The sequence below is a fragment of the Enterococcus sp. E5-162 genome (genome assembly GCF_035725965.1).
Lineage (GTDB): Bacteria > Bacillota > Bacilli > Lactobacillales > Enterococcaceae > Enterococcus_B > Enterococcus_B lactis.
In genome coordinates this window covers 1-57671 of record NZ_JAPRFV010000005.1, presented here as the reverse complement: position 1 = coordinate 57671, position 57671 = coordinate 1, and the positions used below count along the sequence as shown (strand labels likewise).

The 57671-nt window shown below is 36.5% G+C and carries 49 protein-coding genes and 5 pseudogenes; 15 read left to right on the top strand and 39 right to left on the bottom strand.

The features are described from left to right. Positions 1-83 precede the first annotated feature (83 nt). Positions 84-944, bottom strand: coding sequence for a hypothetical protein (locus tag OZZ83_RS06585; protein ID WP_002320718.1), 861 nt, complete (start codon positions 942-944; stop codon positions 84-86). A gap of 290 nt (positions 945-1234) precedes the next feature. On the opposite strand from OZZ83_RS06585, the gene OZZ83_RS06580 reads away from it, so the two are divergent. Continuing rightward, a complete protein-coding gene (locus OZZ83_RS06580; protein ID WP_002292500.1) occupies positions 1235-2368 on the top strand; it encodes an alcohol dehydrogenase catalytic domain-containing protein in 1134 nt (377 codons plus the stop codon). 30 nt (positions 2369-2398) lie between these two features. Continuing rightward, entirely contained in the window at positions 2399-2713 is a 315-nt protein-coding gene (locus tag OZZ83_RS06575) for a YrhK family protein (protein ID WP_002316627.1), read from the top strand. Between the two features lie 125 nt (positions 2714-2838). Here the strand turns inward: OZZ83_RS06575 and OZZ83_RS06570 are convergent, their stop codons facing one another. The 11 genes from OZZ83_RS06570 to OZZ83_RS06520 all read right to left on the bottom strand — a co-directional run bounded on the left by OZZ83_RS06570 (position 2839) and on the right by OZZ83_RS06520 (position 15045). Further along, a complete protein-coding gene (locus OZZ83_RS06570) occupies positions 2839-3297 on the bottom strand; it encodes a GNAT family N-acetyltransferase (protein WP_002310634.1) in 459 nt (152 codons plus the stop codon). A gap of 222 nt (positions 3298-3519) precedes the next feature. Continuing rightward, positions 3520-4773: a PTS sugar transporter subunit IIC gene (locus OZZ83_RS06565; protein WP_002310633.1), complete on the bottom strand. Its 1254-nt coding sequence runs from the start codon at positions 4771-4773 to the stop codon at positions 3520-3522. A 28-nt stretch (positions 4774-4801) separates the two neighbouring features. After that, positions 4802-5119 carry a PTS lactose/cellobiose transporter subunit IIA gene (locus tag OZZ83_RS06560; protein WP_002310632.1) on the bottom strand — a complete coding sequence of 106 codons (318 nt, stop codon included), beginning with the start codon at positions 5117-5119 and terminating at the stop codon, positions 4802-4804. A 24-nt stretch (positions 5120-5143) separates the two neighbouring features. Continuing rightward, on the bottom strand, positions 5144-5464 hold the full coding sequence (locus tag OZZ83_RS06555; protein ID WP_002292494.1) for a PTS sugar transporter subunit IIB: 321 nt from the start codon (positions 5462-5464) through the stop codon (positions 5144-5146). Positions 5465-5776: 312 nt separating this feature from the next. Then, positions 5777-7192 (bottom strand): glycoside hydrolase family 1 protein, encoded by a 1416-nt coding sequence (locus tag OZZ83_RS06550; protein WP_002310630.1) that lies wholly within the window; start codon positions 7190-7192, stop codon positions 5777-5779. 17 nt (positions 7193-7209) lie between these two features. Then, the gene (locus tag OZZ83_RS06545) at positions 7210-8526 is read right to left on the bottom strand and encodes a PTS sugar transporter subunit IIC (protein ID WP_278023665.1); all 1317 of its coding nucleotides are present in this window, start codon (positions 8524-8526) and stop codon (positions 7210-7212) included. Between the two features lie 149 nt (positions 8527-8675). Beyond that, a complete protein-coding gene (locus tag OZZ83_RS06540; RefSeq protein ID WP_278023663.1) occupies positions 8676-9374 on the bottom strand; it encodes a FadR/GntR family transcriptional regulator in 699 nt (232 codons plus the stop codon). A 288-nt stretch (positions 9375-9662) separates the two neighbouring features. Continuing rightward, positions 9663-10619, bottom strand: coding sequence for an aldo/keto reductase (locus tag OZZ83_RS06535; protein ID WP_002348342.1), 957 nt, complete (start codon positions 10617-10619; stop codon positions 9663-9665). Positions 10620-10758: 139 nt separating this feature from the next. Continuing rightward, complete coding sequence (gene msrA / locus OZZ83_RS06530) at positions 10759-11562, bottom strand: peptide-methionine (S)-S-oxide reductase MsrA (RefSeq protein WP_002310626.1); 804 nt, start codon at positions 11560-11562, stop codon at positions 10759-10761. Positions 11563-11736: 174 nt separating this feature from the next. Beyond that, complete coding sequence (locus tag OZZ83_RS06525; protein WP_278023661.1) at positions 11737-13122, bottom strand: 6-pyruvoyl-tetrahydropterin synthase-related protein; 1386 nt, start codon at positions 13120-13122, stop codon at positions 11737-11739. Between the two features lie 234 nt (positions 13123-13356). Beyond that, the gene (locus tag OZZ83_RS06520; RefSeq protein ID WP_002294724.1) at positions 13357-15045 is read right to left on the bottom strand and encodes a membrane protein; all 1689 of its coding nucleotides are present in this window, start codon (positions 15043-15045) and stop codon (positions 13357-13359) included. A 145-nt stretch (positions 15046-15190) separates the two neighbouring features. Between OZZ83_RS06520 and OZZ83_RS06515 the strand changes: the two genes are divergently transcribed. Beyond that, a complete protein-coding gene (locus tag OZZ83_RS06515; RefSeq protein WP_002297448.1) occupies positions 15191-16828 on the top strand; it encodes a membrane protein in 1638 nt (545 codons plus the stop codon). 144 nt (positions 16829-16972) lie between these two features. Here OZZ83_RS06515 and truA read toward each other — a convergent pair whose 3' ends face one another. Next, complete coding sequence (gene truA / locus OZZ83_RS06510) at positions 16973-17713, bottom strand: tRNA pseudouridine(38-40) synthase TruA (protein ID WP_278023659.1); 741 nt, start codon at positions 17711-17713, stop codon at positions 16973-16975. 194 nt (positions 17714-17907) lie between these two features. Here truA and OZZ83_RS06505 point away from each other — a divergent pair, with 194 nt between their 5' ends. After that, positions 17908-20628, top strand: a complete 2721-nt coding sequence (locus OZZ83_RS06505) for a YfhO family protein (RefSeq protein WP_119364766.1) — start codon at positions 17908-17910, stop codon at positions 20626-20628. 134 nt (positions 20629-20762) lie between these two features. Here the strand turns inward: OZZ83_RS06505 and OZZ83_RS06500 are convergent, their stop codons facing one another. The 11 genes from OZZ83_RS06500 to OZZ83_RS06450 all read right to left on the bottom strand — a co-directional run bounded on the left by OZZ83_RS06500 (position 20763) and on the right by OZZ83_RS06450 (position 31356). Further along, the gene (locus tag OZZ83_RS06500; protein WP_002348344.1) at positions 20763-21503 is read right to left on the bottom strand and encodes a sugar isomerase domain-containing protein; all 741 of its coding nucleotides are present in this window, start codon (positions 21501-21503) and stop codon (positions 20763-20765) included. Next, entirely contained in the window at positions 21504-22754 is a 1251-nt protein-coding gene (locus OZZ83_RS06495) for a PTS ascorbate transporter subunit IIC (RefSeq protein WP_002335157.1), read from the bottom strand. A gap of 4 nt (positions 22755-22758) precedes the next feature. Then, positions 22759-23040, bottom strand: a complete 282-nt coding sequence (locus OZZ83_RS06490) for a PTS sugar transporter subunit IIB (RefSeq protein WP_002292323.1) — start codon at positions 23038-23040, stop codon at positions 22759-22761. 12 nt (positions 23041-23052) lie between these two features. Beyond that, entirely contained in the window at positions 23053-23484 is a 432-nt protein-coding gene (locus OZZ83_RS06485) for a PTS sugar transporter subunit IIA (protein ID WP_325066026.1), read from the bottom strand. Further along, a complete protein-coding gene (locus OZZ83_RS06480; protein WP_002330726.1) occupies positions 23481-25121 on the bottom strand; it encodes a BglG family transcription antiterminator in 1641 nt (546 codons plus the stop codon). Before OZZ83_RS06480 ends, OZZ83_RS06485 begins: the two co-directional genes overlap by 4 nt. 219 nt (positions 25122-25340) lie before the next feature. After that, a complete protein-coding gene (locus OZZ83_RS06475; RefSeq protein ID WP_002330725.1) occupies positions 25341-25976 on the bottom strand; it encodes a DUF998 domain-containing protein in 636 nt (211 codons plus the stop codon). Between the two features lie 151 nt (positions 25977-26127). After that, entirely contained in the window at positions 26128-27348 is a 1221-nt protein-coding gene (gene sstT / locus OZZ83_RS06470) for a serine/threonine transporter SstT (RefSeq protein WP_002312678.1), read from the bottom strand. A gap of 335 nt (positions 27349-27683) precedes the next feature. Continuing rightward, positions 27684-28379 carry a DUF4767 domain-containing protein gene (locus OZZ83_RS06465; RefSeq protein ID WP_002344641.1) on the bottom strand — a complete coding sequence of 232 codons (696 nt, stop codon included), beginning with the start codon at positions 28377-28379 and terminating at the stop codon, positions 27684-27686. A 244-nt stretch (positions 28380-28623) separates the two neighbouring features. Beyond that, positions 28624-29166 (bottom strand): ferritin-like domain-containing protein, encoded by a 543-nt coding sequence (locus OZZ83_RS06460; protein WP_002310614.1) that lies wholly within the window; start codon positions 29164-29166, stop codon positions 28624-28626. 4 nt (positions 29167-29170) lie between these two features. Further along, the gene (locus tag OZZ83_RS06455; RefSeq protein ID WP_002310613.1) at positions 29171-29398 is read right to left on the bottom strand and encodes a heavy-metal-associated domain-containing protein; all 228 of its coding nucleotides are present in this window, start codon (positions 29396-29398) and stop codon (positions 29171-29173) included. 71 nt (positions 29399-29469) lie between these two features. Continuing rightward, positions 29470-31356: a heavy metal translocating P-type ATPase gene (locus OZZ83_RS06450; protein ID WP_002310612.1), complete on the bottom strand. Its 1887-nt coding sequence runs from the start codon at positions 31354-31356 to the stop codon at positions 29470-29472. A gap of 203 nt (positions 31357-31559) precedes the next feature. Between OZZ83_RS06450 and OZZ83_RS06445 the strand changes: the two genes are divergently transcribed. Continuing rightward, positions 31560-31976: a PRD domain-containing protein gene (locus OZZ83_RS06445; protein ID WP_002310610.1), complete on the top strand. Its 417-nt coding sequence runs from the start codon at positions 31560-31562 to the stop codon at positions 31974-31976. 195 nt (positions 31977-32171) lie between these two features. Here OZZ83_RS06445 and OZZ83_RS06440 read toward each other — a convergent pair. Further along, positions 32172-33646, bottom strand: a pseudogene (locus OZZ83_RS06440) (glycoside hydrolase family 13 protein). Further along, complete coding sequence (locus tag OZZ83_RS06435) at positions 33636-35591, bottom strand: sucrose-specific PTS transporter subunit IIBC (RefSeq protein ID WP_002335153.1); 1956 nt, start codon at positions 35589-35591, stop codon at positions 33636-33638. Before OZZ83_RS06435 ends, OZZ83_RS06440 begins: the two are co-directional and overlap by 11 nt. 227 nt (positions 35592-35818) lie before the next feature. On the opposite strand from OZZ83_RS06435, the gene OZZ83_RS06430 reads away from it, so the two are divergent. The 3 genes from OZZ83_RS06430 to OZZ83_RS06420 are packed head-to-tail and all read left to right on the top strand — an operon-like array spanning position 35819 to position 39196. Beyond that, a complete protein-coding gene (locus OZZ83_RS06430) occupies positions 35819-37297 on the top strand; it encodes a sucrose-6-phosphate hydrolase (RefSeq protein WP_002310606.1) in 1479 nt (492 codons plus the stop codon). Positions 37298-37309: 12 nt separating this feature from the next. Beyond that, positions 37310-38293 (top strand): LacI family DNA-binding transcriptional regulator, encoded by a 984-nt coding sequence (locus tag OZZ83_RS06425; RefSeq protein WP_278023653.1) that lies wholly within the window; start codon positions 37310-37312, stop codon positions 38291-38293. 21 nt (positions 38294-38314) lie between these two features. After that, positions 38315-39196 carry an ROK family protein gene (locus tag OZZ83_RS06420; RefSeq protein ID WP_002310603.1) on the top strand — a complete coding sequence of 294 codons (882 nt, stop codon included), beginning with the start codon at positions 38315-38317 and terminating at the stop codon, positions 39194-39196. A gap of 751 nt (positions 39197-39947) precedes the next feature. On the opposite strand, the gene OZZ83_RS06415 is transcribed toward OZZ83_RS06420, so the two are convergent. From OZZ83_RS06415 to OZZ83_RS06385, 7 genes and pseudogenes are all read right to left on the bottom strand, one after another. Then, a complete protein-coding gene (locus OZZ83_RS06415; RefSeq protein ID WP_002310867.1) occupies positions 39948-40511 on the bottom strand; it encodes a restriction endonuclease subunit S in 564 nt (187 codons plus the stop codon). 14 nt (positions 40512-40525) lie between these two features. Then, complete coding sequence (locus OZZ83_RS06410; protein ID WP_002292292.1) at positions 40526-41569, bottom strand: hypothetical protein; 1044 nt, start codon at positions 41567-41569, stop codon at positions 40526-40528. A 132-nt stretch (positions 41570-41701) separates the two neighbouring features. After that, complete coding sequence (locus OZZ83_RS06405) at positions 41702-42106, bottom strand: organic hydroperoxide resistance protein (protein ID WP_002292291.1); 405 nt, start codon at positions 42104-42106, stop codon at positions 41702-41704. A gap of 167 nt (positions 42107-42273) precedes the next feature. Then, a complete protein-coding gene (locus tag OZZ83_RS06400) occupies positions 42274-42909 on the bottom strand; it encodes a DUF998 domain-containing protein (protein ID WP_002309696.1) in 636 nt (211 codons plus the stop codon). 265 nt (positions 42910-43174) lie between these two features. Then, positions 43175-44227, bottom strand: a complete 1053-nt coding sequence (locus OZZ83_RS06395; RefSeq protein ID WP_002291912.1) for a PTS sugar transporter subunit IIC — start codon at positions 44225-44227, stop codon at positions 43175-43177. Between the two features lie 12 nt (positions 44228-44239). Continuing rightward, positions 44240-45178, bottom strand: coding sequence for a 2-dehydropantoate 2-reductase (locus OZZ83_RS06390; protein ID WP_002291914.1), 939 nt, complete (start codon positions 45176-45178; stop codon positions 44240-44242). A 450-nt stretch (positions 45179-45628) separates the two neighbouring features. Continuing rightward, positions 45629-46051: pseudogene (locus OZZ83_RS06385) on the bottom strand (hypothetical protein); the annotation flags it as partial. Between the two features lie 92 nt (positions 46052-46143). On the opposite strand from OZZ83_RS06385, the pseudogene OZZ83_RS06380 reads away from it, so the two are divergent. Then, positions 46144-46413, top strand: a pseudogene (locus tag OZZ83_RS06380) (transposase); the annotation flags it as partial. Between the two features lie 29 nt (positions 46414-46442). Then, positions 46443-46874, top strand: coding sequence for a hypothetical protein (locus tag OZZ83_RS06375; protein ID WP_278023650.1), 432 nt, complete (start codon positions 46443-46445; stop codon positions 46872-46874). A 164-nt stretch (positions 46875-47038) separates the two neighbouring features. Here OZZ83_RS06375 and OZZ83_RS06370 read toward each other — a convergent pair whose 3' ends face one another. Next, complete coding sequence (locus OZZ83_RS06370) at positions 47039-48439, bottom strand: glutamate decarboxylase (protein ID WP_002309699.1); 1401 nt, start codon at positions 48437-48439, stop codon at positions 47039-47041. Between the two features lie 12 nt (positions 48440-48451). Beyond that, entirely contained in the window at positions 48452-49963 is a 1512-nt protein-coding gene (gene gadC / locus OZZ83_RS06365; RefSeq protein WP_002309701.1) for a glutamate:gamma-aminobutyrate antiporter, read from the bottom strand. A gap of 456 nt (positions 49964-50419) precedes the next feature. Between gadC and OZZ83_RS06360 the strand changes: the two genes are divergently transcribed. Beyond that, positions 50420-51610, top strand: coding sequence for an IS256 family transposase (locus tag OZZ83_RS06360; protein WP_002335150.1), 1191 nt, complete (start codon positions 50420-50422; stop codon positions 51608-51610). 365 nt (positions 51611-51975) lie between these two features. Here OZZ83_RS06360 and OZZ83_RS06355 read toward each other — a convergent pair whose 3' ends face one another. Beyond that, positions 51976-53058: an IS30 family transposase gene (locus tag OZZ83_RS06355; protein WP_002309702.1), complete on the bottom strand. Its 1083-nt coding sequence runs from the start codon at positions 53056-53058 to the stop codon at positions 51976-51978. Between the two features lie 302 nt (positions 53059-53360). Here OZZ83_RS06355 and OZZ83_RS14725 point away from each other — a divergent pair, with 302 nt between their 5' ends. Together OZZ83_RS14725 and OZZ83_RS06350 are read left to right on the top strand one after the other, a co-directional pair. Next, entirely contained in the window at positions 53361-53516 is a 156-nt protein-coding gene (locus OZZ83_RS14725; protein ID WP_372537911.1) for a DUF4767 domain-containing protein, read from the top strand. Next, on the top strand, positions 53465-53713 hold the full coding sequence (locus OZZ83_RS06350) for a DUF4767 domain-containing protein (protein WP_079997858.1): 249 nt from the start codon (positions 53465-53467) through the stop codon (positions 53711-53713). Before OZZ83_RS14725 ends, OZZ83_RS06350 begins: the two co-directional genes overlap by 52 nt. A 261-nt stretch (positions 53714-53974) precedes the next feature. Here OZZ83_RS06350 and OZZ83_RS06345 read toward each other — a convergent pair. From OZZ83_RS06345 to OZZ83_RS06335, 3 genes and pseudogenes are all read right to left on the bottom strand, one after another. Then, positions 53975-54208, bottom strand: a pseudogene (locus tag OZZ83_RS06345) (transposase); the annotation flags it as partial. 257 nt (positions 54209-54465) lie between these two features. Further along, the gene (locus OZZ83_RS06340; RefSeq protein ID WP_002309705.1) at positions 54466-55767 is read right to left on the bottom strand and encodes a PTS sugar transporter subunit IIC; all 1302 of its coding nucleotides are present in this window, start codon (positions 55765-55767) and stop codon (positions 54466-54468) included. Between the two features lie 11 nt (positions 55768-55778). Beyond that, positions 55779-56396 (bottom strand): hypothetical protein, encoded by a 618-nt coding sequence (locus OZZ83_RS06335; RefSeq protein WP_002309706.1) that lies wholly within the window; start codon positions 56394-56396, stop codon positions 55779-55781. Between the two features lie 40 nt (positions 56397-56436). On the opposite strand from OZZ83_RS06335, the gene OZZ83_RS06330 reads away from it, so the two are divergent. Together OZZ83_RS06330 and OZZ83_RS06325 are read left to right on the top strand one after the other, a co-directional pair. Further along, entirely contained in the window at positions 56437-57129 is a 693-nt protein-coding gene (locus OZZ83_RS06330) for a MurR/RpiR family transcriptional regulator (protein ID WP_002301588.1), read from the top strand. Positions 57130-57536: 407 nt separating this feature from the next. Beyond that, positions 57537-57671, top strand: a pseudogene (locus OZZ83_RS06325) (IS6 family transposase); the annotation flags it as partial.

The following is a 57671-nucleotide window of genomic DNA, read 5'->3' as shown; positions in this document are numbered from 1 at the left end:
TGACTTGTGACCGAGGAGTTGGTAGGGGAACACCGTTTATTCATAACAAGAGGTTGTGACAGATTTCATGTCACAACCTCTTGTTATTTATATTCGTTTCTTTTTGAAAAAACCATTTTTTCAGTATTCACTCTCTTGCCAATCCACCATAATCCAGCTGCTATCACTACTTCAACGATTGCCACTACACTAAAAAATTGGATGAATGACAAAATATATGTGTCTAACAAATGTTGCAGTGCTTGGGTTCGAATATCTAACTGACTGGTCATATCGTACAAATAGAGACTGACTGACAGACTTAATAATTGGAAGCCTGCTCCTCCAATCACCACTGCAAATGACCAAAGAACTTTTTTCCAAGACATTCTGTATAAATAAAACACTCCGCTCAGCAATACAAGTAAGATACTACTAATCACTGGAAGAAAAGAAACCATTCGCTCTCGTATCGTCAATATCTGATCGATGAACGACATCAAATAAATTGATTGTATTCCTCGTCGAAAAATCCCAGAAGTCATATAGATGAGTAAATTGTTTTCTTCACTAGCAAATGGATCATCCTCTGCTTCTTCTTGTTTGTATGTATTGATTATCTCTTGGAGCTTTTCTTCTACTTCCTTTTCTCCGATCAGTTCTACTGGTTCTTTTTCATATCTGTTGCGGATGAAAAGCTCGATATTTTTTTGTACTAGTTCTTCAGAAACAATCTTTTCCAATGCTTCAGCCGGAGCTCCAATCTCATAATGATAGCTTTGGATCTCTTGATTGATCTCAGCAGCTACTTTTTTCGCATAGTCCGATTGCATGTTTTGCTCTAACATAAAATGTTGATTTGCCAAGGTGCTTATTAAACAAAGCATAACAGTCAGGCAAAACAGGCAGACAGAACTAATCATAACAATGATCCGTTTATTCCATTTATTTTGAATTTGTTTCATTACGCCTCCTCGTATTTGTTTTTTCACTGAAACGAATGATGATTGGTTATTGTTTAAATAGTTAAAATGATTCAATAGTTCAACTATACTTTACTGTACGTAAGGATACAATGAAGGCACACACCTTCTTTTTCTAATAAAAAAAAAATTTGGAACTCTTGCTTTTTTGAGGATTTTTATTTTGAGAAAAAAGCGTTTCATTATCAAAAAGATAAGAACTCCTTTAGAATGAAACTATCTGTAGTACCAATAATGCAGACAATTTTGTGAATCTGAAAGGAGCATCTCCAATGAAAGCAGTCACTTGGCAAGGAAAACAAAAAATGGAAATCAGAAACGTAGATGATCCAAGAATATTAGAACCAACAGACGCAATCATCCGTATCACAGCAACCGCCATTTGCGGATCCGATCTGCATCTTTACCATCATGGTGAAGCAGTTTTGGAAAAAGGGTATGTTGTAGGTCACGAACCTATGGGAATCGTTGAAGAAGTAGGATCACAAGTTCAAACATTGAAAAAAGGGCAACGAGTGGTTATCCCTTTTAATATCAGTTGTGGTCATTGTCATTTCTGCCTGAATCACATGGAAAGCCAATGTGATGAATCAAATCCAGATCAGTTATATGGTGGGCTTTTCGGATTTGGCAAGTTGAATGGCAATCATTGGGGTGGGCAAGCAGAATACCTAAGAGTACCTTATGCAGACTCTACTTCGTTTGTCGTTCCAGATAATAATCTTCCTGATGAAAAAGTTTTGTTTCTATCAGATATTTTGCCTACAGCTTATTGGAGCGTTGAAAATGCAGGCGTAAAAAAAGGCGATACAGTTGTGATTCTAGGATCTGGTCCAGTCGGTCTATTTGCTCAAAAATTCGCTGTAATGGCTGGAGCAGAGCGCGTGATTGCAGTGGATCCAGTACAACATCGTTTAGATAAAGCGGCTAATTACAACGGCGTGGAAACTTATTTCTTAGAAGACACAGCACAAGCTGGAACGGAATTATATGAGTTGGCTAAAGGTGGTGCCGATGTCATCATCGATTGTGTAGGAATGGACGGGTTAGAGCCTGTAAAAGAAAAAGCAAAAAATTTGGTGAGCCTACAAAGTGGCACGATTTCGCCTTTACAGATGGCTTCGCAAGCTGTCAAAAAATTCGGAACCGTCCAAGTAACTGGTGTGTATATGACGCCAGCTTCTTCTTACCCGCTTCAAGAGTTTTTCATGCGAGATATTGCGGTCAAACATGGACAGGCACCCATTATCCATCTGATGCCGAAAATCTACGAAATGATTGCAGAAGGACTATTTGATCCTACACAGATCATTACTCATTCGCTACCACTAGAAGAAGCAGCACAAGCATATGAGATCTTTGACAAAAAAGAAGATAAAAATATAAAAGTTGTTTTGAAACCTTGAAATCAGTAAAAAATACAGGTGATTTTCTTTATGCCCAAAATCAAACGAAATACCCATGAGATTGAAATAGGAAAAGAAGAAGATATCGAAATACGAGGGCGTCGCTTCCGCTTCTATTTCCAAAACCGTTACACATTGATCTCACTAGCTGTCGATTTATTAACCGGGATTTTCTATATTTTTGGAAGCCTTGCTTCCTTAACTAAAATCCCCGATCGATATGGCACCTATTTTTATTTGGCTGGTGCTATTTTCTTGACGATTCGTCCTATTCTCAGAATCGTTAGGAACATTTTTATTTACGACGAGAAAAGAACAAGGAAAAAGCATGGGAAGGCCGTTTAGCCTTCTCCATGCTTTTTTGTTATTCTTGTGTTGTGCATATTTCGCATACTGCGATTCGAAAAAATTTCTAAGTATAGAACAATTTTTCGGTTTCCTTCTCTATATGCTGTTTCATGTACCTACTCTTACAGCGGCATTTGGTACACTCGCACAGGAATTCCTTCATTATCCTGAGCCATCCCGATAAATTGCCAATTGTATTTTTCATAAAAATCCGTATGGTCCGTCACAAGATAAAGCATCTTTACGCCCATTTCTGCAAAGTCTTGCTTGATCGTTTCTAAAATCATTTTGGCAATCCGTTGGTTTCGGTAGTCTTTTTCAACAAACAGCGCACAGACATTTGGAGTCAAATCTACTCGATCATGAAAATCATTGTCAACAACACCTGCACCTGCAATAATCTCTCCCCACTCATCCAACACCACATACCATTGCGGAACCGATGCATTTTTTCTCGTGCTTGCTTGGATACTTTCTTCATAAACAGCAACTGGCAGATGCCATTTTGAAGCAAACCATTCGGCTGTTTCTTTTATCAACGTCGGTCGATCCCGCAATTTTATGACTGTTCTTCTCTCCATTTGTACTCTCTCCCATTCATATTTGGTCTATTATAGCACCTTGTATTTCAAATAGCTTTTCAATCGCTCGATTTTTTTGAATGAATGGGATTTTTTATTTATACACAAATTCCAAGACAAATATACCTCGATTTTCTCATTCATTATTCGATCCTAAGTTTTAAATTACTTGTTTTCATAAAAAAAGCAGAACCAGATAACCGGTTCTGCTTTCTTTATTCATTAAGCATCCAAAGCTTCTTTTCTTCTTTCTTGGATCGTAGCTACCTTGACGAACGGCAGATAGATCAAAATAGAAAGGATCAGATTGACAGCGGCCAGTACACCACCTGCAATACTCTTCGTTGCCAATACACCGCCAATAATTGGTGGCGTTACCCATGGTGGCATAACGGTAGCTGCTGGCACTAAACCTGTAGAAGTCGCAAAGTACGCAACACTAACTAAAACCATTGGTGTCAAAATAAATGGAATGAACATAATTGGATTCAATACGATTGGTAAACCAAACATCGTTGGTTCATTGATATTGAAAACACCTGGCGCAATCGACAAGTTTGTTACAACCATATATGGTTTGTTTTTACGTCCTACTAAATAAATAGCTAACAGTAAACCTAATGTTGCACCTGTTCCTCCTAAATTGACAAAGCTGTCGAAGAAAGGTTTGTTCACGATAAATGGCGCGCTATGTCCAGCTGCGATCGCATTGACATTTGCTTCGATTGCTGGCGCATTGATCGTTTGCATCAAAGGATCGACCATATTCGCCCCGTGTAAACCAAAGAACCATAAGAATGGGGTGATAAATGCAAGCAATAATGCAGATGGATAAGAGTTCGCAAGTCCCATAAATGGTTCTTGGACCACTGTATAGAATGAACCCACGATATCATCAACCCCAAATGCAGCAAAAATTGCAGCAACTAAAGCAAAGGCAGAGATAGTGATCATTGCTGGCAGTAATGAAGCAAATGCTTTCGCAACTGCTGGTGGCACACCATCAGGCATTTTGATAATCAATTTTTCATTTCCGCTTAAACGTACAAAGATTTCTGTTGAAATAATCCCAACAATAATAGCAATAAACAAACCGTTTGAGCTCATACCTAATGCTCCGCCTAAAGCAAAGAAAGAGCCTAAAGAAATCACACCTGCGGAAACACCGTCTTTTCGGTAGCCGTTAGCTAAATGATACGCAAGTAAGAAAGCAATCAAGACAGAAAGAATGGCAAATGTGCCGTTCCAAGCTGCAGCTCCGAATCCTTTCCATGATTCACCGCCAAAAATTGAATTCATCAATTCTTGGAAACCGGGAATCGGTAAGTTATTGATCATTACTGCTAATGCTCCTAAAATCATTAACGGCATACTCACCATAAATGAATCTCGAATCGCAACTAAATGCCGTTGTGCACCAATTTTTGATGCGACAGGTATAAAATGTTTCTCCATAAATGCAACAAATTTATCCATAAATCTTCCCTCTTTTCTTTACTGTGGATTACGCGTCCAACCGACGATACAGATCAATGATCTCTTTTGCTAAATCTGTAAAAGCAATAGATGTCATCAGGTGATCTTGACTGTGAACTGTCAAAAGTGTTACTTCAACGTGGTTTCCTTGTGCTTCTTGCGTCAGCATCTCTGTTTGAGAGTGATGTGCTTGGACTAAAGATTCCTCTGCATCTTTGATTTTTTCCTCTGCTAAAGTAAAATCTCCTTTTTTCGCCGCAGCAATCGCTTCCATTGCATCGCTTTTTGCATTTCCGCCAAACATAATCAGACCCATGATGGCTTCTAGATTTTTTTGATCTTCCATTTCTTGTTTCCTCCGATATTTTTATTATTTGTTTATTAGTTTTTCTGCTTGGTCAAGTACTTTTTCACCATTCATCATGCCATAGTCAGCCATATTGATTACATCTAAAGGAATGCCTTTAGGTGCTAGCTTTTCAGCAAATTGATTTTGCATAAAACGTACTTGCGGACCTAAAAGTAAAACGTCTACATTTTTAGATTCTAGTTGATTATCTGCATCTGAGGCAGAGACAGCAAAGATATCTGCTTCCATTCCTTTTGCTTCTGCTGCCTTTTGCATTTTTGTGACTAGGAGGCTTGTACTCATTCCAGCTGAACATACAAGCATGATTGTTCTCTTTTCCATTTTAAACACGTTCCTTTCTATTCTTACACTTGTATATAAAGCAAGTAGTGTGCCAACTTTAAAAGCGCTTTAAAAAGTTGATATTATCACGTTTATGGTCTATACCAAGTTGCATACACACTAAAAAAGAAAGCGCACACTAAACACACAAATTCTTTTTTATTGTGTTTATTTCTTTTAACGTGCACAAAAAAAGTTATGACAAATCTTTTGTCACAACTTTTTTGAATAAGAGGTTAAAATGCTTCTTTCACAACCTCTTTTATTTCAAATAACCAGCAAATAGAATCAATATCTTCGAAAAAATTCTAGTTATTTATAGGCTTCATCAGGTAAGCTTAATTCTCTCTTATCAATCAGAGACTGATACCATGAAGCAGACTTTTTCAGTGTTCTGCTTCGTTCATCGTTCAATTCGATTCGAACTAATCCATATCGATTCTTAAATGCATTCATTGGTGAAACACAGTCAGTGAATGCCCATAGCATATAACCTTCGCAATTGGCACCTTCTTCTGCTGCTTTGATCAAATAACGCAAATGCTGTCCGATAAATTCGATACGATAGTCATCTTGCACGATCCCTTTCTCATCCATATACTGTTCTTCATGTTCTCTTCCCATACCGTTTTCTGTTATCAGCCAAGGAATATTACGATAATTTTCTTTTAGATACATAGCTATATCATACATGATTTTTGGATAGATCTCCCACCCTCTGGAATTGTTCATTTTCTTTCCAGGTAAATCAAAGACTTCATAATATCGTTCTGGATGAAACGGTGTCTCTTCATTCCATTGATAACGAGGAGCACGAACGCGTTTAGGGTAATATTGATTGATTCCAAGGAAATCTACTGTATGATGTTGGATCGTTTCTAAATCCTCTGTTGCAGGATCAAAATAAATCGATTGTTTTCGACACAACTCCAGGAACTCTTCTGTGTAGTATCCTTTTACCATCGGATCAAAAAATACTCGATTATAAAACAGATCATACATATAAGCAGCTTTTTGATCTTCTGGAGAACTGGAACGAGCATAGACCATCTCAGGATTTAAAATACAGCCAATCCTTCCGCCATAATTGCCACTATGGTAAATTTCTACAGCTTTAGCCGTTGCTAAAACTTTGTGATAATTCCACATCATCCATTTTTTTGTGTTTTGTTCATGCGGCCAGCGAACAGCATCCAAATAGCAACGCGTTTGGGGAACGATTGGTTCGTTGAATGTAAACCAGTTTTTTACCCTGTCACCGTAACGATCAAAAGCAATCTTTGCGTACTTAGCATAAAAATCAACCACTTTTCTTGAAGACCAACCATCATATTTTTCCAAAAGAAAAGCAGGGACTTCGTAGTGTTCTAAACAAATCATCGGTTCTACGTCTGCTTCGATCAAAGAGTCGATCATTTCACTTATATGCTGAGCATATTCTTCATCTACTATACAATTCTCGTAATCAGTGAAAAAACGAGCCCAATTGATAGAAGTCCGATAATGTGTCAGATGGATGGATTTCATCAAATCTATATCCTGTTGGTACTGCTCCATAAAATTAGTTGCTACGGCTGGACCATACCCATCATGCCAAACAAAATGTTCATTTTTATACCAGCTATCTATAAACGAATCCTGTCCTTCTTTTTTTCCTTTCCAACCTTCCGTTTGCCAAGCAGAAGATGCTGCACCAAGAATAAAATTTTCTGGAATAGTAATTTTCATGATTTCCTCCTGTTTTTTTAGATCCCATCATTTTCCACACGATTTGCTACTTTTACGAATGGCAGATAAATCAAAATAGAAACAACAATACAAACAAGTTGCGTAATAACTGCACCGATATTTCCTGCTGTGGCCAGATAAGCATTGACAATCGGCGGCATCGGCCAAGGAACCATTACAACTGCTTTTGCCGCAAATCCTAAAGCGGTTGCAAAATAACCGATCGTTCCTGTAACAAGCGGCGTTAAGATAAACGGGATAGCTAAAATAGGATTCAGCATGATCGGCATACCAAAAATAACTGGTTCATTGATATTGAAGATCCCAGGAGCAAGAGATAACTTGGTGATTTGTTTCATATCTTCTCGTTTTCCCACTAGCAATACTGCTATCAGTAGACCTATCGTGACCCCAGACCCGCCCATACTCATATACATATCCCAAAATGGCATAGTGATAATGTTTGGTACTTCTTTTCCAGCTTCAAAAGCTTCCGTATTTACAGCAATTGCCGCTAAAAGCAACGGTTCTCGAATTGGCTTCACCATTTGATTCCCATGGATACCAATCACCCAAAAGACTTGTGCAATAAACATCAGTAACAAGATACCAGGTAGCCCTTGAACGACACCTTCTAATGGGCGTTGTACGATATTGTAAATGATATCATAAAGGTACATCCCTGTAAGTTCTTTGATGATAAATCCCACAGCCGCGATACCTGATACTGTCAGAATCGTGGGAAATAACGCAGAAAAACTGGCAGAAACATTCGTTGGCACGGTATCAGGCATTCTCAGCTGTAGTTTCTTCTGTTTCCTCAACCAGCAATAAAGTTCAATGGAAAGGATGGAGACCAACATTCCCAAAAATAACCCTTTCGTATCTGTATATTGTTTAGCCAATACGTTTTCTACTATAACAGTCTGATTTTCATTCACTAATTCATAAACAGTTGGATTAACAGATAAATAAGACATCACTGCGATGATACCAGGGAATACACCATCCACTTTATTCAGCTTTGCTAATTCGATCCCTATCAGAAAAACAGCATAGATGGTCAAGAAACTTAGTGTGACATAGCTGATGGCAGATGCGATAGGTTTTAATTCTTCTAAAAAACGCAAAAAACTTATCTGTGCTAACCCATTTTCCGAATCAAAGACCATTGCTGAAAACAACGTGCCAAAAGCACCCGTAATAATTACCGGAATCAATGCAGCAAATGCGTTTTTTATCACCATGATATACCTTAAATTATTGATTCTCGTTGCCACATTCCCTAAAACATTGGCTAATTTATCCATAAAACTCATTCCAGATCCCCTCATTCCTACTTCTTCTCCTTGCCGCCATCTCTTTTTGTCTGTTAGTCAGCGCTTACATTTCGGTGAATAAAAACTATTTGCTTGTCCGTTTTACCAAATATAAAACAAAAATTCATCTGATGTATTTATCATAAAATACATCAGATGAACTGTCAATTAGTTTCTTTCTTCCCAATTATTTTCTGTAATTCTCTCCGATTTATTGCCATATGGACAGTCATCGCATCAAATGCCGCAAGTACATTCCGCCTCTCGATAGCCTGAACGATTTCTGTATGGATATCGATCGTCTCGATTTTCAAATGCTGGATATCATAATTTTTATTAAATAAAGCAATCGATTCATTAATGATCGGAATGATATGCAGTAACGCTACGTTTCCGCTAGCTTCTGCAATCGTCGTATGAAAATCGATGTCTAATTGAACATAATCTTGTGTACCTTCTCGAAAAGACGTTTCAATCTTTTGCGTTAAGCTTTTCATTCGGCTGATTTGATTTTTCGTTGCATATTCCGCCGCTAACCCTGCCATCTTTGGCTCCAATAAATATCTCAGCTCAAACAAGTCTCGTATCATCCGATCCTGATCTTCAATCAAAGAAAAACCGAGCGGATCATTAGCAATCCCTCGCTTATCACTGACGAATGTCCCCGCCCCTTGCCGAACTTCAAGAATATTCCTAGAAGCAAGCGCTCGGACAGCTTCTCGCACCGTGCTGCGTCCCACCTCTAAATAATCGGACAACTCATATTCATTCGGCAACTTATCTCCTACTTGCAACTGCTTTTCCTTTAAATATCTAAGGATCTTGTCCGTGGTTACTTCTACTAGGGTTTTATTTTCTTCCAAACCACATACCTCCTTTTCATCTGATGTATTTTTTCGTAATTATTATAACACGTTTGAATCATCTGATGATTTTTTGTATAAAAAATCGATTCATCCGTTCATGGATATACAAACGAAGCTATTTACCATAAAAAAAGACTAGGATAAAATTCACTCCTAGCCTTCGATCCTTTTTATTTTGAACGACAAAACGTATGATGTTCAATAATAGATGATCTTCATTCGATTCTTGATGACATTTTTTGTTCATTTTTTGATAGATGGATAAAAAATTTGATTACATCTTTTCTATTCTAGAATTTGGTCGATTTTCAATTCTTCTTCTGGTGAGAAATCTAAATTATCCATCATTCGAACACTTTCTTGTAACTGACTTAACCGACTTGCTCCAACCAGTACACTCGTAACAGATTTTTGTCGCAAATTCCATGCAAGGGCCATTTGCGCTAATGATTGCCCTCGTGATACGGCGATTGTCTGCAGTGCTTTGATTTTTTCCAGAGTTGATCCAACTTGTTCTTCTGAAAGGAATGGTATTTCCTTACGATGTGCTCTAGAATCTTCAGGAATCCCATGCAGATAACGATTTGTCAGCAAACCTTGGGCAAGCGGGCTGAACGTGATTGCTCCTAGCCCTTCTTCTTCTAATACTGGAGATAAGTCGTCTTCTAGTAGTTCACGAGAAAACATATTGTAGCGCATCTGATGAATAATGAACGGTGCTTCTTTTCTTTTTAAAATTTCAGTCATTTTTTTGGTGTCTTCTCCATTATAGTTGGATATACCAATATATAATGCTTTTCCTTGTCTTACAAGTTGCATCAATGCTTCTGCTGTTTCTTCCAAAGGTGTATCAGGGTCTGGACGATGATGATAGAAGATGTCAACATAATCTAGCCCCATTCTTTGGAGACTCTGATCACAACTTGAAATGATAGATTTACGCGAGCCCCATTCTCCGTATGGACCTTCCCACATATGATAACCTGCTTTGCTAGAAATAATCAGTTCATCACGGTAGGCTTGAAAGTCTTCTCTAAAAATACGCCCGAAGTTTTTCTCTGCAGCTCCAGCAGGGCCTCCGTAATTATTCGCAAGGTCGAAATGGGTAATTCCCATATCGAAAGCACCTCTTAAAATCTCTCTTTGGTTATGGATAGGATCATAATCTCCAAAATTTTGCCATAATCCGAGAGATAAAATTGGTAATTTTAAACCTGAATGACCGGATTTACGATATTCCATTTTTTCATAACGTGCACTATCTGCAATATACAAATTTTCTCCTCCTTACCACTTTTAAAACGCTTTCTTTTATTCTGCTTTTAGTTTACTACATTTTAAAGAAAAGGAGTTAGTCAAAATGATTTTTTCTTGTATTTTTTTACCATTTGTTTTTTATTCGTTGATAAATCAGAAATTGCTTACGTGCTTGCTGAATTTTTTTATAGCGTTTCGGTTGTTTTTTGTAAAATTGCTGATGATAATTTTCTGCTGGCCAAAACGTACTAGCTGGTTCAATTTTTGTGACGATTGGTTGGTGGAACGTTCCTGAACTGACTAGTTCCTGTTTCGATTGCTCCGCTAATTCTTTCTGACGTTCGTCTTGATAAAAAATCACCGGACGGTATTGCTTCCCTCTATCTTGAAATTGTCCAAAGGCATCTGTGGGATCAGTTATTTGCCAATAGATTGTCAATAAATCGCTATAACTTATCTCTCTCGTATCATAAATGATCTCCACAGCTTCCATGTGACCTGTGTAGCCACCGCTCACTTGATCATAATTTGGTTTTTCAACATGTCCGCCCGTGTATCCTGACAAAACAGATAGGATCCCTTTTTTCGATTCAAACGGCTCGACCATGCACCAGAAACATCCCCCTGCAAATACTGCACGTTCTTGATAGTCAGCATCTTGCATAGCATGCTTGGAAAAGTCATATTTTTGCTGCGTGTCAAATCCTTCTGTAAGCAATAAATAAAAATCCATTACATCAGGCGTTAGGTTCATCCGGATAGCTAATGGACGTAGTGTTGCTTCTAGTTTCGATAACTGTTCTTTAACGGATGTATTTTCTCTTATGTCATTCTTTGTCTGGATCAATACTTTTCGTTCCCAATCTCGTGTATTCGGATTTAAAATCAGATTATAAAGAGTTTGAATGAATACTTGTTCCTTATCCATAGACTCTCCTCCTTTCCGAAGAAGACAAGCTAGTGACTTTAGCTGTAATTTATCATAAAGTGAGGAAATAAGCGATTACTTCATCCCCCTACAGATTTTTCGTATAAAAAAGAGAGAATCCTTATCGACAGATTCTCCTTTTTAATCAATTTATTTTATAAATGAAAAGTTAATTTACCTTTTATGGAAAATTATTTTAAAAAATAAACATAAATATGCAGTTAATGTAACAAGATAAGAAATAATAGTCGTTACTGTATAATTTGTGCTTACTTTAATATCAGCAACTCCTTTGACTCCGCTTATTTGTACCAATCCATTAGCATTCACCTGCTCCTTTACAGGTTGATGATTTATTTCTACATTCGTTCCTAAATAAGCATATACAGGAAGTGTGATTACTTGGCTCTTCTCATTAGTTACTCTATATATGATAGAACTACCAGTTGTTTTATAAGGAAGGTTTACCCATTGACTGCCAATCTTTGCTTCGTGTTTTATTATATGCTCCTTATTCTCCAATGAAGCGATAGGAGAATAATCATATAAAAAATAATCCATTCCTTTAGTGGTATACGCCTCTACTGTTTCTTTGTTTACAACAATATGTCCCGGCTGAGAAATTATTTTTTGATTGAAATTTTTTTTACTAGAAACAGTTAAAGTGATTAATAACAAAACAGTCATAAATAAATAAAATAGTTCTCTTGTCTTATTGTATCTTCTATTTTTGAAAAATATCATCGTTAATATCAGAGAAGAGAATATTATTTGCAAACTTAAGATCCGCCAAGGAAATTGTAACAATTTGGCTGGCGTATTTTGCAGAAGATACCATGGCACCAAACTAGTTGTAGCTAGCCAAGTCAAACACGTACCATAATAAATCTTTTTTTCTATGTTTGTTAATTTTTTAAATAAAATCAGGGGAATACATAAAGATAACAGACCAACTAGTCCCATTGAGTAAGTAGTTAAGTCGTTGTTCATAGCTTCAGTCAGACTATCGAACACATTAGATGCATGAGCATATAAATTTGTCACGCTAGGTTTGTTGATTTTTTGGTAGAGCATTTGTTCAAACATCGGATACCAAAAAGCACTCGTCAGAACCAATGTCATTCCTGCCGCACTAAATAATTTTTTAAATATAGCAATAAAATCTGCATTCTTGAAACCTTTAGAAACCAAACGAATAAAAATAAAAATGATAATTAATGCTGTACTCATTAATGTTGATAGTACATGGCTGTACACTAGCAAACTCATACTCAATGCTAGCTTTACAGACGGATACTTTTCTTCTTTTCCAGAGATGATTTGATAAGCATAAAATAATACAGGGATAACAAGTGTTATTGCGATAGCTTCGGCAATTGCGGAACGATAGTAGATGTCTACTGTCCGATAAGCAGAGAAAATATAGAGACAACTAAATAAAAATGCCGCTTTTTTTGTTTTAAAAACCGCTCGCCATAATGATAAGCTACGAGTGTTGTGCACAAGTTCAATAACCAAACGTAAATAATATAGCTTACAATCAAATTTTTTGTCATCCAATATAACATTACAGCTGGAAAAAAAGTCAGAAAGGGATAAAAATAATTTACACCATATCCAGTATAATTGAATGTCTCATAATTAATCGGACTGGTAAAAATAGTCGATAGCCCCTTGATTCGAGATAAGTGAAAAGAAAGATCTCCAGTGGTATAAATACTCTGTGTATTTTTGAAAAAGATGAAAGAATATATACTACTAACTATAATTAATCCACTCAATATTACTACTTTTTTATTTATTTTCATTCTTCTTGTTTATCTCCTTTTTAGTAACATATCGAGAATCTTTCAACTTATTAGGTGCAAATCGTTTAAAACTTGAATACACCACTAAACAATAAGTCAGAATACTAATCCATAAAGCCATGAGAGCAGTTGGAGTATATTTTGTTGTAATTTCTATCTTATTTTCTCCAGCATTTACATCCACATTCACTAAGCCATGTTTTTTATAAGAGTCATTTACGACTTTACCGTTTACTTTTACCTGTGTACCTAAATAAGCATATACTGGTACTGTCACTTTTTGCTTTTTGTTGCTTGCCACTGTGTAAGTAATGTTATTATCTGCAGCTTTATACTTCCCTTTTTCCCACGATTCTCCTACTTTTACTTCATGTTTTTCTAAGTGAGGCCTTTCTTTTATCGCTTCTGTTGGGGCGTAATCGTATAATCCTCCCATATCTGATGTTGTATAACGTGGGAGTGTTTCTTCATTGATAACAATATGACCGTGTTTTGATTGGATAACTTTTGCGTAATTTTCTTTTGCTGCTATAGACGTGACGAGTAGAAACACCACAGTAGCGCCAATGATTAACCATGAATATTTTTTATTCATAGTCTTTTTCATAAAAACAAGCGTTATGATCATTGAAGAAAAAAAGATTTGGATACCTAAGATACGCCAAGGAAACTGGAGCAAGCTTATCGGTGTTTTTTGAAACAAAAACCATGGAAATAAATTAGTTACGCATACCCATGTAGAAACTACGCCAACATAGATGATTTTTTCTTTTTTCTCCATTTCTTTCAGTATGAATAAAGGAAAAATCAACGCAACCAATCCTAATAACCCCATAGTGTATGTTGTAATATCGTTATTTAACGCTTGAATGATACTATCTGAAATAGAAAGTGCTTCTAGCTGCAAATCTGTTTTGAAGGGACTGTGTATTTCTTGATAATTCATCTGCTGCAACATAGGATACCAAAAATAGCTAGTTAATGCACAAGTCAAAAAAACAGCCTTTACTAAATTCACGACCACAAATTTTATATCGTTTTTTATTTGCTTGCTTAAAAACAAACGAACTATAATCATACAAGCAATCAATGCACTACACAATAGTGTAGTTAAGACATGAGTATACACAAGTAGACTTATACTGACAGATAAAGCGATGACTTTTTTTTCTCTATTGAATATCAATCCATAAGCATAATATAAAACAGCTGGGATAATCGTAAGAGCGATTGCTTCTGCAATTGCGGATCGATAATAGATATCAACTGTTCGATAAGTTGCAAAAGTATATAAACAACTAAATAAAAAAGCAGCATCTATCTTTTTAAAAAACTTTTCTCCATAATAAAAACTAATCAGAATCGTACAAATATTTAATAACCAAATATATAGAACATAACTTAATATTAAGTTATTTGAAATTCCATAAAAAACGACTGCAGGAATTATTGTAAGAAAAGGATAAAAATAGTTCAGTCCATCTCCATAATTGTTAAATGTTGTATAGTTGATTGGCCCTTCAAAAATAGAAGATAACCCTTTGATTCGTGAAAGATGAAAAGATAAATCACCTGTTGTATAAATTTCTTGGGCATTTCTCATAAAATTTACTGAATATAAAGTACTAAGTAAGATAAGAACTACTAAAAGAAATGCTTTTTTACTTATTTTCATAGATTTGTTGTTCTCCTTTTTTAATTCTATTTTCAGTATACTAGAATTGTCTTTTTTTAATAAGCTTTGCGTTAAATTTTTCATAGCACTAGTATGATATACTAGAAAAGAATCAATTTTTATTACTTTTAAATAGGAGAAAAAAATGAAAAAAAACAAAAACCAAATAATAGATATCATTTTTATGTTATTTCTAAGTTTTGCTTACGTCATCCCTCTATTCATGTCTAAGGGAATCTATCATAGTGTCAATCAGGATACTTACTTTCATTTATCTCGAATCATAGGACTAGATAATGTATGGAGTTCTCCAGTAAACTTCAATAACTTCGATCATCATGGAACAATGATGAATATTTTTTATCCATGGCTTACTCTTTATCCAGCTTTTTTATTTTATAAAATGATGGGAAATCTTGTTTTAGGTTATAATATCTACTATTTTTTTATCACTTTTTTAACAATGGTCGTTTCTTATTTTTCTATGAAACAAATAAAAAACAATCGTTATATTTCGCTGTTATTTTCGATTATTTATACATTTTCCGCCTATCGTGCCATTGACATATTCCATCGTGCTTCATTGGGAGAAGCTGTCGCTTTAACATTTTTGCCTTTGATACTAATGGGGTGTTACGAAATTTATATTAGAGATTACCAAAAATGGTACTGGTTGTCTATTGGCATGACGCTAGTAGTGTATACTCATTTACTTTCTGTCGCTATGGTTTCTGTATTTATTGGAGGAACGTTGTTTCTTTCTTTTTATTTTTGGGACCAAAAAATCGCTAGACTCTTAAGTCTTTTAAAAGCTACCGCCCTCACCTTTTTTTTAAGTGCGGGATTCTTAATTCCTTTTATTCAACAATCTAGAGCACAAGAATTGAAAGTCCCACTGGGAAAAGAATTAAGTGGTATGGCTCCTAGTGATATGCTGACACATATTTTAAATAATAACTATAACAACTATACTATTGGATTATTCTTATTTCTCGGATTGATTGGTGCTTTTATTTTTATAAAAAAATTAACTGCTGATGATTTATTTATTTTCTTTCTTGGTGTATTTGTTCTTTTTTGTTCAACCAATTTATTTCCTTGGCAACTTTTTAACCATACACCAGTTAAGAGTCTACAATTTGTCTGGCGGTTAAATGGTTTTTCTTCTTTATTTATAGCCTATACGATGAGTATAGTGATCTATTATATTTTTTCTACTAAAAATAATTCATGGAAAATAATGGTCTTTACGTTTCTTGCACTAATATTGCATCTCTCAGGAGTAAGCAATTCTATCCATGCTAACAAAGATTCATTAACACTTATAGCACCTGAAGACGCTGTTGCTATAGCTGAAAATTACAATCATACTGATTATGCAAACAAAGAGTCAATCTATCATCCTGATATGATTAATAATGATCAATATTTACTAGGTAACCAGGAAATAAATCCAACAACTCATTTTATGAGTAACAAACTTACAATTGAATTAGATAATTCGAATAATAAAAATACTGTCTTGACGACACCTATTTATCGTTATAAAGGGCAAGTGGCTTCTATTAATGGCAAACTAGTACAAACAAAATTATCTAAGTTTGGCACAACTGAATTAACTATTCCTCCAGGTATAAATAAAGTCGTTATTACTTATCAGTACACAAAACTAGCAATTGCTTCAAGATATTTATCTATCGTTACTTTGATTTTATTTTTACTTTATCGATTTACTTTTTCTAAACAAAAACAACCGAGAAGAGAAGTACAACATTCTCACTAGATTTTTATTTAAGAAAGACTTTTTAGCTGTACACATAAACAGGCTAAAAAGTCTTTTTTTATATTTCTTTAATTTGCTTCATACATTATTTAACATCGATATTTATACTGTGAAACATGCGTTTCATCCATTATCAAAGTATTTTTATCGATAATAAACTTCATCCAAAAACAGACCTTGTGCAGGGACGGTTTCTCCTGCATGTTGCCGCACTTTGCTTTCGAATATTTCATCGATTGTTTCTATCGGCATGGCACCTGTACCGATTTCTAGTAATGTTCCCATGATGATTCGCACCATTTTATATAGAAATCCGTCTCCGACAAAAGTAAAATGAAGCATTTCTCCCTTACGTTCGATAGATAATTCATCAATCGTACGTACCGTAGATTTTTTTGATTTTTTCAATGCAGAAAAACCAATGAAATCATGTGTACCCATCAATTTTTCGCAAGCTGCATTCAGCTTATCCATATCCAACTCTTGAGGAAAATAAAAGCTGTGGTTTCGTTCAAATGCTGAAGGAATCACGTTGTTCCAAACATAATAGCTGTATTTTTTGCCCACCGCATTATATCTTGCATGGAAGCGCTCAGGCATCTCTTCGATTCTTTTGATGACAATATCTCGCGGAAGGTAACGATTCATAAAGTCGATCATTTCTGACAGCTCAATTTCTGTGTTTGTTTTGAAATTTGCCACTTGTCCTCGCGCATGCGTGCCGGCGTCTGTTCTTCCTGATCCAATAATTTCTATCTCTTCATTTGTCATCTGATGCAACACTTTTTCGATTTTCCCTTGGATGGTTTTATCGTCATCTCCAAGTCTTTGCCAGCCTGAATATCTTTTTCCGTCATATTCGATTGTCAACTTGATGTTTCTCATATTTATTTAACTCCTTTATGATCAGTTACAATTTATTTGCTTCATGAGTATAACATAATCTAAATAGCGTAGCTTGCAAACTATTGATGTCCCCTTGATTTTCAGATACTCATTTTAAAATAATGCTAGTTTTCCTAATTCTCATTGTCTATACTTGATATATATTCTTTAATCTATTATCGGAGGAACTTGTTTTGAAAAAACTGTTAAAAAAAGATGCTTTCACTTACTATTCTATTTTAAGCATCTGCTTATGGGTCGTTATCGTTAGTCTTTATATGTGGTGGCCTATTGCTGGAAAAGCCCCTGTTGAGCTATGGGATGGTCAATCCCAACACTTTGTTTCATTTGTTTATTTTGGCGAATATATTCGGGAAATAATCAAAAATATTTTGATTGATCATAACTTTTCTATCTCAACTTATGATTTTAGTATTGGTTATGGTCAAGATATTTTAGGAACATTACATTACTATATCATTGGTGATCCGTTTTCACTATTAGCAGTATTTGCTAAACCAAAGTATGCAGAATTTGCCTTTTCATTAGCAATCATGTTACGCATTTTCTTTTCCGGAATCTCTATATCGATCTTTCTTCGATATAAGAAAATGGCCAACTATCAAACTTTTATCGCCACATTCATTTATGTATTCTCTGGTTTCGTACTAAGTTCTGCTTGGAAACACCCTTACTTCATCAATCCGATGATTTATCTACCATTGCTATGTTTGGGGCTTGAGTATATCTTCGAGAAAAGAGGATATAAACTCTTTACGTTTATGATTTTCATTTCTGTTATCAGCAACTTTTATTTCTTTTATATGCTTTCTATCTTAATCTTTTTATACGCTGTTTACAGATATTTTGAACTTTATACTTTAAAGGACTATAAAGTGTTGTTTTCTCTTTTATTCAAATCTATTGGTAGTTACGTATTAGGAATAATGATGGGCTCCGTTATTTTCATTCCCGTAATTAATCAATTTTTCAATGCTGGACGTGGGGAGATTCATTCAACGCTCTTACCTTTTTACACGAAATCATTTTATTTGAATTTTGTGAAAAACTTTATTTCACCAGTTTACGGAGGAGAAGCCTCAACTGTCACAGCCTTTTTCCCAATCATCGTTTTTGTATTATCCGTTATTTTATATCGTTCTAAGCAAAAAAATAATTTTGCAAGACTTGATCTTTTAGCCATTAGCTTGTTGACTATTTTTTTATTCTTTCCATTTTTTGGTAGTCTTTTCAACGGATTCTCTTATAGCACGAATCGTTGGATGTTTGGTTATGCATTCTTTTGGGCTTTTCTAACAGCAAAATACTTACCTGTTTTAGTTGAATCCGCAACTGATTTATCAAAAAGAAAACGGTTTGTGCATATTTCTTTTATTGTTTTCTTTTTCTTTATCCTTTTCACTTTTGCAAACTATAAGCGAGATGTACCGCCTTATATCGGTTTGATCTTCCTGTTGCTCTATTCAACTATCTTTTTATTGTTTGCTAATTCGAAAAAAACAAAAATCGCGTTGAGTATACTGGTATTTTTGAATGCTCTAGTTTATGGAGCCTTTCAAACAAATATCAAAATCAATCCCCTTATCATTAACAGTTATACTGATAAAAATATCGTAGAAAATGATTATTGGGCACCAAAAAGTTCAGCTATCTCAGATATTATCAATAAAGATACTGACTGGTCTCGGTATGAATTGTCTAAAACTGGAAATCCTCGTTCCGAAGAAAACAATGCTTTGTTAAGGGGAATAAATAGTACGAATTTTTATTTTAGTTTAGCAAATAAAAATATTTTTTCCTTCAATCAGTCTATTGAGAACAATATCAACAGTGACTATGAATATTATGGGCTAGATAGTCGTGCAGAATTAGGCACTTTAGCAAATAGCAAATATTACGCAAAACTAAAAACTGACACTAATCAAGATATTCCTTTTGGTTATACTTATTTACAAACAATCAATAAAAATGGTCAAGATGTAGAAATCTATCAGAATACAAATTTCCTACCTTTTGGCTATACGTACGATTCCTATATCAAACAAAATGATACTCAAACTAGTTCATTAGCTATTATGGATAGTATGACAAAAAGTGTTATTATAAATAAAGATATCTCTGGTCTAAAGAAAAATCAGATGACCGATAAAGGAATCAAAAAACTGAACGATCATATTCAGCAAACGGATGGAGTAGAGATAAAAGGATATCAGTATATCGTTTCTAAGAACAATGCAACTGTTACGTTCTCTGTAGACGCTCCATCTGAATTGACAAATAATTATTTGTTTCTACGGTTTAAGGGAATAAATTATCCTAATACACAACCAGGATTATTTCTTCCAACTGAGACTGCCACGTATTTAAAAGTAACTTATGGACAACTGTCAAAAGAGTTTAATTTTCGAAATCAATATCAAGGATGGTACGTAGGGATCAAAAATTCCTTACTTAATTTAGGGGCAGTGCAACCTAATCAAACTATTCAAGTCAGCTTTAGAAATCAAGGAGTCTATACATTTGATTCTATTGAGTTATATACGCGTGACTATAGTCAATTAAGTACGGAAATAGCTAAATTAAGGGAAAACACACTTCAGAATGTCCATTTTTCGGCAAATGAAGTATCTGGTGAACTAAATCTGGAAAAAGAAAAATTGCTTTTATTAACCATCCCTTATGAAAAAGGATGGACTGCTTATGATAACGGAAAGAAAATACCAATTATCCAATCGAATTATATGTATACAGGATTACTCCTCAATCCAGGTAATCATCAAATCAAACTGATCTATCATACACCTGGTTTAACGACAGGTTGGATACTCACTATCGTTGGATGGATCATCTTCTTATTCACTATTATCTTGAAAAACCGATTTTCTTTTAAATAATTCAAGAAATTTGGGTTTATTTCCGAAAGATATTTCTGGAACACCCTTTGTTCGAAATAAGGGACTGTGACAATACTTTTGTCGCAGCCCTTTTTATTTCACTTATATTCTAAAAGATAAATTGCCATTATGAATTACATGAATTCATAATGAATCACTTCTTTATATTCCTCATATAATTCCGCGTTTCGCAGATCGCCCCCATCTAAATTCGCCGAATAAAATATAGGAGGATGTTTTATCCCATTTGCAATAAGCTGTTCGCAAACTTCCACGATGATCGTATTGAGGATGGCTGCACCGATTACAGTAGAGGAAGGACCGGCTTTTTGTACGATACCTGTCAGCTCACAGCAAGCATCTCCTATCTCCCCATGGTTATCGATAACTATATCAGAAACCTCAAACAATCGTTTCCCTGATGAATGACGACTAGTCACCGATCGTGAATATTGGACATTCGTCAAACTAATGATTTTTACGCCCTTCGCTTTTGCAGCTAACGCTAAATCAATAATGATTGGGTTTCTTCCCGATACTGAGTGAAGGATCAATACATCTTGATTTTTAAATGAAACTGTTTTTGCTAAATTCGTTCCATATCCTTCTAAACGTTCCATTTGACTGGTAAAGGTAATAGGGGAACGATCTAGCATCACTTCTCGTCCAAAGATAGCATTGATGGTCATCATCCCACCTGCCCGATAATACATCTCTTCCGCTAAGATACCAGCATGACTAGCACCAAAAATATAGACCGAACGTTTTTGCAGATTCGCTTGGGTCAATACATCGATTGCTTCTTTGATTGACTTTTTTTCTTCCTTTTCAACCAAATCTAATAACTGTTTGATTTTATCCATATATTTGAACATCTAGAACCCTCCAAACAAACCGCTAAATCCTCTACCGATCATTCCCCATAACGACAAATCGTTTCCGCCGAAAATCAATATCCAGCTTTGGATCGTCGTACTAAAAACAATAGCTGAAAAACCAGCTAATACGACCATGACAAATGAAGCTGCGATTGTTCCGACAACCGCTCCACGAAAGCCACCTTGACCTTCACCGATGACTGCTGCACCACCACATTCAAAGAAACTTGTGATTACTAATGGCACAAGCAACACGCCGAATAGATGGAATGAATTCGCCAAAACAACTAAAATCGTAGAAGTGATCATTGCCACGATAAAACCGATAATTACTGCATTTGGTCGATAATTGAATAAAATAGGCACATCAAATGCTGGTTTCGCTCCCGGTACGACTTTTTCTGCAATCCCTTGAAACGCTGGAATGATTTGATTGATCAGTAGTCGGACACCATATAGCATAATGAGTAGTCCTGCACCAAAATTCAACCCTGCTTCAATCGAAAACATCAGGAGATTATCCCCTTCTGGTATCAAAACAGGTGCGATGATCCCAACTACGGTATTCATCAAGAACATGACTAGTGCACCTGTAATTGAGATTTCTCGGAAAAATGAAAGATTCTCAGGTACTTTGATATCTTCTGTCGATTTTTCTTTATTTCCTACTCGTTTTGCTACAAATCCTGAAACTAAAGACAAAACACCCGTTGGATGACCAATCAGGAAAGAATCATCTCCCGTAGCATCCCAGACATATTTGCGCATGATCCACGGCATGAAAGACCAATAACAAGCCGATAAAATCCCGCTGATTCCAATCAATGCTCCCCCTGACAGTCCTGCTTCCACACCAGCTGCTACAAATACGAAAGGAAACCACCAAAGCATATGACCTGTTAAAAAGATCGTCTTCACAGGTGTAAACCGAGCAATCAATAAATGGATAACTAATCCTAAAAACATAGCTAATCCGACCGTTCCGCCATATTCTGCAGTAAACGTCACATCAGATAGTCCTTCTGTCACTTCTACACCCAACTGTGTTTGGACAGCTACATTGATTGGAGAAATCGTTCCGACCAGCATATTGACTCCGGCGGTCAAAGCAACCATACCAAATGCAGCGGTCAAAGCTCCCTTAATCGTTTCTGAAAATGATTTTCGCTGGATGATCAGCCCGAGCATCGCAATCAAACCTAACAAGACGGGCGGATTCTTCAAGATGTGTTCACTAATGAAATTCATTCTTTTATTCCCCCTTATCAGCTAGATATTGTTCCAATTGCGCCTTTATTTCTGAAGTATCCATATACTTTTTAATAGGATAAACAGGCGCTTTTACAGAAGCTTTTAGTTCTGGAAGTAATTCATGACTTGTAAAATAAACATCTGCCATCGTTGCTTTGGCAGTGGATAAATCTGTATTTTCCACTGTCGCCTTTAAACCAAGCTCCTTAATTACTTTATCAAGAGACATTTTCAAAACCATAGAACTCCCCACACCAAATCCACATACTGCTAAAATTTTCATTTTTCTTCCTCCTTATACAAATAACTGAATGATCGTTTCTTTATTTCCTGATAAAATCGTTTGATATTTTTCATTGTCCATAAATATTTCCATGATATCTTTCAATCTCTCCAGATGGCTTTCGTGGTTTTTGGCAGCTAAAACCAAAAAAATATGGACTGGTTTCCCTTTCATATCTACGGCATCTTTTACGACTAAAAGACTCATACTTTGCTCGTTTACTCCAAGACCTGGTTTTGCGTGCATCAGCGCAAAATAATCAGCCAACACCATATATGGTCCATTTTCCTCTACACTTCTGATCATGTTTTCTAAATACGTATGCGTTATCATTTTGTTTTTTAATAATGGATTGCTAGCGATTTCGACTGCTTTCATCCAATTTTCAGCCGTTTCTATTACTTGGATTTGATTTTTCGGCAGCAATTTATTGATAGTACTCATTCTCTGACCTCCAACATTTTTGAAATAAACCAATTTTTATCCTCTATTCCTTGCATGACCATTTTCATCACAGGTTCGACTTCTTTCACATCTTCTTCTCGGATCATTAGCAGAACAACGATATCTGCCTTTTGATATCCCCATGAAAATGGCTTGTCTGCTATCAATACAGCAACCGAAGTTTGTTTAACGACATTAGGATTGCCATGAGGAATAGCAAAACCATTCTCCAAGTATGTTGATTGGATTTCCTCACGCTCAAAAATAGAGTGGAGAAATCGTTGTTTCAAATCTTCATTCTCAAACTGTTGCTGATCAACCAAAAAACGGATAGCAGCTTCTTTTGAATCCAAGTGATCAAAATAGACATTAGAGGAAATAAGATGTTTCACTTTTTCAGATATCGAGCCTTCGATGTTTATTTGTTCGTTATCTATGACCAGATCGATATAATGATTCATGATACGTTTCATATCTCTAGCAGTAACCATTGGAGAAATTCTTACTACTGGTCTAATTTGCTTAGGTATATCGACAGTGGAGATAATCAAATCTACGTCAAACAAATCTAGTCTGTTCAATTTATCGACAGATGCTGTTTCGATACTATCGATATCAGGTAAGATTCTTCTGATTTTTGCAGAAACAAATGAACTGGTTCCCATGCCATTGGGACATACGAATAAGAGTCTATTTAATCGTTTGACACGCTCGATTGCTGCTTGGAAATGGATAGCTACAAAACCTACTTCATCTTCGGACAAGCTTACTTGATAAGGCCAGCGAAAATCATTTAACGCAAACCAGACAACACCATACAAAGAAGGATAATTTTGTTTTATCTCATCTATCAAAGGATTTACGATGGTCGTTTGAGCCTCAATACGTAAAAGCAGCTGATACAGATGTACAAGCAGATCTTCTTCTAAACGACTATCTTGGGTAAGATCTATCTGAATGCCTCTACTCACTTTTTGGATCAATTGCCGGATTTTTTCTCGAAATACCAAAGGGATCGTTTCATTTTTCATGAAAAAGCGTAAACCACTTCCCACAATAACATAAGTCAAATACTGTACTTCTTCTTGCGAAAATTGGTAAATACGCTGTTCCTCTAACTGATGCAGCAATTCACAAACGAGGGGATATTTATTGAATTCTAAAAAATACTTTCCATATTGATTTTTACCTTTTAAGCTGATTTTCTTCCCTTCTCTTGAACGCTGAATCATCAATAAGATCGAAACGATGATACTTGAAAAGTAGCTTTCTGGTATCTCAATTTGCTTGTCTGCAATGCTCTCGCGAAAAGATCGTTCGACTGTTTCTAGAAGCTTTCGATCCACTATTTCTCTTACGATCTCCAATTCATCAAAATGATTCAGGATCATACGCTTCAGTACCTTCTGAACCTGTATTTCATTTCCTTCAAAATATGTCCCGAAACGATCAAAACTGAGATTCAACCCTTCTTTCGCAAATACATATTTGATGTAAGAAATATCATTTGCGATACTGCTTCTGGAAACATAATATTCTTCAGAAAGTTGCTGGTAGCTTACATGCTCGAAATTGGACAGTCTGTTCAGGATCGCTACTCTTCGAAGTTTGCTTTCTTGATATTGTATTACACTCATTTCCATCACCTTCTATATTCACTATAATTTTTTCTTATAAGGAGAACTAGACCAAATAAAAGATTAAAATAACCTGAGAAATCATACACTGCTCTTTCTCAGTTAATATACGCTAAAACAGAAGTTATACAAGAAAATTATGGAACTATATTTCAGAAAAACAAAAAAACAGCCAACGGACGAAATGTCCGCTGACTGTTCAATTTGACGACTCAAGTTTTACTGTTTGAGATGCAAGATACTCAACCAGGCAATGGGCACATAATTAAAGAAAAAACTGATTCTTTGGCAAAATCCTATTTTATTCAGTAATGGCCAAGAATTTATAGAAGGGATTCTTGCCAGACCATAAATCGCCGCAAAAAGCAAACTGATCACAGACAGTCCAAGGTATAAGTGGCTTACGTCCAGTTGCTCATTTTTTCGATAGATCAAGAAAAGAAGAACTGGAAACAATAAAAAACCACTATAACCTAAACCTGATCCGATATTATGAACCCATGTCGAGACATTCCACGAAGATTCATGAGTATTGATACTGAACAAACCTGTAAAAATACAATCACCTATACCATAGAAACCGATAGATGCTGTAACTAAGGTAGCTAACACACGAGATATACTTGCAAATGCAGCATACAACGCAGGCAATGACAGGATGAAAAAAATCCCTGAAACCACTGACCAAATAAGAAACGCCTTTCTTACAGGACTGAAAACCTCTCCAAATACACTGATCACACTCTTCATTTGATCTAATTCAGGATAATACAATCCTAATACGTACGGAGTCAAAAAATCACTCAACACGCCTAATAGTAAAAAGAAAAAACCAAGTTTACGTAAAAAATCCATGATGCGCCTCCAATAACAATTACCTATGCTTTTAATTGTTATTATAAACGACTTTATCTCGATTTAACAGGAACCTCTATTCTACAGGAACATCTATATAACTCATTAAAAATTTGAATCGTCTTAAGGTTCATCCCTAAATATCTAATGTTCAATGTTCATTTAATCCGTCTAATCGATCTTTCAATTTGATTTTTTCTCCACTTCTTTTACGCGCGCCTAATTCTCCTATTGCAGTAAACAACAGATCACTTGACGAATTTAAGGCAGTTTCCATTGAATCTTGGATAACACCGATAATAAATCCGATACCGACGATTTGCATCGCAACATCATTAGAGATACCAAACAAACTACATGCTAGTGGAATCAATAACAGTGAACCGCCCGCAACACCTGAAGCCCCACAAGCAGCTAAAGCAGACAAAATACATAAAAGGACTTTCAAAACAAACGGTGCTTCAATCCCTAAGGAATGTACAGCCGTCAATGACATCACGGAAATGGTAATCGCAGCACCGCCCATATTGATCGTAGCACCTAATGGGATCGATATGGAATAAGACTCTTTCGTCAATTTCAATTTTTCAGCCAGCATCATGTTTATCGGAATATTTGCGGCAGAACTTCGGGTAAAGAAAGCTGGAAGCGCGCTTTCTTTCAAACAAAAGAGAATCAATGGATAGGGGTTTTCTTTAATAAACAAAAACGTGAGGAACGGGTACACAACTAATGCGACAAACAGCATCGTGCCAATCAACACAAGTAAAAGCTGCAGATACTCTGCCAATCCAGCGATTCCAGTCGTGGCAATCGATTGATAAACCAATCCTAAAATCCCTATCGGAGCGAATGCAATAATCACTTGTACGACTTGTGATAATGCTACAGATATTTGATCCACCAATTCTTTTGTCGATTCTGAACGTGATCGAAAAGCTAGACCTAACAACACAGCCCAGAATAAGACACCAAGATAATTCGCATCAATAAGCGATTGAACAGGATTTTGTGTGACATTTGTCAACATCGTAGATAAAACACTTTCCAAATTTTGCGGTGCTTGTTCAGATACTGTTTCTTGTAAAGTAATAGGAACAGTAAAAATTGAACTTATAATCACTGCTACAAGTGCCGAAAGCAATGTTCCTACTAAATATAAGACTAAAATAGGCTTCACAAATGTCTTATTTCCTATTTTATGTTTGGCAATTGAAGCCATCGTCAAGAAAAAAACTAAAAGAGGCGCAATTGCTTTCAAGCAACTGACAAACAACGTCCCCAATATTGAAATAAATGTCCATGTGGGGAAAAAGATACCCAACAATATTCCGACTAAAATACCAACAACAATACGTTGAACTAACGACATATCCAAAAACTTCTCTAACAAATGACCACCCTTTCACAATTTTAACAATCATTGTATCATTTTATCTAAAGAAACTAAAGGTGCAATTTTCTAAAAATTCTAACAATACAATTGGCAATTCATGCTCTTGCAACATTCAGTTTTAGTATTGGAGGGTTTATTCAATCTCTAAAGAAGTCGAGAGAAAACTATTTATCGTTATTATTAAAGTTATCCAAGTAAAACGTAATTAAGATGAAGGATGAAACTGGAAGTTTCATCCTTCATCTTAATTCTTAGACATAGCAATCAATTAATATTTTCCACTGAGTCTCTTCTTTCTCTCACTAATTTACTTACCCATAAACGATTTGATTAAAGCCATTTTTCAATTCATTATTCGCTGTCTCGTTGAAGTAAAGATAATTATCGGGATTCCCCTGATTTTGTTGTGTCACCAATACTTTTGGCTGATTTTGCTGAAACCCGAATAGATAGACGTGCTTTTTCAGATATGGTTCTGTCTCTGCATCGGAATAGACGGCTGTAATTTGATAATCTGCTTGACCTGTCCCACTTTCTGACCATTCTGCAGAAGCAGGCACTCCACCAATAGCCATCTTCCACTCCCCATTCAAAATAGCTTGAGGGACTTTAAGACCATATAAGTCCACACTCATTTGATTCGTATAACTTTTATATTGTTGCCCCATTGTTTGGCCCCATGTGGTCATAAATGCCTCTAATTGTGCGGCTTTGTCTGCATTCCACAGTGTTTGTTCAACTTGTTCGCTGCTTTCTGAAGAGGAAGATGAAGCCTCTAAAGAAGAACTTGAAGTAGATGTTTGAGTCGTTTCAGTCGTTTTGGAAGACTCTGACGAAGTAGAGGTATCTGCTGTTTCTGTACTTGTTGCAGTTGACTTGCTCTCTGTGCTAGTTGTTGTAATAGTTGCAATTGTTTCTTTTGTTGATTCTTTTCTTGGTTCATTCCCGTTGGTACAACCAGCTAACAAAAAAGCTAGGCCCATTGTTAATAAAATCCTCTTTTTCAATTAAAAAAACTCCTTTCGATTACTCCCCCACTTCTTTATTCTATCAAATAAGCAATGTGATTTTATTGATTTTTTGTATTTTCTCATCCATCTTTTAAACCATTTAAAAACTAAGAAGCACCCGCTGATGTCTTATAGACAACATCAGCGGGTGCTTCTTTTTATTTTATTTTTAAGACAAAACGTTGTGTTTTTTTCCTGTTTTTCTCACACTTTATATTTGTATTTGAAGAAACATAGACTTTTAGTCATCATCGTCTTCTTCATCCAAATCTTGTCGGAGAGTTTTTCCTTGGAGTCTTTGTACTTGGTAGATGATTTCTTTATTGAAACTTAAAAGTTCAACAAGCAATTGTTGCAAGCCATACTTTTCTTCTTTTTCAGCTAACTTGATTGCCCGTGTGATAAAGACATTTTGGAAATCGAAATCTTTTGCAAAGTTTTCTAACATTGTTGAGGCTGGTAAATATTTGTTTTGACCATGTTCGTAAATTTTTCCATAACGCATGACTTCTTCTAAAGTAGACGGAACGATTTCATTCTCAATCACTAACTCATGAGAGATTTTATTGAACCATCTCGCTTCTTGATCAGCATATTCCGAAAAAAGGGTACTTAATTCTTGCGAAGATGTACCCAAAACATACAATTGTGCTTGGATCAATTTCATTTCTTCTAATTTAAAATTTGCTAATACATGTCCCACCATGGCGCCAGCAGTTGGTTTATGATGGTCGATATCTGCTTGTTTTGTTTCTTGAGCAAATTTTTCTTCCACTATATTCATTGATTTACGCCTCTTTTACTTTTGTTGATTGGACTTCATAACCTAATTTTTCCACAACTGCAGCTAATTGTTCAGGGTGGACTTCATCTGGATCAAAGTTTGCTTTGATTTTGCTCGCATTAAACAAAACTTTCGTATTGCTTACCCCAGGCTGTTGAGAAACCGCATGTTCGATTTTTTGCATACAGCTTGGACAAGTTAGTGTATCTAATTGCATAATCATTTTTTTCATCGTAGTTCTTCCTTCCTTTTTCTTGATAGTCTTATTCTAGATTACAGCTTCCATAAAAAAATTGATTCTTATCAAGTTTTACGATTTTTTTCTTTGCTTTCGTGTCCAAAATACAATAAACGCATTGCGTTAAAGATAACGATCAAGATACTAGCTTCGTGAACGAACATCCCACTAGCCATGTAAATAAATCCGGCAAATAAGCCGATGAGTAAAAATGAGACGACACCAATGGCAATCACTACATTTTCACGGGTATTCAAAACAGTTTTCTTAGCCAAACGGTAGGCATGAACCAACGATCCAAAACTAGATTGCATCAAGACAACGTCACTCGTTTCGATAGCGACATCCGTTCCTGATCCCATAGCAATCCCGATATCAGCCGCAGCCAAAGATGGAGAATCATTGATTCCATCTCCAATGAAAGCAACGCGCAATCCTTCTTCTTGGTATTTTTTCACAAATTGAACCTTTTCGTCTGGTAATAATTCAGCATGGACTTCATCAATGCCTAACATATCAGCAACATAATCAGCAGTCATCTGATTATCACCTGTCAGCATCACTAAATGTTTTGCTCCTGCTTGTTTCAACTTAGCTAATTGTTCAGCGACTTCTGGTCGAATCACATCTGACACACCAATGATTTGAGTGATTTTTTTGTCGATTGCTACAATAATGACTGAGCTGCCTGTTTGTTGTAATTGATGTAAATCTTGTACTTGCTTTGGTGTAAGAGAAAGTTTGTGAGCGGCAATCAATTTGGTGTTGCCCGCACAAACTGCATGACCATCAATCTCAGCTGTGATTCCTTGTCCCTTGATCGTCTGATTATCTTTGACTGCTAATTGTTGAAAATCAAGGACTTTCTCCTGAGCATAATGGATCACGGCGCGCCCCAGAGGATGATCGGATAACGTTTCTAATCGAGCCACTAAAGCTAAGCTGTCCCCTTCATCCTCTGTATAGTTCTTGATAGTGGATACAGCAGTAGTTCCTTTGGTCAATGTACCGGTTTTATCAAAGACAAAAGTATCGATTTTGGAAAAAGTATCCATTGCTTCACCGCCTTTGACTAAGATGCCCCGTTTCGCTCCATTACCGATTCCTGCTACATTCGAAACAGGCGCACCAATGACTAAAGCGCCAGGACAACCAAGAACCAAAACAGTGATGGCTAAACGAAAATCACGACTGATCAGACCAACAAGCAATGCAATAAGTAAAACGGTTGGAGTATAATACTGAGAAAATCGATCAATGAATTTTTCCGCATGTGATTTGGTATCTTGTGCTTCTTCTACTAATTCGATAATTTTGGCAAAGGTCGTATCATCTCCGACCTTAGTTGCTTTAATCGTCACGTAGCCATCTGCTAAAATCGTTCCAGAAAATACGTCATCTCCACTGATTTTGACGACTTGTCGTGATTCACCCGTCACTGCGGCTTCATCCGCATACCCTTTCCCGTCAATGACTCGGCCGTCCACAGGAATAGCTCCACCAGTTTTTACTAAGACGATATCGCCTTCTTCCACGTCATCGATTTCCACTTCTTCAGTCGTTCCATCTTCTTGGACAACGCTGGCAGTCGATGGGGCCATCTCGGTCAAATCCTTGATTGATTCCCGCGTTTTGGTCAATGTTTTTTGTTCCAGATAACTACCAAACAAAAACAAGAATGTAACGATAGCTGACTCCTTGTATTCTCCGATCATAAAGGCACCAAGCACAGCAATAGTAACGAGTAAATCAATTGAGATAACTTTGACTTTTACTGCCTGATACGCATAGATCATAATAGGTATGACCGCAATAATAGAAGCTATGGCTAGAGCAATGTTATAGAACAAGACAAATCCAGTAAATTTTCCGATAAAACCAAAAATAATCAACACAGCTGATAAGGCGGTGATATGATTTCGATGCTCTTGGATCCACTTTTGAAATTTCATCTTTCTCCCTCTTTTCCTTTTCGTTCTTACGAGACTAAGTATAGATACTTATCCATCATAAAAAATTGACCACTATCAAGTTTAGTCAAAAAGGTGGTTTTCTTTTGGTATACTGAATTCCTACAGTCATTAAACGATCATATAGAAAAAGGAAGCGCCGAGACGCTTCCTTAGGTAGTTCTATTTTTTTATTCAAAGATAAGATGCTTTGTCATCTTACGACTGAAGAACAACAATCAAAAAAGGGCAGCAGCCACTCATTCACAAGAAATATCGTTTTTGATATGGGAATTGAAGCAGTGGACAAATATCTCTACTTATTAGCTGGGAATAAGATCCAAAAAAGCTTAATGGATTTCATCCAAGAATTGGAATGTACTTTCCACAAAAAATTCACTCATTCCATTCTTTTAAAACTTTTGATTCATACAGCGTGTTTAATTGAGCGTACATTGATAAACGGTCATGAACTTAAAATTATATCAGAAGATGACACAAGACCTTCTCATGAAACAATTTTTCATGTAAAAAAGGCCTTCAAAAATATTGAAACAGAATTTGGGATCACTGTTTCTTATGATGAATGTTTCTTTATCTATGATATTATCGCATCTAAATAATCTTTTTTTATGTAAATGAGTATTTTTTTAACTTATTGTTTAAGAGTGATAATATTCCATCCTAACAATTAAAGGGAGACAATTAAAAGTTTGTCCCCCTTTTTGCTGACTAAATTGTTTTCTATAAACAAATCGAATAACTGTTTCATTGAACTATCTACCTCATAACAAAGATTCATCTATAGAAAAAAACACTTAATAGATCGGCGCGCTAAAAGCTTCATATGGGAGTAAATTGTTAGTAATTTTCTTTTTGTAATTTTGAATCAAGACTTGTTTGACACGATACTTACCGATTGGAAAAGTAGTCTTTTGATTAGAAAAATTAACTACAACTAGTATTTTTTGTTTTTTTAAACTGCGTAGATATGCTAAAACATTCGGTTTCTCTGTCTTAATGACTTGATATTTTCCATAGACAATCACAGGTAATTCTTTGCGCAATTCGATCAGTTTTTGATACGTATAAAACAAGGAATTTTGAGCAGCTAATGCTGCTTCTACATTGATCTCTTCTGTATTCCCCACTGGCAACCAAGGAGTTCCTTCTGTAAATCCACCATTTTTGTGATTGTTCCATTGCATCGGATGGCGAGCATTATCTCGCCCCTTCGAGTTGATTGATTGGATCAACTCTTCCTTCGAATAGCCTTTTTTTTATACGTTCTGCATACATTCTTTGGCTTTCAATATCATCTACCTCATCAATATTCTTTACTGGATAATTGATCATGCCGATCTCTTCTCCTTGATAGATATAAGGTGTACCTTGCATAAAATGGAGGTATATCGCTAGCATTTTTCCACTGATTGTTCGATATTCTTGATCGTCCCCCAGCGAGAAATGATTCGTGGAAGATCATGATTATTCCAAAATAAAGAATTCCAATCACAACCATCTAATTCAATCTGCCATTTAGAAAAAGTCCGATGTAATTCCTGTGGATCTAAATCCTTTAGATCCCATTTTCGTTTGCCATTCTGTTTGTCTAGATTAATATGCTCGAATTGAAAGACCATTGATAATTCTTTGCGTTCTTCTTTTGAATACAGCTGCGCAATCTTGGGCGTTGCCCCCCAAGTCTCTCCCACTGTCACTACATCATAATGACCAAATGTTTTTTGGTACATTTCTTGCAATAAATCATGTAAAAGAGGACCATTTTTAGTAATAGATTGTTCCGGCTGCTTTTTCGAATGCAAGTGCAGATAATATTGATTCACTTCGGGCACATAGGTCCATGCTGAACCGCCGAAGTTCGACTCTAATCCATTCGGTTCTTTACGCCAAACATAATAGTCGTGATAGGGACTGGTAACACTTTTTTTGCCGATTGAAACCATGGATGTCTGTCTGACGTATGATTGATAACAAGATCCATGATGACTCTTATTCCCCTTTGTCGTGCTTCTTTTATCAGTAAATCCATATCTGCCATCGTTCCATATTCTGCGCCTATTTTTCTGTAGTCACTGATATCATAGCCATTATCATCATTAGGTGATTCATAAACCGGGCTTAACCATATCGCATTGATTCCCAGTTTTTATAGATAATCTAACCTTGAAAGAATACCAGGAATATCTCCAATGCCATCTCCATTTGTATCTTGAAAACTTCGAGGATAGATTTGATAGATTACTGCATTTTTCCACCATTTATTTTTCATCTGTTTCACTCACTATCAGAATATCTTCACCACTTTTGACCGTGTTTTTTTCAAGAATTTTTACATTAGCATATGCAGAGGAATTAGTGACAATTTCCATAATTGTATCGTCGTACCCTTCTTCTTTAAGCAATTTACGATCAAATGTACCGAGAATATCCCCTTTTTTCACTAATTCACCATATTGTCGCTGTGTCGTGAATCCGGCCCCTTTTAGATTCACTGTATCAATACCGATATGGATCAGTACTTCCGCTCCTTTCTCTGTTTTCAAGCCATATGCATGTTTAGATTCGTGGACAACTGTCAATATACCATCTGCTGGAGCATGGACTACCCCGTCATCTGGTTTGACTGCTATACCTCTTCCCATCATTTCAGTGGAAAAAACTGGATCTTTTACCTTCGTTAAAGGGAGAATCTTCCCGCTGACTGATGCAGCTAAAACTTCATCTTGCGGTTTCCTAGTCGTTTTAGGAGCTGAACTGATTGACTCAGCTGCTTCTGTTCCTTTTGATTCACCATCTGCTAGAAGTTCCATATGTTTTTTTCCATAGAAGTAAGTGCTTAAAAAACCGATCATTATACTGATAACAATTCCGATCATGAATGAAGGAATCGAACGAGGTGCAATGGAAATAAAACCAATGATGCTTGCCGGTCCCATCGCAACTGCTAATACGTGGAACAAGCCGATAAAGAATGAAGCAATTCCTGCAGCAATCATTCCACAAATAAACGGAAATTTCAGTTTCAAATTCACACCGAATATCGCTGGCTCAGTAATCCCCAACATAGCGGAAACACCTGCAGTGGTAGCTAGACTCTTTTGCTTTTTATTTTTTGTCAGCAGCATAATCGCCAAAGCAGCCGCTCCTTGCGCTACATTTGCCATTGAGGCAACTGGAAAGATAAAAGAGCCGCCCGTTCTGGCAACATCTGCTAGTAAAGTAGTCTCGATTGCTGGAAAGCTTTGATGTAATCCGGTAATGACTATCGGCGAATAGAAGAGACCAAAGACACCTAAGCCGAAAGCTCCAGTAGTACTGTATAACCAGCTTAATCCATCAGCTAAGCCGTCTCCGACAGTACGCATCACCGGCCCTACTACTGTAAAAGTTAAAAAACCAGTAATAATAATAGCTAGCATTGGAGTAAATGTGTAGTCGAAAGCATTAGCCAACCGTTTATGGAAGAATTTTTCTAAAGTAGCTAAAATCCAAGAAACTGCAAGGACTGGAAGAACAGATCCTTGATAACCGGCTTGTGCCACATTCATTCCAAAAATATTCCAATAAGGCATCGATCCTTCTGCAATAGCATTCGTCACACTGTATCCATTCACTAAATCCGGCATGACCATCGCCATCCCCATTGCTGCTCCAAGATACGGATTGCCTCCAAAACGTCGAGTTGCTGAAAAACCTACCAAAATCGGCAAAAAAGCAAACGGCGCTGAAGCAAGTAAATTAATGATGCCAGCAAAATCTTTCACTGATGGATACAACTCAACCACTGACTGAGGACCAAACAAATCCTGTGCCGTCAAAACATTATTCAGAGCCATCAACAGTCCACCCGCAACCAATGCAGGGACAATCGGAACGAAGATATCTGACAATACCTTGATAAAGGACATGACAGGATTATTCTTCTTATTCGATGCTACCGCTTTCAAAACGTCAGTTGAAGCTTCCTTTACGCCGGTGATCTTAACGAATTCATCATATACGTTATTCACATCACCTGCTCCGATAATGATCTGAAATTGATCATTTGCTTCAAAAGTTCCTTTCACACTTTCATTATCATCCAGAGCCTTCTGGTCTACTTTGTCTGAATCTTTTAAGACAAGCCGTAAACGTGTTGCACAATGAGCAGCTGCTTGTACATTGTCTTCTCCAAGCGCTTTGCTGATTTCTTCAGCTACTTTTTTGTAATCCATTTCATTTCCTCCTAATCCAAAATTATTGAAGCAGTAACTATAAATTTTTCTTAAGCACAATATGCCATGATTTAAAACAATTGTCAATCGATTATCAAATCTTAAATAAAATAATTTTTTATATATAAAAAATAGCATTTATAAGCTACTTTATTTTGATATTCGTTTGACATTTCATCAGGAAAAATATATTATAACGTCAAGAATACGTTTACAAGGAGTTTGTCATGAAACTTAAAGAAAATTGGTCACGAACGGATCGTTATCGTCCATATAAAGAATGGTCTGAAGAACATTTGCATTCCTTAGAGAAAAAAATCAATTCTTCCCATTGGCGCTTAGGCTACCATATACAACCAGTTACTGGTTTATTGAACGATCCGAATGGTTTTTCCTATTTCGACGGGAAATGGCAGCTATTTTATCAAGCATATCCGATGGGGTCTGTTCATGGTCTGAAATCTTGGTACCATCTCTCCTCAGTTAATCTGATAGATTGGAAAAACGATGGCCTCAAACTGATTCCGGATAATTCATTTGACAGTCACGGTGTGTACTCAGGTTCAGCTTTGCCGATTGATAATCAACTGTTCCTTGCATATACCGGAAATGTGCGTGATTCGAATTGGGGACGTCATTCCTTCCAGTTAGGGGCATGGATGGACAAAAATGGTAATATCACTAAGATACCGACTCCTTTGATCAGCTCCCCACCTCCGGGATATACACAAGAAATCCGTGATCCTCAGCTGATTGCTTATGATGACGGTTACTTGCTCATTGTCGGAGCACAAACTGAACAAAAACAAGGAAGTATCCTAACTTATTACAGTAAAGATCTTCAAAATTGGCAGTTTTTAGGAACTTTGGGTTTTACAGAGGAAGAAATGGGTTTTATGATCGAGTGTCCAAATCTATTATTTGTGAACGGCAAAGCACTACTGGTCTTCTGCCCACAAGGTTTATCTCACGAGATCCACTCATACAGTAATATTTACCCGAATACTTACGTGATCGGTCAAACATTTGATTTTGAAAAAAATGAGCTTTCCGACCCTACTCACATAAAAAATATAGATGAAGGATTTGACATTTACGCGACGCATTGTTTCAGTGATGGAAATGGACGAACCTTGGCAATCAGTTGGATTGGGTTGCCTGAAATCAGCTATCCAACTGACGAAGAAGGATGGGCACACTGCTTGAGCATCGTAAAAGAACTTACTATTGAAAAAGAGCAGCTCTATCAACGACCGGTGAAAGAAACAGCGCAGTTGCGAAAAGGAAAACCTTATCACTTTAGCGGTTTGGAAACCACTATTGACGCGGAAATAAATCAATATGAACTCCAGTTAGAATTCGATTACTCACAGAAAGGTACTATTTTATTGTTTGCAGATGAACAACAAAAACACGGTTTAACACTATCCTTTGATACGATACATGGTAAAATGAGTATGGATCGCAGCCATGCCGGCAAATCTTTCGCTGAAAATTTTGGAACTGTACGTGAATTCTCAATTGAAAAGAAACCGCTGAAATTACAAATATTTGTTGATTGTTCCGTTGTAGAGGTGTTTGTAAATGATGGACAGCAAACAGCGACTGCCCGTGTCTTTCCGACAGATGATCAAACGGGCTTGTATATAAAAAGTGACAGGGAATTTAAAGGGAAATTATGGCATCTGCGGAATATGAACAAATAAAGGATGAAGAAAATGGCTGTTAAATTGACAGATGTGGCAAAAAAAGCAGGAGTCTCTCCTACTACTGTCTCGAGAGTGATAAATAATTATGGTTCTTTAAGTCAAAAAACAATCGATAAAGTGAATCAAGCAATGAAAGAACTCAATTATCAGCCGAATTCGTTAGCCCGTTCACTTCAAGGAAAAAACACTCAATTGATCGGCTTGATTTTCCCAACAGTTGCTAATCCGTTTTTTGGCGAATTAGTCGAACAGTTGGAAAGTAAATTATTTGATTTAGGCTATCGTTCGATCTTATGTGACAGTGCTAATAATAAAGAAAAAGAACGAAATTATCTCAACATGTTAGCAGCAAATAAAGTGGACGGCATCATCGCCGGCGCTCATAATCTCGGGATACAGGAGTACGAAAATATTGAGTTGCCAATCGTCTCTTTTGACCGCTATCTGGCAGACGGAACACCAATCGTCAGCAGTGATAATTTCCGAGGCGGTTATCTCGCGACAGAAAATCTCTATCTAAAAGGAGCTCGTAAAATCGCTATTTTGACGGGCTCGCAAGAATCCAACTCCCCCACAAATGACCGAATGAACGGCTATTTGAAATTTATGGATGAGCAGCAGCTAGAACCACAGATTTTTCAATTCCATTCAACTGCTCGTTCCACTGCTTTAAAAAATTTAGAAATTAAACGGATTTTGCAAAATGAAGAGATTGACAGTATTTTTTGCACAGATGATCTTACAGCTGTATTGGCATACAATCTGTGTCAAGATCTCGATATCCGCATCCCTGAGCAATTGAAAATCATTGGATATGACGGAACAAAATTTATCCAGAATTATTTTCCGCATCTGTCTACTATCGCTCAACCAATAACGGATATTGCCGACATCCTTGTAGACTTGCTACTGCAAAGAATCCAAGATGCTGAAAAACCACTAGAATCACATTACGTTTTACCAGTAAAGCTGATTCAAGGTAAAACGACTTAACTGCAAAGGAGCAAATGTTTTATGTTATATGGAGCAATTGAAGCTGGCGGAACAAAATTTGTCTGCGCAGTAGGTACGAAAGATTTAGAAGTAATTGAAAGAATACAAATCCCTACAACCACGCCGATAGAAACGATGAATAACGTTATTGATTTCTTCAAAAAACACCAAGAACAACTGGCAGCGATTGGAATAGGTTCTTTTGGACCGATTGATATTCATCCCAATTCAGCAACATACGGATATATCACCTCTACGCCAAAAAAAGCTTGGCAGAATTTTGATTTTATCGGTTATTTAAATAAAAATTTAAAAGAACTACCGATTGTCTTTACCACCGATGTCAATGCAGCTGCTTACGGAGAATATGTCGCGGGGAATGGAAAAGGGCGTTCCACTATTGTTTACTACACGATTGGAACAGGTATTGGTGGCGGTGCCTTGCAAAATGGCACTTTTGTAGAAGGTTTCAGCCACCCTGAAATGGGACATATGCTTGTGCGCCGACACCCTGTGGATACCTTTAAAGGTGTTTGTCCTTATCATAGCGATTGCCTGGAAGGAATGGCTTCTGGACCTGCAATCGAACAAAGAACAGGCATGAAAGGTCAAGAGTTGTCTGCCGCTGATCCTTCTTGGGAATTAGAAGCTTATTACATCGCTCAATGTGTCTATAACACAACTCTTCTATTTTCACCTGATGTCATCATCTTTGGCGGAGGTGTAATGAAACAAGCACATCTGAGAGAACGAGTCCAAGAAGCTTTGGTTGGTTTGATGAATCACTATGTAGACTACCCAGCATTCGAAAACTATGTATTACCTCCAAAATTAGGAGATGATGCTGGAATCATTGGGTGTTTAGCTTTAGCATTAGAAAAATCAGAAAAAGATATCTTCTAATAAAATAAGCACGTTGTCACAACAATCTCATCAATAAAAAGACGAAGAATCCACTTGACGCGATTTCTTCGTCTTTTTATTTACTATTAACTTATGTTCTCCAATCGGCCTTTCAACCCGGTATCCTCGCCTATTTTTCTTGCCCTTAACTCTCTGTTTCCTGTACTTAACAGAGTAGAGGTGTCGTGGAATTCTTTTGTTAACTTCAAATTATGATCTTCTACAAGTTCCTACAATCTAATCTTGGTTGTTTTTTTATTCAACTTGCAACGCTAGCAAGTTCCAGTTGTTTATCTTTTCCAATTAATTTTTGTGATATTTAAACTTCGCCCTGACAGCTTTTCAAAATATAGAAAAGAACACATCCTTATGTCTATTATGCAACAGCTCAATTTATTTAATGTATGTTAATAATTTTGTGGAATGTCTCCTTGGACATGCTATTTCTACTATTTAATGATCAATCACTTGACCTACTAGTAAGTAGAGAGCATGCCCGAACACATTACAAAAATATCATCACTTATGATACGGAGCTGCGTATCATGAGTGAATGATATTAGGAAAACTTCATAAAATAAATCTTTTATACATTTCCACTTCTAGATGGTCATTCATGTTAGAAGAATCAAACTATTTTTTTACTGTCGTAATAATATTAAAACACTAGAACAAATCAATTAAATTCCATAAAATATAGATAATAGATCTAGCATCATCTGGTATAAAATGGATGCTAGGTCCGTTATATTTACTCAAAATTGATTCTACGAATAGATCTTCTTATCATTTCTATTTTAGTAGTCATGCGTTGTTGTTCTTCTAAAGGTGGTAATGGTATAAGTAGTTTAGATAAATTTGTACCATTTACATTTGGTTGCCCAGTTCCGTAAGAAATTTTTTCTAATAACTTCCAATATAATGGCGAGTCTAAGAAGCAGTCTACGTATTCTGATAATAATTTCTCAACTAACCTAATTCGAATCAAGTAAGAAGCAAAAACAGATTCCTCACTTATTTCCTTAACCAAGAAACTTTTTCCCATAGTTCCTCCTGTCCTTGCTATCAAAATGTCATTTTCTTCCAATCTTAAATCAACTAGTTTAGAATTACTAATATCACAGTAAGGCACACTGAACCAATTTACACGTCCCTCTTGTATATCTGTGATTCTCAAAAACTTAACATTGCCTTGTTTTTTCGCCGAATCTGTATAGCCATATTGAATCTTAGTAGAAATACTTCCTAAATAAACCCATAGTCGAACATCGCTAGATGATTTTTCTTGTCGTTCTTTATGAACAACAGTGATCATCTTGAGTTGTCCGACTATTTTTTAGTTGCAGCAATCTTTTTGGGACGCTTATTTGCATGAAGCAACGTTGCTAAGTCTAGTAATAAAACATTGGCTAACACAGGATTGGCTTTCTCGCGATACGCTGCGGCGCCACTTTCAAACAATACTGCTAGACGATCTTCTACAACAACGATTTGTTCCAAATACGGTGGAAATTTGATTCGTTTTAGGATCCGGCTAGGAGAGTCCCGCTCGGACACTAAGAGTTCCGAGGTATAAGGACCATAAGAACGACTGGCTAAGAGATAATGGCCATAAAAAGCCACACCTTGAATCTTATCAGATGTTTTTCTGCTCATTGTCACGGTTGGTTGGATTTTGTCTTTGCGGCGAATTGCTGTTTTCATTTCAGCTATCGTCGGCAATAGATAGAAAGTCAACTGTCCTTCACCTTTTAGTGTGAAGTTGCCAGATACCAGTTGATCATTGTTTTGAGTCAAATACGATGCTTGTGGAATCTCTGAGAGATCAGTTGTCAGCCAATAAGCGATTGGCTGTCCCGTCTCTTCAGATGTATCTGCTAAGATATCGATCAAACGTAAAGCGGCTACTCGTCCAGTAGCAGATCCTGTGATTGTCAACCATAAAAGTTCCCGTTTTGTATCATATACTAAGCCCCCTACATGTGGCCGTTTAGGTAAAATCAGCAGTTTGATCGGCTGTCCTGTTTCTCTATCCAGTACATGAATAATAGAATGATGCTGATGGTCATAGCAGTAGGCAGAAATAAACACAAAATCTTGAGAAAAAGCCAACCCTTGCGGCGTCATCCATTGACAAACCTCATTTTCGCCGGTTTCCGGCACCACCATTCTTGTTTCTGTTAATCCAGGAATGTTATATTGTTTTGCTTCAGCCTTTTCCCAAGCTGCTTGAACAATAGGATACCGTTTTAACTTTTTTTCAATATCCTGATGTATCCGTTGCTGCTTCCAATGCTTAAACTTTAGGACATAGTAAACAAGGAGGCCAATGACCAGCAACACTAAAATCATTATTGCTACCCGCTGTGTCATTTTTTTGCCTCCTTGTTCTATTCGATCAATCGTCCATATACCGCTATTAATTACCGTAACTACATGTTTCTTTTACTAGCGTTTCTTTATAGGATCTTTCATAATCTCATTTATAGTAACAATAAGAATCCCTTATTCTACTATAGTCACTTCCACATCAATATTGCCTCTTGTTGCTTTAGAGTATGGGCAAAATGCGTGGGCTTCTTCTGCGATTTTCTCTGCTTGGTCCTTCTCAAGTCCTGGCAAAGAAACTTCTAAAACAACCCCGATTTGGTAGCCCCCATCTTCTAATTGAAATAAAGATACCCGTGCTTTGACTTCAGAATCAGACTCAAGATTATTTTCTTCCAGCATGTGTTGAACCGCGCCGTTGAAGCAAGATGCGTATCCAGCCGCAAAAAGTTGTTCCGGATTTGTCCCTTCACTATGGATTCCTGGGCGGTCGATCTTCATGTGCATACTTCCGTTTGGTGCCTCAACCTCGCCATCACGGCCTCCACGATTGATCATTGCTGTTTCGTACATTTTTTTCATTGAGATCATCCTTTCTTTCGTCGTTCTATATTAAGTGTAACGAGTATTTTTTAATCTGACAAAGGTAATGCTTGCATTCGGCGACATCAGTTAGACAACATCGATGATCAGTGATAGAAGCAGTTTATCTATACAAAAAAAGAAGGGTTCTATGATATTTGGTGTTGTTACTCAAGGCGAGTAAGGACACCAAATATCATAGAACCCAAATAGTTAAAGAAAAAACTTAATCGTTGAAAGAAGCCCAATTGCTTAAAGAAGGCAAACTGACTAATCGACGGAATCCGTGCTAATCCGTAAAGACCTGCAATTAGTAAACTAATAACTGTTAAAACAAGATAAAAATGGCTAAGCGTACCATGACCACTTTGACGATAAAGCAGAACAAGTAACAATGGGAAAAGTAGAAAGCCTGCATAGCCTAGCCCAGAACCTATATTATGGATCCAAGTCGATAGATTCCAAGAACTTTCATTCGTATTGATACTGAATAACCCAGTAAAAATACAATCACCTATCCCATATAAACCAACTGTTGCAACAGCAAGTATTGCAAGTGTTTTTGATGTTCCAACAAATAGGTGATACAACGCAGGCAACGAAAGAACAAAAAAAAGTCCAGATACAACTGACCAGACCAAGAAAGCACGTCTGACTGGACTATCTACGTCACCAAACACACTAATTACGGTAGTCATTTGATTCAGTTTGGGATAAAAAAGGCCAAGGATATACGGTGTCGATAAATCACTAATCACACCTAATAATAAAAAATAAAAACCATATTTTTGCAAAAAAATCATTTTCTTCCCCTACTTTTTAGTGATTATTCGATACATCCAACAATCAAATTTTTTCACATTTTAACACATATTTTTATTCTAGTTGCCTTTTGAACAATCAATAACATAAAGGTGAGTTTCTTCTACATTTTAAAAAATCGAATGGCACTGAAGAGTTCAGTTGTCAGCATCAATCTCCTACTCAAAAAGGCAAAAAAACGTAAGTCAGATGTTGTTGACATCTCACTTACGCATCCATTGATTGAAAATTTCTTAGTAAAATCTACTAGCCTAAAAATTTGAAGACTTCTTCTCGATCATACAGTTTAAATACTTTCTCGCATAAAAATTGAGTAATTAGTGCCGCAAAAACAGGGATGACTAACCAACAAAGAACAACAAGAAAGCCATTTAGCCCTGCATCTAAAGAAGCCAACGGACCAACAAGTCCGACCACGCCGAAACCAGCAGAAGCAGGCGTACCTGAAATAGAAAATAGAGCGACAGGAATAGCTGTAATCACTGCACTAACTAAACAAGGAATAAGAATCACAGGTTTTCTAAATAGATTAGGCATCATCATCTTCATAGCGCCTAAAGCAATCGCAATTGTCACACCTGACTTATTAACCTTCCAAGAGTTCACTACTAAAACAAAAGTGGTTGCAGCTACGCCCATCGCAGCCGCACCAGCAGAAACACCATCTAGTTGGATTGCCATTCCGATTGCTACTGTTGAAATAGGAGAGATAATCAAAAAGGCAAAGGAACAACCAATCAAGATAGACATTAACAGCGGTTGTAAGGTAGTGAAGTTATTAATCAATGATCCAATTGCAGAAGTAATTGCTGTTACAAAAGGGAATAAATAAAAACCAAGTAAACCTGCACCTACACCTACAACAATCGGTGTTAACACAATCGACACTGACCCAAAACTATTTCCAATCAGTAAAATCAGCCCGACAGCAATCGATGCTGTCAGCATCGTATTAATAATATCGCCTGTACCAGCACCAACGTAAACACCCGTTTCACCCAAATCAGGTGTGAATTTGACTACACCAGAACCAACAAAAGAAGCTCCGGCTACAACCATCATTCTCATCGGATCAAATCCAAATTGTAAGGCAATCAAACCACCAATGATCAAAGGTGTTGCTAGTTGAAAAATAACTGCTAACTGTGCGATCGTTACCGCAAAGGGATACGCACTAAAATATTTTAAAATGGCACCTAATACTGCATTAGGAATCAATCCAATAATGATTCCTGTTGCTGTACCAGCGAGGACTTTATTCAGAAAAATTTTCGGTGATATTTTTTGTGAAGTTTCCATTCAATCTCTCCTTTATTTTACGTTCAAACTATCTTCTTTTGCATGGACAAGCTCAGTCAAGAAATCACAATAAGGCGTCGCAACACCATATTTCTTCCCTTTTCTAGAAATTGCGCCATTGATATAATCGATTTCTGTTAATCGATGGTTCTTAATCAAGTCTTGATACATTGAAGGATAATGTAACCCAATTGTTTCCGGGTCAAAACAAGATTCACAATGTGCAATGACTTCTGGGACATCTAGTTCAATCTTCTCTACTGCTGCTACTTTGGCAAACTCATTGACAATCGTCGCCACCATTTTATGAGCAGTCGATGTTTTTCCTAGCTCAGCCATATTAACGTCTAAGATTGTGCATAGTCCGTTCATTGTTCCGTTCACACATGCTTTGCGATAAATAGAATAGTGAATATTGTCAGAAAAATGAGCATTTAATCCTGATTCAGACAATTTGTCTGCTAATTTTTTTGCAGCTGCTTCTTTTCCATCACCTAAATTTTGTAATTCTACTGAACCACTTCCAAATAATTTGACCTGACCAGGACCTTCAAGACCTGCCGTCCACATGGTATTTCCAATATAGATATTTTCCATTGGTACAAATTTCTCAATAATATCTTCATGCCCGATACCATTTAATAGACATAAGACCTCTGTATCTTTTTTGATTAATGATTGGATATCCTGCAGCATTTTTTCCAGCTGCATCGCTTTGGTAAATAGAATAATCAGATCAACTTGATCTTCTTTTTCTACTTCGGATTGAAGAACGATTGGTAGTTTTGCTTCTACCTCTTTACCATTAAAATTTGCTTGTAATCCATGTTCTTTGATTTGTTGGACATGTTCTGCCCAGCCATCGATTAATAATACTTCGTTCCCACTTTGGTGAAGCATCAACCCAAAGCGACTTCCCATTGCGCCAGCGCCTGCAATTGCTATTTTCATTGATTCTTCCTCCTTTTTCTTTCTATTATACTCATTTGAGAATCTTTTCACAACCTCGTTTTGTTATTCTTCTCTTATTTATCATGTTTATATCCACCATTCAAGTTATTCTATCAGCAAATCAATAAAAACTGGAATAGAATCCCAATTTTATCGTAAGAGAAACTAGACTAGCAATAAGAAAATAGAAACATTCATAGAAAAAACCTCACTCCTCTGATTATAAAAGAGGGGGCATTAACCTCGTGTATACTAAAACCTTCCATTCATTCGATGGATGATTTTCTTTTTGTGAAAAAATATTCATTGTAGTACGATGTTGCGCAACACAGACGGATGGTATTGCTTATTAATTATTAAAATCGAACAATACACTTATTTAAAAACTTCTTTCCCAGATTTTCTTCCATTTTTACAGTTATAACTAGTATTATCATGAAAAATAGCCTTTTATTGTCTATGGGAATAATAATTTAAAATTGGTACTTTTTTATTAATTAGTTCATCGCCCAATAATCTCTCCAGTTTCTTAGCATCTCCTGACTCAACCGGAATTATCCAAGCCCAGTCCAAATAATTTTTTAAAATCTCATCATATTTTGCAAATATTTCATTGCCATATTCCGTCCTTAAAATTATATTTTCAGTGCCAGACAAGTGATTTGTATTGAGTTGATAAAAAAGATCTCCATCTAAAAAAATATCATTAGAAGAAGATTTCCCCACAGTAATGACCATTCCATCAGCTCTATGTGTTACATACAAATAATTGTATGACCTCATTTCACCTAATGAATCAATTATTTCTTGCCCTTTAGCTCTAATATATTGATCTCTATTACCTATCTCACTCTTATTTAACAAAAGTTTGGATAGGCTACAATTAACTATGGATAGGCTACAATTAACTAGACAGAAAAATTAAGGTGTGTAGACTAGAAGAAAATATACCAGGAGGAATTTTTATGTCTAAGAGAACACGAAGAACTTTTTCACAAGAATTCAAGCAACAAATCGTCAATCTTTACTTAGCTGGAAAGCCACGTGTAGAAATCATTCGAGAATATGAACTAACGGCTTCAGCATTTGACAAATGGGTAAAGCAATCTAAAACGAGTGGTTCATTCAAAGAAAAAGATAATCTTACGCCTGAACAAAAAGAATTGTTAGAACTACGTAAAAGAAACCAGCAATTAGAAATGGAAAATGATATTTTAAAGCAAGCAGCGCTGATATTCGGATATTTCAACCTGATAAGACTTACTTGTTAAATGAAGAGCAACGCGCTTTGTACTTAGAAGTTCATGAAATTCTTGAACAATGGCGAAAACAAAACAATTTATTTCTGCGTTGGAATGAGAATTCTATTCGTAAACTAACCATTAGTTTAAGTCTTTTAAATGAGCATAAACGGAAATCTCCAATTGAAGTATTCATAGTAGCTCCGTCAGACTTTAGGTATTTATACTATCGACAACAGTTAGAAGACATTTTGGGAGAACACTTTTCTATTAGTAATATCATTTGTAAACAACTTAGAGAAATAGTAGACGACACTTTCTTTTGTACTCAGCGGATTATACTTTGCGATAGTTCTTTATACCAAGAAGGCTTAGGTAGTGAGAAAACAATTATATATCCGATTACTTTTCAAACAATTCATACTGTTATCGATCAATTGAAAAAGCAAATTTGACTGAACTACTTACAATAAGAGTAATGATGAATAGAACAACAGCTAAGATTGAGAGTGTAACAAATGAATATCATATATTTATTCAAATAGATTTAAGGAGCTGTGTGGTAATCACAACTCCTTTTATTAGTTAATTAACTTCTTTTATATTTCTCTGAAGAATTTTAGTGAGTAAAGCCGTACGTTTTCACATCCTGTTTTTTATGATAAACAATATGAGCTTTATTCAACTCTTCAATTGCTTGGTTCATATCTTGTACATAATCACCAGCCATGTTCATTCCAAAGTCTGCTCGAACAACTAAGCGTTGAATAATTAATTGATCCAAGTCTTTAGGTAATGGGTAGGCTGGGACTTGCCATCCCTTCATTAACAGACGATCAGATAAATCATATAGTGTCCATTCGCGATTGGGATCTTCTTTCAGCTTATAGCACACAAGTGGCAATTCTGATCCATCATTAATGATTTCAAAAATACCAGTTTTTTCGATCTCTTTGGCTAAATAAACAGCAACATCATGAGTTCTTTGGTGAATATCACGATAACCATCAAAGCCATAGCGTACAAAGTTGTAGTATTGACCAATTAGTTGTGCTGCACTATGAGAGAAGTTGATAGCCATAGTTGGCATTTCTCCACCTAAGTAACTAACTTTAAATACTAATTCTTCTGGTAAGTATTGTTGGTCACGCCATAAGACCCAACCCACACCTGGATATACCAAACCATATTTGTGACCTGAAGAATTAATTGAGATAACATTTTTCAATTGAAAATCCCAAACTAGATCAGGTTCAGTAAATGGTGCATAAAAGCCACCCGATGCAGCGTCAACATGAATGTATACTTTATAGTCAGTTTGTTTATTGTGAGCTTCAACTAAATCATTCAGACCCTTGATATCATCATAACGACCAGTGTAAGTAATACCCATAATACCTACAATACCAATTGTGTACTCATCCACATAATCCATGACAGTATCTAGATTAATTGACATATGTTTTTCATCCATTGGGACTTCTCTCAGTTCCACATCCCAATATACACAGAATTTTTCCCAACAAACTTGGTAACCAGAAGAGATCACCAGGTTAGGTTTTTTTGCTTGAATATCAAGACCTAATTTTTCAGCACGTTTACGCCAAGCAAATTTCATGGCCATACCACCCAGCATGCAGGCTTCTGAAGAGCCGATCGTTGAAGTTCCCATGAATTTTTCATTATTTGGAGCATGCCATAAATCAGCAATCATATTTACACAGCGGTTTTCAATTTCCGTTGTTCGTGGGTATTCTGATTTATCAATTGCATTTTTTTCTAACGTTTGGGTCATCAATTTCACTGCTTCAGGTTCCATATACGTTTGACAAAAAGTAGCTAAGTTTAATCGCGCATTTCCTTCATCCAACATCTCGTCTTGTACTAATTGATAAGCAATTCGTGGTTCAATGGATTCTTTGTTCAACTTATATTTAGGCAAGACAACATCCTCACTTGCAGAGCCAAAAATTGGTTCCAAATAGCTTTTTTCTTCTTGATTATCTTTTCCGTATAACATAATGAATTCCTCCTAATGTTTTAAAATATGTTCATCATTTTTTGTAACGTGGTGCTCTCCTCTAGCAGCTGGATAAACAGCGGGATTAACGTCTTCAGCTTTCACGTGAGTAGGTTCCTCAATAGTTGTGTGAGCACTTTTATCATGTACTTCATAAATGATAAAAGGTAAAAGAACAGTCACTACAAAGCTAATAAGTAGTATGATTTGGTATGTTCGGTGCTCACTAGCTGCAATTGAAGCTGGTGGTACAAAAGAGATAAGCAATGCGAACACTGATAAAATAAAACCAATTCCACCGATAATCGTTTTGCCAACAGTTTTTCCTGGTACATTGTAAGTTCGTTTTAAGTCTTTTTTCTTAAAAACTAATACAAAGTAACCTAGGAAAAATAGTAAATATCCTACGAGATAAATAACAACAGTTAAGGAGATTGCTACTAAGAATGATAAATTGTTGCCTCCTCCACCAAAAGTTAAGACTGCTGCCCAAATAGTAACGATAATTCCTTGTATCATAATCAACGGAACTGGAACGCCTTGTTTATTAGTTTTCCGGAAGAAAACTGGTAACAGACCTCGCTGAGCAGCTGCAAACATCCCTCGTGATGGACCAACTACCCAAGAACTAACTTCACCCATAACGCCAAAGGCAATCATGAGAGCAATCACTTTTACCAACCAATGCAAATGACTGTTAAAATGTAAAATAAGCATTTCAAATGTTTGGATTACACCAGCACTGAGAGACAAGTCATGTTGTGGAATAACCGCTGCTACTGAGAAACCGCCGATTGCATCTAAGGCGATGGCCAAAATCACTAGTAAAAACATTGCCAATGGGTAGTTTCTTTGGGGATTTTCCAGCTCATTAATATGTGATGCTGAAGCTTCTACGCCCATATAAGCCAATATAAAAGATACAAATACTACTAAAGTTGAAAGCTGAGAAAAGTCAGGAATAAAAGCTTTCGCATTAATAGCCATTTGAATCGGATTACCGCCGATAAAGTAGGCTGCTGCTAAACCAAAGAGAATGATCGAAGGAATAACAATTCCAATGACAAATCCTGCTTTAGCAATTTTAGCGGTACGATTGGTCCCGCCCAACTGTGAAAAAGTCAGTACCCAGAAAATGACTAATACACCAATAAACTTGATAAATGGATCTGTATTAAGCTCTGGAAAATTAATTACATACGACAGCGCTCCTAGTATGAAGTAGATCATTGTAATAAAACCTACTGTAATTTGAAACCATTGGAAAAAAATAGCTGCAAAACCAAAACGTTCTCCTAAAGTTTGACTAACCCAACTGAAAATCCCACCATCTTTCCATCCTTCAACTGTTGCCATTTCTGCAGCACATAAAGCAACTGGTAGAAACCATAAAATACCTCCCAAAAGAAGAAAGAAAACCAAATGTAATTGTGATGTTGCAAAGGTCGGATACTCATAAACAGTCAAAACCATGGAAGCTGTCAGGGCAAAAAAACCGAATAGAGATAACTTTTTTTTATCCATATTATTACTTCCCTTTCCTATTTAATTTGTCATTCCTACCAAGGTTATGGAAAATCGCTTATTTGAGCTTGCATTATTTTGTCCACCTCTTTTCTACAAGACAAAGTATAGCAAGCAAAATTCTTCTCCACTTCCAGAATTTTTTATTTTCATTTTTAGAAAAGTGAAAAAACTGACAACAAAAGCTTGTTTCTTTCACTCTATTAATATCTTTAGTGAAAAAGCTCGTTTTATATCGTATTCTTCCAGCGAATGTACTTCTCATAAGTCCAAAAAAAGCTGCGAAAAAGAAAGTACCTCGGTACCTACTTTTTCGTAGCTGCACATAACTTGAGCAAGTATTAATCGAAGATACTTTTGTTGAGAGTGTAAAATATTTTGTGTAAATAGAAAAAAGGAAGTCCCTTCTGTAGAATAGAGTTACCACAACACATTCACAGAAGAGAGGACTTCCCTATGAACGATTTTACTACAGAAATTCTAAAGACTCTAGCGAACAAAGGCGATTTAAATGAATTATTCCGTGTCCATTTGGAGAAAGCAGTCAATACGCTTCTCAAAACGGAGTTAACGGCTTTCCTAGATTACGAAAAGTATGATCGCATTGGTTTTAACACGGGTAATTCTCGTAACGGCTCCTATGACCCTACGGTCAAGACCGAGTACGGGGAACTTCATCTCCAGATTCCGCGCGACCGCAACGGCGAGTTCAAGCAACAGACTGTTCCTGCTTATAGACGGACGAATGATACCTTAGAGGAGACCGTCATTCACCTCTTCCGAAAAGGTATTACCATGTCGGAAATCGCAGACTTGATTGAGAAAATGTATGGGCATCACTACACGCCCCAAACCATGTCCAATATAACAAAATCATTTACAGAAGAGGTAACGGCGTTTAAAGGGCGGGAGCTTCATGACCGTTATGCTGCTATTTATATGGACGCAACGTATATTCCGTTAAAGCGGAAAACCGTCGCCAAGGAAGCTATTCATATCGCAGTTGGCATTCGTCCGGACGGATCAAAGGAAGTATTGAGCTATGCGATTGCACCGACTGAATCCATCACGATTTGGGAGGAAATTTTATTGGACCTTCAAGAGCGCGGTTTGAAAAATGTCCTCCTGTTCATCACGGATGGCTTAAAGGGGGTGGTAGGAGCGATTAGTCGGTTCTATCCCAAAGCTCGTTTTCAACATTGTTGTGTACACGTTTCCCGTAATATCAGTCACAAAGTGCGTGTCAATAATCGTAAGGAAGTCTGTGATGATTTTAAAATGGTGTATCAAGCCTCATCTAAAGAGGTGGCGTTGGAAGCACGTGGTGCTTTTGCGAAAAAATGGAAAACCAGCTATCCAAAAGTGGTTGAATCGATTCTTTCGAACGATCACTTGCTCACTTTCTATGATTTCCCCTTGGCCATACGCAAGAGTATTTATTCTACGAACTTGATTGAATCCTTTAATAAGCAAATCAAGAAATACAGCCACCGCAAGGAGCAGTTCCAAAACGAAGAGTCGATGGAACGTTTCTTAGTCTCGTCTTTTGATACTTACAACCAAAAATTCCTAGGTCGCAGTCATAAAGGCTTTCATCAGGCCGAAGGCGAACTTGAACAAATGCTAAGCCAACTGATTGAGAATTAGAAACAATCTGCAGTAGGGAAGAATCATTTACACAAAATTATTGACGCTCCCCTTTAATAAAGGATAGGTACTTATTTTGATGAACCATATTCTGATTGATAATACTACTTGCAAGCACATCACATGGATATTATTCATAATAAAAATAGTATAAAATTAATACTTGTAATTTTTTCCTCTAAACTCAAGAATAAACAATCTGATCGCTGTATCATTTTCTTTTTACTTTGGCTTCCCTTTGCTTTTTTCTTCGCGCACTTAATTCTTAGATAATGCTTAATCAAATGATATCCAATTTTATTCCCCAAATTTCAAGTGCAAGTTAGCCACTTATTGAAATTCATTGGTTATTTAGTTTTTGTTGGTTATCTAGCGGCTAAGGATAGCTCCGATAGCTCGTTCAATAAACACTCACGCGGAGTGGCGTAACCCAATATTCTTCTCGGCAAATTGTTCATCCAATCCTGTACACGACGAATGGTAGTCAACGCTACATCTTCCATACGTGTTCCTTTCGGTATAAAACGGCGAATCATCCCATTATGATTTTCGTTGGTCCCTCGTTCCCATGAAGAATAGGGATGGGTGAAATAAACTTCCGTAATATCTTTAAGAAGTGTGGTTAAACCAGCGAATTCAGCACCATTATCTGAAGTAATCGTTTTGAAAAGCACTTCGAAATCGTTGCCCGCAGCTTCTTTTAAAGCAGTCAGTGCACGATCAACTGGATTAGCTGCTTTTCCATCGATTTTGATGATTATTTCGTAACGTGTTTTACGTTCGGTCAATGTAAGCAATGCTTGGTCTTTGCCAACGCACAGTCCGTTCACCGTATCAATTTCCCAATCACCAAAACGTTCACGAGTATCGACAATATCTGGTCGATTTTCGATCAAATCGCCGAGAATTTCTTTATTCTTCCTACTCTGTGATCGCTTGGTGTTTCGTCGAACCTTGAGATGCAGATCAATATTTTTTGTTTCCAGCCAGCCGAGATCAATATAGGTGTAAAGGGTTGTGGTACAAGGGATTGTCTCATTTGGAAATAAGCCGAGTTTCTTTGCACGACCAACAACGACATCAGGCGCTTGTTTTTCTGTCTTCATTTGATGATCGGCATACGCCATGAACTTTGGCGAAGAAACCCATTTCGGTTGTTTGCGAGAATTTGTTCGTGCGTTTTCGTAAGCGGCTTGACCAGCATCTGCGGAATAAACAAACGATTCATATTCGTAGGTTTTACCATTTTGGACTTGGCGCCTGATTTGGCGAACCGTACCGTCTTTTACTTCGCTATGAATGGTTTGAGGGGCACGTCCGAGTAATTTTGCGATTGCACGATTCGACAAAGGGCGATCGATTTGTTTCCAAGCTTCAATTTTATTTCGTTCTTCATAATCAAGGTGTTTGCCTTTGCGTAAAAATGTGGTATTCTCAGTTTGCGTCATTGTCATTTCATCCTTTATTGATTGTGTAGGAACTTCAATAATACATGAAATTGGGCAATGATGTTTTTTTATTTTATGAAGTGGCTAAGTTCATTTTAAAATTCGCCTCTAAAAACTATTTTCTAGTTTTTTCATTTAATTTGATATTAAATAGCCACATATTAATCAATTTTCATATTAATTATTCATCATATCAGCAAAGTCTTGACTAGTTCTCTCAACAGTACAATCCGAGTGACAATGTTAAATTATACGTACTATAATTCACTGATTCAGTTCTAAATAATAAGTAACAGTCGGTTATTATTAACACACCAATAGTATTGTACTGGTCAGAAAGTGGTGAGGAAGAATTAGGTTACTCTTTAGTTGCTGTTTATTCGGATGCAGAGGCACAAAATCATTTATCGAAGAATTTTTTTTCTTTACCATTAATTCAGGAGTACCCAAAGTGTTAATAACTAGTCAGAATCAAGGGAATCCGAATAATTACTTATACTTTAAAGAAACAGAGAATAAAGAGCTTAAAGATAGTTTTAGTAATATTGTGAATAGTAGTGTAACTTTAGATGATGTGAAATCAAATTTTACCAAAGATGAACAACTCAGCTACTTTATCAGCAACTATGGTCAATTGAGGCTATCTAACGACTGAAAATGATGGCAATGGTACAAGGATTACATATTATGTTGATGAGTCTATTCCAAATGATAAGCAAGCTATATCAGAAGCAATTGAACATCTGGAAACAATTAGTCTATCTGTTCAGCAGAAGGTTGGAGAAGGGATAACAGTAATTGATTAAGCTAGAAACCTTGAATTGTAGGTTTTCTGGCTCTTTGTCAATAAGGGCTGATGAGTTGTGCTAAATCAAATCTGGATCAGAATGAACTTCATTCTGGCTCAGATTTTTTGTTATCTTACTTTGATTAATTGATTAATCATATAAATCTGTATTCTCATATTCTCAAATGATTTAACCCCGTAGGATGCTCTTTTCAATGCCTTAATATGCGTGTTTTTTGCCTCTATTTTACCGTTAGAATAAGGATAAAACATTTCATTTCGTATACCTTCTTTATTTTTGAGTAAGTTTTGTAATTTTTTTCTAAATTCTTTGCCTAAACTTTCTAGAAGATGTTCCAGTAATATCAAGGGCAGTTTAACATTGTAGGTTTGGGGAGACGGATGTTTTTTGGACCTTTTTCAACACATCCCTGACTCTTCCGACATTGAAGAAGAATTAATATTCCTAAAGATCACTTAATCCGTTGCTTATTCTGCCAATCGAATATCTCTTTACATATACTTTTTTATAAAAAATAGGTTGATGGGAAACCCTAAGATTTCCCATCAACACTAAATAGTATAGAACCATATTTTCGTTACAAGGTTAAGAATGACGACTATAGTTTTTCATCTACTAATTTTGTTTTATTGCTCTCCATGACTTTAAAAAATGGATAGTAGATGAAGATGCTGATGACGATCAACAGTAGGCAAAAGAGAATATTGCGCCAGTCCATACTTGAAAGATAAGCTTGTGCAAAAAAAGGTGTGAAGGAAGGATCGACGATAAATCCAATCCCAATCCATCCTAGTTGCTGAGCAAAGTAGGTCAGCAATAATGAAATGATGGGCGTAATCAAAAATGGAATTGCCAAAATAGGGTTAAAAACGATAGGTAATCCGAAAATCACTGGTTCGTTGATGGAACAGATTCCAGGAACCAATGACAATTTTCCAATTGTGCGATATTCGGGTACTTTGCTTCGCATCATCAATAAAACCAAACCCAAAGTACCACCGGCTCCACCAAGTACAGAAATACGGAACATTTGTAAGTTCATTAAGTGTGTCATGGTCTCACCATTTGCCAGTTGTTCAGCATTCAAACCAGTTTGAGCCATTCCCAATGTAAAGACGATAGGGAAAATAATTGACGAGCCATTGATACCAAATAGCCATAGGATGTTACCCAAAGTCACGATCAATAAGAAACCACCTAGACTGCCAGCGATGTTCGTTGCTGGAGTCAGGACTTCCATCACTGCTTCAGGGAAGATTTTGTTTGTTGCTGCCAAGAAAATCAGATTGATGCCATAAAAGATGAATATATTTGTCAGCAGTGGAACGAGCATATTGATAAAGGTTGCTACCATGGGTGGAACTGTATCTGGGAGTTTCAACTTAATATTTTTTACTTCAAATAGTCGGTTGATTTCCACTACTAGCAAGCCGATGATAATTGCGACGAACAATCCGTTTGTCCCAAGGAAATTAAGATTGATGGCACCTTCTTCCACTGGTGTACAAACCATTAGATAAATGACAGATGCAACCATGCCATTCATGGAAGGATTAATTTTGTATTCATTGGCAAGGGAAAATGCAATGCCAAAAACACTAATGAATCCGATGATTCCCATTGTCAAATTATAAGGGGCTGTGATGAGATCATAATTTGCTACGGCAAAATCTTTCCAGCTGGCCATAAATTTCATGAAAATATTAGCTGTATCTGGATTGTATTGATCAATATTGATGGGTGGATTTGCAAAAATCAGAAAAAAAGAACCGATAACAATAAAGGGTAGGCCAAACATCATACCGCTGGATATAGCTTTTAGGTGGCGCTGATTACCTATCTTGGCTGCGATGGGGCTAAGTATGTCATTCAGTTTCATGATAAACGCAGAATTTTCCATATAACTTCCTCCTATACTTGCCAAGGATTAAATGAAAACGTACTTGGCACGACGTGATCTGGATCATAGGTCTCGATGATTTTTTCGTATTGTTCCTTGTAGTCATTATCAACTTTTGCTTGGGGGATCACTTTACTTGCTTCATGCAAAAAGTGTTCTGAACCACGCCCCATTGCCTGTCCCCGAACAGTATGTTTATCCAGCGCAATATCAGGAATTTCTGGAATATATCCCATAGCGAAACTCTTGATAACAATGTTCTTAAGTAAATCCGATGAACGATCTTTTTCAGATTGGCATAGGTAACGAATCGCGTGGAAAAAATACATCGCACGATCGGATTCATTGTATTGGAATTCTTTGCGCATGGCGTTTAAGTTATTGATCATGATGGCGGCCATAGGATTGCCCATGCCCACATCCTCAACACTGATCGCCAATAGCCTTCTCCAGAGTTTCTCTTCAAATTGTGGTGAGGTGATATACATTTCATAAGCAAATTCACAGGCTTCTTTTTCTTTGCCTCGACGAATCGATTTCTGTAATGCTGAGATAGCTTCATCTCCACGTAAGCCGTTACGGGTAGTCATTTTTGACCACGGATCTTGAATAAATTTCGTTTCTGTCATAATATAATACTCCTATTAGATAAAATTTGAGGTGAATCTTATGGATGTTGAAATGCTTATAGATAAATACCAACTGAATGACTCAGAAGCTGAAGTCTTACGATTTATGAAAAAAAATCGTCAGTCTTTAAAAAATATTGGGATTCGTGACGTTGCCAAAGCATCGTATGTTTCTACTGCAACGATTATCAATATGGCGAAGAAAATTGGATATTCCGGTTATAGTGAGTTGGTATTTGCTCTAGGAAACAGCCAATCTGACATTACGATGCCAAGCACATTCTCCAATGAGGAGAAGGAAGCATTCATACATTTAATGTCTGCGTATCGCGATAAACGGATTATGATTCTTGGCTCAGGTTTTTCGCAAAATCTAGCCAATTATTTTTCGGAATCTCTTAATCTATATGGATTTCGTGCGACGGCCAATAGTCATTTAGAATTTCTTAGACAGCAAGTGCAACAAGATATTCTGCTTTTTATTATTTCCAATTCTGGTGATACAGTTCGATTAGCCGAATTAGCTAAAATTGCGAACGATCACTTTATCGATGTGATCGCATTTGTTGGGCAAAAAAATTCAAAAATCGGTACGCTGGCAACATTAACCATTAGCACGGAAACCTATATTCCACAAAAAATATCTGATTACCAACCAAATCTTTTCTTTGGCACGACACTGAATCAATTTGAGCTTTTGTTGAGCGCGGCGCTGAAGGCTATTTATAAATAGAAGAACGCTGTGGCCACTGTTTCTTCAAAATCTAGTATAAAGAATCTTTTTTAGAATGTAAGTGTTTTCTGTGTGTTCTGAACATGTTTAGGAATTTCCAAACTTGTTTAGAAAACTTTCTCATTCCCTCCGCTGTAGAATTGAACGCACCTAAAAAAATCTAAACCAAAATATCTACAAGCTTGGAAAGGATCATAGGTTGTTATTAAAAATAATTTTTATTTTTTTCTTATTAAGTAAGGTACATGATCCTATTTCAACCGTATTAAGACACGTTAAACTTTATCAGTGAAATAAAAATAGGCCTGATGAATCATTTCGATTCATCAGGCCGGTTCTGTTGCAAAGTTTTAAATCTACTATCAGATAAGGTAGAATAATAGAAAAAGATAGCAGGAGGAATGACGATGAGTCATTTTAAAGGAAAGCAATTTCAGCAGGATGTGATTATTGTAGCCGTGGGCTACTATCTTCGTTATAACCTTAGCTATCGTGAAGTTCAAGAAATCTTATATGATCGTGGCATTAACGTTTCTCATACG

Excerpts from the sequence above, each read along its gene's own strand:
- OZZ83_RS06585 (WP_002320718.1), bottom strand. The coding sequence starts at position 944 with ATGAAACAAATTCAAAATAAATGGAATAAACGGATCATTGTTATGATT.
- OZZ83_RS06580 (WP_002292500.1), top strand. The coding sequence starts at position 1,235 with ATGAAAGCAGTCACTTGGCAAGGAAAACAAAAAATGGAAATCAGAAAC.
- OZZ83_RS06575 (WP_002316627.1), top strand. The coding sequence starts at position 2,399 with ATGCCCAAAATCAAACGAAATACCCATGAGATTGAAATAGGAAAAGAA.
- OZZ83_RS06570 (WP_002310634.1), bottom strand. The coding sequence starts at position 3,297 with ATGGAGAGAAGAACAGTCATAAAATTGCGGGATCGACCGACGTTGATA.
- OZZ83_RS06565 (WP_002310633.1), bottom strand. The coding sequence starts at position 4,773 with ATGGATAAATTTGTTGCATTTATGGAGAAACATTTTATACCTGTCGCA.
- OZZ83_RS06560 (WP_002310632.1), bottom strand. The coding sequence starts at position 5,119 with ATGGAAGATCAAAAAAATCTAGAAGCCATCATGGGTCTGATTATGTTT.
- OZZ83_RS06555 (WP_002292494.1), bottom strand. The coding sequence starts at position 5,464 with ATGGAAAAGAGAACAATCATGCTTGTATGTTCAGCTGGAATGAGTACA.
- OZZ83_RS06550 (WP_002310630.1), bottom strand. The coding sequence starts at position 7,192 with ATGAAAATTACTATTCCAGAAAATTTTATTCTTGGTGCAGCATCTTCT.
- OZZ83_RS06545 (WP_278023665.1), bottom strand. The coding sequence starts at position 8,526 with ATGAGGGGATCTGGAATGAGTTTTATGGATAAATTAGCCAATGTTTTA.
- OZZ83_RS06535 (WP_002348342.1), bottom strand. The coding sequence starts at position 10,619 with ATGGAATATCGTAAATCCGGTCATTCAGGTTTAAAATTACCAATTTTA.
- msrA (WP_002310626.1), bottom strand. The coding sequence starts at position 11,562 with ATGGATAAGGAACAAGTATTCATTCAAACTCTTTATAATCTGATTTTA.
- OZZ83_RS06520 (WP_002294724.1), bottom strand. The coding sequence starts at position 15,045 with ATGAAAATAAGTAAAAAAGCATTTCTTTTAGTAGTTCTTATCTTACTT.
- OZZ83_RS06515 (WP_002297448.1), top strand. The coding sequence starts at position 15,191 with ATGAAAAAAAACAAAAACCAAATAATAGATATCATTTTTATGTTATTT.
- truA (WP_278023659.1), bottom strand. The coding sequence starts at position 17,713 with ATGAGAAACATCAAGTTGACAATCGAATATGACGGAAAAAGATATTCA.
- OZZ83_RS06500 (WP_002348344.1), bottom strand. The coding sequence starts at position 21,503 with ATGTTCAAATATATGGATAAAATCAAACAGTTATTAGATTTGGTTGAA.
- OZZ83_RS06495 (WP_002335157.1), bottom strand. The coding sequence starts at position 22,754 with ATGAATTTCATTAGTGAACACATCTTGAAGAATCCGCCCGTCTTGTTA.
- OZZ83_RS06490 (WP_002292323.1), bottom strand. The coding sequence starts at position 23,040 with ATGAAAATTTTAGCAGTATGTGGATTTGGTGTGGGGAGTTCTATGGTT.
- OZZ83_RS06485 (WP_325066026.1), bottom strand. The coding sequence starts at position 23,484 with ATGAGTACTATCAATAAATTGCTGCCGAAAAATCAAATCCAAGTAATA.
- OZZ83_RS06480 (WP_002330726.1), bottom strand. The coding sequence starts at position 25,121 with ATGAGTGTAATACAATATCAAGAAAGCAAACTTCGAAGAGTAGCGATC.
- OZZ83_RS06475 (WP_002330725.1), bottom strand. The coding sequence starts at position 25,976 with ATGGATTTTTTACGTAAACTTGGTTTTTTCTTTTTACTATTAGGCGTG.
- sstT (WP_002312678.1), bottom strand. The coding sequence starts at position 27,348 with ATGTCGTTAGTTCAACGTATTGTTGTTGGTATTTTAGTCGGAATATTG.
- OZZ83_RS06460 (WP_002310614.1), bottom strand. The coding sequence starts at position 29,166 with ATGAATATAGTGGAAGAAAAATTTGCTCAAGAAACAAAACAAGCAGAT.
- OZZ83_RS06455 (WP_002310613.1), bottom strand. The coding sequence starts at position 29,398 with ATGAAAAAAATGATTATGCAATTAGATACACTAACTTGTCCAAGCTGT.
- OZZ83_RS06450 (WP_002310612.1), bottom strand. The coding sequence starts at position 31,356 with ATGAAATTTCAAAAGTGGATCCAAGAGCATCGAAATCATATCACCGCC.
- OZZ83_RS06445 (WP_002310610.1), top strand. The coding sequence starts at position 31,560 with ATGCTTTGTCATCTTACGACTGAAGAACAACAATCAAAAAAGGGCAGC.
- OZZ83_RS06435 (WP_002335153.1), bottom strand. The coding sequence starts at position 35,591 with ATGGATTACAAAAAAGTAGCTGAAGAAATCAGCAAAGCGCTTGGAGAA.
- OZZ83_RS06430 (WP_002310606.1), top strand. The coding sequence starts at position 35,819 with ATGAAACTTAAAGAAAATTGGTCACGAACGGATCGTTATCGTCCATAT.
- OZZ83_RS06425 (WP_278023653.1), top strand. The coding sequence starts at position 37,310 with ATGGCTGTTAAATTGACAGATGTGGCAAAAAAAGCAGGAGTCTCTCCT.
- OZZ83_RS06420 (WP_002310603.1), top strand. The coding sequence starts at position 38,315 with ATGTTATATGGAGCAATTGAAGCTGGCGGAACAAAATTTGTCTGCGCA.
- OZZ83_RS06415 (WP_002310867.1), bottom strand. The coding sequence starts at position 40,511 with ATGATCACTGTTGTTCATAAAGAACGACAAGAAAAATCATCTAGCGAT.
- OZZ83_RS06410 (WP_002292292.1), bottom strand. The coding sequence starts at position 41,569 with ATGACACAGCGGGTAGCAATAATGATTTTAGTGTTGCTGGTCATTGGC.
- OZZ83_RS06405 (WP_002292291.1), bottom strand. The coding sequence starts at position 42,106 with ATGAAAAAAATGTACGAAACAGCAATGATCAATCGTGGAGGCCGTGAT.
- OZZ83_RS06400 (WP_002309696.1), bottom strand. The coding sequence starts at position 42,909 with ATGATTTTTTTGCAAAAATATGGTTTTTATTTTTTATTATTAGGTGTG.
- OZZ83_RS06395 (WP_002291912.1), bottom strand. The coding sequence starts at position 44,227 with ATGGAAACTTCACAAAAAATATCACCGAAAATTTTTCTGAATAAAGTC.
- OZZ83_RS06390 (WP_002291914.1), bottom strand. The coding sequence starts at position 45,178 with ATGAAAATAGCAATTGCAGGCGCTGGCGCAATGGGAAGTCGCTTTGGG.
- OZZ83_RS06370 (WP_002309699.1), bottom strand. The coding sequence starts at position 48,439 with ATGTTATACGGAAAAGATAATCAAGAAGAAAAAAGCTATTTGGAACCA.
- gadC (WP_002309701.1), bottom strand. The coding sequence starts at position 49,963 with ATGGATAAAAAAAAGTTATCTCTATTCGGTTTTTTTGCCCTGACAGCT.
- OZZ83_RS06360 (WP_002335150.1), top strand. The coding sequence starts at position 50,420 with ATGAACGATTTTACTACAGAAATTCTAAAGACTCTAGCGAACAAAGGC.
- OZZ83_RS06355 (WP_002309702.1), bottom strand. The coding sequence starts at position 53,058 with ATGACGCAAACTGAGAATACCACATTTTTACGCAAAGGCAAACACCTT.
- OZZ83_RS06340 (WP_002309705.1), bottom strand. The coding sequence starts at position 55,767 with ATGGAAAATTCTGCGTTTATCATGAAACTGAATGACATACTTAGCCCC.
- OZZ83_RS06335 (WP_002309706.1), bottom strand. The coding sequence starts at position 56,396 with ATGACAGAAACGAAATTTATTCAAGATCCGTGGTCAAAAATGACTACC.
- OZZ83_RS06330 (WP_002301588.1), top strand. The coding sequence starts at position 56,437 with ATGGATGTTGAAATGCTTATAGATAAATACCAACTGAATGACTCAGAA.